The following is a 57,283-nucleotide window of genomic DNA, read 5'->3' as shown; positions in this document are numbered from 1 at the left end:
CATGGCGCTGGTCTGGGCGCGATCGGCACGCTCCCGGGCCTTGTCCGCCTCCCAGGCCGCCTCGCGCTCCGCATCCGAGGCATGCTCGACATCGGCAAACACGTGCGGATGCCGGCGCACCAGCTTGTCGCCGATCGCGCGCGCTACATCATCCAGATCGAAACGCCCGGCCTCCTCGGCGATGCGCGCCTGGAATACCACCTGGAACAGCAGGTCCCCCAGCTCGTCGCGCAGCTCGCGGGTGTCCGCCGCCGCGCCCTGGTCGCGCGCGATCACGTCGGCCAGTTCATAGGCCTCCTCCAGGGTGAACGGGACGATAGTCCCGGCCGTCTGCGCCCGATCCCAGGCACAGCCGGATTCGGGATCACGCAGCCGCGCCATGATCGCGCGCAGGCGGTCCAGCGGACCCAGCACGTCAACGGGTGTGTGTTCGGTCATCGCGGGAGTGTACGGGGTCCGGCAGGCGGTAAAAACCGCCCACCGGATGAACATTCGGAACCGGTGGCTCCTGGCGGGGCCACCGGAAGGGGTCGAACTAGCCCTGCTGATCGGTCTCGCAGAGGCGCCTCTTCTCGTCCGGCAGGTTGTCGGGGCAGATCCCGCAACCCTCGTTGCCCGGCAGGGCCCAGTCGATCTTCTTCGGGTACGGCAGGTCCATCTCGTCCATGATCTTCACGAACTCCGCCTCCGGCTTGCCCTTGCCCAGGCGCGGGTTGCGCATCTTCTCCTGGCCGATGGTGGTGATCTGGCGCTCTTCGTAATCATGCGCGGGATACACCAGGGTCTCGTCCGGCAGGGTGAAGAACTTGTCGTGGATCGAGTGATAGAGCGTCTTGGCATCCCCCGACTGGAAATCGGTGCGGCCACAGGCCTCGATCAGCAGGGCGTCGCCGGAGAACAGCATTTTCAGGCCCACGTGATCCATCAGGTAGGCGTGGTGCGCATCCGTGTGTCCCGGGGTATAGAGCGGGTTGACCACCAGGTTGCCCACCTGGAAGGGCTCGCCCTCGCGCAGGCCGAAATCGCGACACGGCAGTTCGTCCATCGCCGGCCCGCCCAGCTTGCAGCCGGTCTTTTCGCGCAGCATCCGGGCGCCGGTAATGTGGTCGGCGTGGATATGGGTCTCGATGACGTAATCGAGGCTCAGGCCCATCTCCTGCAACACGCGCATGTCGCGGTCGACGGTTTCGATGACCGGGTCGATCAATGCGGTCTTACCGGTATCCGGGCAGCTCAGAAGATAGGTATAGGTGGACGACTCGTCCTCGAACAGTTGCTTGAAGATCATTGCGATTGCCTCCATGGCCCGGCGGGCCGAACGTTAGTGACCTGATGCTAGCGCAGCCAACCCGGAACAACCCAAACCAGCCCGACAATCCATGCAGGTGTTTTCCTACGAACCCCTGCCGCGGGAACGAGTTCCCCGCGTGGGGGAACTTCTGTCAGGCCCATCGCCCGGCTATCATCCGCGGCTGACCAATACGCACCAATCAGGGGACTCATCATGGATGCCAATCAAGTGGCCGAACTCATTCGCGCCGGCCTGCCGTCGGCCGAGAAGGTCGAGGTTACCGGAGGCGAGGGCAAGTTCGAGGCCCTGGTCGTCAGCCCACAGTTTGCTGGCATGAACGCGGTCAAGAAACATCAGACCGTCTACGCCACCGTACGCGAGCAGATCGACTCCGGCGAACTCCACGCCCTGTCCATCCGCGCCTTCACCCCCGAGGATGCCCCGAACGCCTGAGGCGTTCAGCGCGCGTGCCGATGCTGTCGCCCAAGGGTCGCGAGGAGATCGAACGCCTGCTGGAGGGTGGCCTGGTACACGACTGGGGCGAGGCCGAGACCACCCTGCGCAACGTCACGCGCATGCTGCTGACCACCCGCCCCGACCTCCTGCGCCTGTATTTCACGCCCGAGGCCTGGGAGCAGATCACCGCCTGGCCGCAGAAGAAGGCCGCCAACGCGATCATCGCGGCGCTGCGCACCGGCGTGGTGGACACCCTGGGGCGGCCCGCCATCGCCAACCGCGAGCAGGCGCGGTTCTATTTGCTGTGCTTTCAGGACGACCTCACCGAGCGGGTCGACGCCTGGTGCCGCGAGCACCCCGAGGAATGCCCGCGGCGCAGCCGCAAGCGCACCACGGCCCTGCCCGACGACTCCGACACATGAACAATCCCGCGATCCAGACCTGTGGCGACCCAGCCCTGCAGGACGCGCTCGTGACCCTGTTCGCCCGCTACGGCCTGCGCCTGGTCGTGCACCCGGCCCAGGCGCCGCTGCCCGGCAGCTGGTGGGGCGAACCCGAGGCCGGGATCGTCGGCCATGACGTGCATGTGCGTCCCGACACCCCCATCCACTCGGCCCTGCATGAGGCCGGACACGTCATCTGCATGGACGCAGGACGGCGCGCCACCCTGCATACCAATGCGGGCGGCGATGACCTGGAGGAGTGCGGCGTATGTTATCTGCAGATCCTGCTGGCCGACGAGATCCCCGGCGTCGGCCGCGAGCGGCTGATGCGGGACATGGACGCCTGGGGCTACAGCTTCCGCCTGGGAAATACCGCCGCCTGGTTCCGCGAGGACGCCGCCGATGCGCGGGGCTTTCTGCAAGCCCATGACCTGATCGACGCCGCCGACCGACCGCGCTTCGCCTGCCGTGGGGCGGCGTCAGCGCTTCCCGCCTCCGGATCGGATGCTACACTGGCACCAGTCGAGTAACCCGCGCAGCGGGTACGCCCCGCGGCCCGCCACGCGGCGCTGCAGCGCGGGAACGGATTGGCACAGCACGGATCGGGAACCGCCCCATGGATAGCACCAGCATTGATGCCCTGCTTCAGGACCTGGACCTGACCTCAAGCCTGTCGGAGCAAGCCCGCAGCGAACTGGCCTCGGCCTGCCTGGCCCGGGAACTGGACGCCGGGCGGCGCCTGCGCCCGCAGGAGGTCGAGGATCGCTACCTGTTCCTGGTACGCGGCCAGCTGGTCCGCGTCAGCGGCGGCAGTCCGGCCCGCATCACCCTGGAGTCGACCGATCCGGACAGCCCCCTGCAGATGTTCGACCAGAACATCGGGCAGCAGGACTTCCTCATTACCGAGAAGACCTGTCAGTTGCTGGAGATCCCCACAGCGGCGCTGAAGAAGGCCCACAGTGCCTCGCTCGTAGTGCACGACACCGACCTGGACGACACCGAGGGCGCCTTCTTCGGCGAGCTCTACGACCTGATCACCAGCAATCGGCTGGAATTGCCGACCATGCCGGAGATCGCGCTGCGCATTCAGGAATTGACCAACGATCCGGATGCCGACCTGGACAAGCTCACCGAGGTCATCCAGCGCGACGGGACCATCGCCGGTGCGCTGCTGCACGCCACCAACAGCCCGCTGTTTCGCGCCGCCAAGCAGATCCAGTCCGTGCGCGACGCGGTCAACCGCCTGGGCTTTCGCAACACCCGCATGCTGGCAATGAACATGGCCCTGCGTCAGGCCTTCAAGGCCAAGCACGCCTCGACCCGCGACGCGATGGAGTCCAGCTGGAAACACGGCGCCCTGCAGTCGGCCTACAGCTACCTGATCGCGGACTCGCTGAAGCAGCTGGACCGCGAGCGGGCACTGCTGGCCGGGCTGGTCGCCGGGATCGGCGCGGTCCCGATCATCCAGTTCGTGGAGCTGCGCGAGGACCACCCCGACCGCGAGCGCGTGCAATCGCTGGTGCGGCGCCTGAGCAATCTCGCCGGCGTCCTGGTAATCAACTACTGGGATCTGGGCGGCGACCTGGTAACGGTCGCTGAACACGCCGGAGACTGGGGCTATCGCGCCAGCGAACCGGACTACGCCAGCATCGCCCTGGTCGCGGAATGGGCCACCCGCCGCGCCGAAGGCGAGGCCGTCCCCGAGGCCACCGCTGTCGCGGCCTTCGAGGTCCTCGGGATCACCCCGCCCCCACCCGGCGAGCCGATCACGTTCCTGGAAGAGCGCACCGAGGATCTGGCAGAACTCCGCGCCATGTTCAACGTCTGAACCGCGGTGATCGAGCAACGCCTCCCCCAACTGCACCCGTTTGCCGAACTGAGCGACCGGGCCCGCGACAAGCTACTGCAGCACGCCCGGACCATGACGGTGGATCCGGGCTTCAAGCTGCATGCACGCGACGAATTCCGCAGCATGATCTTCCTGCTGGAAGGCCGCATGATCCTGGCCAGCGGGCGCAATTCGGTCATGTTGAAAGGCGACAGCAGCGAAGCGCTGAACCCCCTGTTCGATGCGCACGACTACCACAGCCATGCCATCGCCGCGACTCGCTCGACCCTCGCCATGCTTGATCGCAAGGTCTATGAAACCCTGATCGACGGCGGCGGCCAGGACAGCGTCGAGGTCAGCGAGATCGAGCTATCCGATCTCGAGGGCGAACTGTTCAGCAGCATCTACACCCATGCCTACTCCGGGGAACTGGCCCTGCCCCAGCTCCCCGAGGTTGCCCTGCACCTGCAGCGGGCCCTCAAGGACCCCGATGTCTCCATCGCCGAGGCCACCCGCATCATCGAGGAAGATCCGAGCGTAGCCGGCCGCCTGCTGAGTGTGGCGAACAGCCCGGCCATGGGCAGCCGCCGTGTCGTCTCGCGCCTTCAGGATGCCGTCGCCCGGCTTGGACTGGAACGCACCCGCCAGTTGGTGATGGCCCTGGCGATGCACCAGGTCTTCATCCATCGCGACAACCCCTACCATGAACTGCTGGAACGCCTGTGGCGGCGCTCCGCACGCATTGCCGCGGTCAGTTGCGTGCTGGCCGACCAGTGCGAGGCCGCCGATCCGCAGAGTGCGTTGCTCGCCGGCCTCCTGCACCGAGTCGGGGCCTTGCCGGTCATCGCCGAGGTCGCCCGCACCCATCCGGACCGAACACCCGGGGAAGTGGAACGCGTACTGTTCCGACTGGAAGGCCTGATCGGCGAACTGGTTGCCCAGCAATGGGACCTGGCATCCGATATCATAGAGGCCATTCGCGATTCCGGCGGCCCGGAGAATCCGGAGGCTCACGCCCTGACCGACATCGTGCGAATCGCCCGCGCCGCATGCCCGCGGGATGCCGAAGACGACCTGCTCTCCGACCGCATCCCGCTCACCGACCTGCGGGCAGTGGAACGCCTCGGCTTTATCCTGGACGAGGACGGCAACCTGCCCGCCATCGAGACGGCTAGGCAGGAAGTCGAGGCGCTGATCCGCGAGGTTGCCTGAGCACGCCCGATCGCCCCACACCGGCCGCACAACCCGGCCGCCACGAAATTCAGGGAAGGTCCATGGACACTCGAATCCGCCCCCAGCCCGGTGAAAAACAGCGCGCCGCCGACAAGGTCGCGCGCATCCCGGTCAAGATCCATCCCACCGAGAAGCCCCAGCGCAAGCCCAAGTGGATCCGCGCGCAAAGCCAGGCACGGCCCGAGGTACAGCGCATCAAGGGCATCCTGCGCGAGCAGAAACTGCACACCGTCTGCGAGGAGGCGAGCTGCCCGAACCTCGGCGAATGCTTCGCCCACGGCACCGCCACCTTCATGATCATGGGCGACATCTGCACCCGCCGCTGCCCGTTCTGCGACGTCGCCCACGGCCGCCCCGAGGCCCTGGACGCGGACGAGCCCCGTCACCTGGCCGAGACCATCCAGGCGCTTGGCCTCAAGTACGTCGTGATCACCTCGGTGGACCGCGACGACCTGCGCGACGGGGGTGCCGGGCACTTTGTCGACTGCATCCGCGAGGTGCGCTCCCTGAATCCGGGCATGAAAATCGAAATCCTCGTACCGGATTTTCGCGGTCGCATGGATCGCGCGCTCGAAATCATGCACCAGGCCCCGCCAGACGTCTTCAACCACAACCTGGAGACGGTCCCGCGCCTGTACCGCGAGGCCCGTCCGGGCGCCGACTACGCCTGGTCGCTGGAGCTGCTCCGGCAGTTCCGGGAACAGCACCCCGGCGTGCCGACAAAGTCGGGCCTGATGCTGGGGCTCGGCGAGACCCGTGAAGAACTGCTGGAGGTCCTGCAGGACCTGCGCGACCACGGCTGCGACATGCTGACCCTGGGCCAGTACCTGCAGCCGTCGCGCCATCACCTGCCGGTGACGCGCTTCCTCTCCCCCGAGGAGTTCGACGAGCTCGGCGACCGCGCCCGCGAGATGGGCTTCAAGCAGGTGGCCAGCGGCCCGATGGTCCGCTCGTCCTACCACGCCGACCTCCAGGCCCAGGGCCTCGAAACCGCCTGACCCGTCCCGGCCCCGGTGGCCCGTGCCACCGGCCCATCCAGCCCTGCATCGCGAACCTGGCCCGCTCGGCATCCGGTGTTGACGTGCCTCCGTCCACCGCCTGCCAGGCGCTCTCTCGCGAGCGCACCGCGCCCGTTGTCGATCAAAAACTGGCTTCTTTGCTCGTGCAAAGAAGTACCCAAGAAACACGCCCGACTGCCGCGACCCCGGCCCGCTACGCGGGCCGGGGTTTCCCTCGCTCCGAGGCTTTTCGCGGGCGGCGCTGAACTCGCTGCGCCTTCGGCTCCGCTCAGACATCCAGCGCCCCGTGTCTATTTAGAATCGTCCCGCGAAAACCCTCTCCACTCGGCGCGACGACAACGGGGAGGTAGGTCCAGACAACGGCTATCCCCGTGTTCTTGCCAGTGGATGATGGCTAGGTCTTTGGACATCTTCGGCACGCTCGGCCTGTGGCCGTTGCGTGTCGCGCCCGCAAAGCGGGCGCCGGGGGGCGTAGGATGTGATGAGCGCAGCGAATCGCATCAAGGTTTCGCACGGCGTGGGAGATTGTGCGTTTCGCTGCGCTCAACCGCACCCTACGGGATACCGTTTGTTTTGACCTTCCCCTCCCGTATGGAGCCCCTTGCGGAAGGGTCCTCGGGCCGGCCAGTTAAGAATAGACATGGGGCGCTGGATGTCTGAGCGGAGCCGAAGGCGCAGCGAGTTCAGCGCCGCCGGCCCGAGGGCCCTGGAGCAAGGTTCCCGGGCGGAATCCGGGTGCGCCTCGAAGAGTGCTTTCTTGGGCAAGCAAGAAAGCACCTCGCGGAGCGCTGGCGAGTCAGCGCACGGCAGGCGGCCGGACGAAGGCACGTAAACACCGGAGGATGAACCGGGACCAGCCCAGCCTTGGGAAGACCAGGCGACGTGTTACGGCGCCGGGCTGCGGCCCAATGCCTGCACGCGCACCAGTTCGGCGGGCAACGCCGCCTCATGCCGAAGCGCGACATCCGCCCCCTCGTACAGCTGGATGGCGAGATTCGCCAGGAGCGCGTCGCGAACGCGATCGATTGCGACCGGACCACCAAGCTGGACCTGCATGGAGGTCGTCGGCAGGCCCGCATAGCCACAGGGGTTGATGCGCGCAAACGGCGCCAGCACCGGCGCCACGTTCAGGGCGAGGCCATGGATGCTGCGGGCGTGGCGCACGCGCAAGCCGAGGGCCGCAATCTTCGCCTGCCCGACATAAACCCCGGGCGCGTTGGCCCGACGTTCGGCCTCGATACCCCATTGGGCAAGCGTATCGATGATGGCCTGTTCCAGGCACTCGACCAGACGGCGCACGCCGATCCCGAGGCGCTTCAAATCGAGCAGCGTGTAGATCACCAGTTGCCCGGGCCCGTGGTAGGTGACCTGACCACCGCGGTCGATCGCCACCACCGGCACGGCCCCGGGATCCAGCAGGTGTTCCGGACAGCCATTGCGCCCCTGGGTGAAGACCGGAGGGTGCTGCACGCACCACAGGGCATCAGAGGTATCGACCGCGCGCTCGCGCCCATGCAACTGCATCGCCTGCCATACCGGAACGTAGGGCTGCAGCCCCAGCTCGCGCACCTCGACCGGGGCCGGTGTCACAGGATCATGCGCACCCGGTCGCAGCGGCCAAGGGAGCGGTAGAAGGCGTCCAGTTGTGCCTGGCTCGTCGCGGTAAAGGTGATGGTGATGCCGACGTAACGGCCGGCGCGCGAGGCCCGTTGCTCGATCACCGCGTCATCGGCATCCAGGTGTTCGGCCACGCAACCTTCTACGGCCTCCATCAACTCTGGATGGGCATCCCCCATCACCTTCACCGGGAACCGGCAGGGAAATTCGATCAGGGTCTCGCGGTCACTCATGCGGCACCTCCGGACTGCATTGGCTCACTCACGGGCGCACCCGGCTTGGCAGCCTGATAGGCCGCATGGAGGGCCTTCCAGACCGGACCAGGATGTCCCGCACCCACGACCCGGTCATTGAGGCGCGTGACCGGGAGGATCTCGCGGGTCGAACTGGTCAGCCAGATCTCCTCGGCCCGTGCCAGCTCCGACTCGCTTACCGCGCACTCCTCCACCGGGTAGCCCAACTCGCGCGCCAGATCGAGAACCCGCGACCGCGTCACCCCGGGTAGCACCGAAGGCGCAAGTGGCGGCGTCACCAGACGGCCGTCGAGGACCACGAGGACGTTGCTGGCCGCACCCTCGGTGAGCTGTCCATCACGCAGCAGGATCGCCTCGACCGCACCCTGCTCGACCGCGGCCTGGCGGTTCAGGACATTGGCCAGCAACGTGGTCGCCTTGATGTCGCAGTGGCCCCAGCGGCGATCTTCGGCGGTCACGGCGGCCACACCCTCCGTGCGCACGGCCTCCGGTAGAGGACGGATCGGGCTCACCATCGCGAGGACCGTCGGCCGGGCATCCGGCGGGAAGGCATGATCGCGCGGGGCCACGCCGCGGGTCACTTGCAGGTACACCCCCAAATCCGGGGTAGCGGGATCGGCATTGCGCGCCAGCAGATCTTCCAGAAGCGCAGTCCACTGCCCCGCATCAAAGGGGCTGAGAATGCGGATGGCCGCGAGGGACCGATCCAGGCGCTCGAGATGCGCGGGGAGCATGAAGAATTCGCCCGCGTAGCTGGGAATCACTTCGTAGACCGAATCCCCGAACAGGAAACCGCGGTCCAGCGGCGAGATCCGCACCTGGTCCAGCGGCAGGTAGTCCCCGTTGAAGTAGGCAATACTCACGCGCAACCTGCGTGTCAGAACGGCCAGGCCGCCTGGATACCCAGCGCTGCCCCATCCCAAAGGCGGCGCACGAGGCCACCTTGCTCCACCGTGTGCAACGCAACCAGTGGCTGGGTACGGATCACTTCGCCATCCAGGCGCACGACCACCTCACCGACCGGGTCACCCGCCGCCAGCGGTGCCTCCAACGGCTGGTGCACCTCCATCGAGGCGTCCAGGTCGTCCTCACGCCCCGGCGGAACCATCACCCAGAAGTCCTCGGCCAGCCCCACGGCGACCTCGGTATCCGCCCCGCGGTAGACCCGTGGCGTTCCCAGTTCGTGCGCCCCTTCGAACAACTTGCGGGTCGCGGTGAAACGCATACCCCAGTTCACCAGCGCCTGGGATTCGTTCGCACGGCGGGTCCCGCCCTGCTGATGGTCGGCCGCCTCGATGCCCATCACCGCGGCCACCAGGCGACGATCATTGCGCTTGGCCGACGACACCAGGTTGTACCCGGCGCTCGAGGTCCAGCCGGTCTTCAGCCCATCAAAGCCGGAATCGCGCCACAGGAGCATATTGCGGTTGCTCTGGGAGATGTCGTTGTACTCGAAGGACCGCTCGCTGTAGTAGCCATAGAGATCCGGGAAATCGCGAATGAGCGCCCGCGCCAGCAGCACCATGTCCTGCGCAGTGGTGTACTGCGACTCCTCGGAAGGCAGGCCATGCGGGTTGGCAAAATAGGACTGGCGCATCCCCAGCTCACGAGCCTGGGAGTTCATCATGTCGACAAAGGCCCCTTCGGAGCCGGCCACATGCTCGGCCAGAGCGGTAGAGGCGTCGTTCCCGGACTGGACAATCATGCCACGCAACAGATCCTCGACCGCGACCTCCTCGCCGACCTCGATGAACATCCGCGATGCCCCGGTCATCCCGGTGCGCCAGGCACGCTCGCTCACCGTGACCATATCGTCCAGCGCCATGCGGCCCTCGGTGATCTCGCCGAACACCACGTAGGCAGTCATCACCTTGGTCAGGCTGGCCGGTTCGCGCTCCACTTGCGGCTCGCGACTGGCCAGCATCAGACCGGAGTCGAAGTCCATCAGCGCATAACTCCCCGCCGTCACATCCGATGGCGGGCGCGGGATCCCGCTGGGGGTGATCGCCCCATCCCCGGCCACGGGCAGTTGCTGTTCCTGCGCGTGCACCGGAGCAAGCGCCAGCATCGCGAGCAGGCAGGCCACCAGAAACGGCAAAAAGGGAATGCGGACGGACAGAGTCATGACAGGGAAGGACCTCCTTAAGGACCGGTCTACGATAGCAGAGTGGGGCCCGGGACGGGCCGGAAAAACAACAGCGGCAGAGCCTTTACTGGGCGTTCTCGACCACGCGGTAATCAACGTGCGCCGCACCCTGCAGGCGATCCGTGATCGCACGGACCTCATCGCCATCCTCCAGCGGGCCAATCCGCACGCGATGGAGTTCCGCACCGTCGTCCCGCCCCAGGGTGGAGATACGAACCGGGTCGAAACCCAGAGCGCGCAGATCTTCGCGCACCTGTTCCGCGGACTGGCGCTCGGAAAACGCCCCGACCTGGACAAAACGCCCGCCCCCGGCGCCCTCGCCGTTGGACCCGGCGGCGGGCATCCCGGAGTCTGCTGTCTCCGGCACCGGTTCGGGGGCTCGCTCGCCCCCCCGTTCCGGCGAGGTCACGGCGGCCACATCGACGACGGGCCCCGCTGCCGGCGCGGCCGCAACTCGGTCGTCGGGCCCAGTATCACCCGGCCCCACCGAGCGCACACGCACCCGAGCCACACCGGCATCGGTCATGTCGATGCGATGGGCCGCAGCGTAGGAAAGGTCGATGATGCGCCCATCCACAAATGGCCCGCGATCATTCACCCGCACCACCACCTGCTTGTTGTTCTCCAGGTTGGTGACTTCGACATAGCTTGGCAGCGGCAGAGACTTGTGTGCCGCCGTCATCGCATACATGTCATAGGGCTCGCCGCTGGACGTACGCCGGCCGTGGAATTTCGTGCCGTACCAGGAGGCAATGCCCTCTTCCTCGAAGCCGTCACTGGTCCGCAGGGTGCGATAACGCTGCCCGAACACCTCGTATTCCGACGGGTTGCCATAGCGGCTGGGCGGCTCGTTGCGCGGCTCCGGTTCCGGGATCAGGGCCAGGTCCTGCGGCACGTCGGCCGCATCGGGGTAACTGTCATAGGCGGCGTCACCCAGCGGGCGCGGGTCACGCTCCGGGGTACCGGAACAGCCAGCCAGCGCCAGCAACACAAACCCCAGCAGGAGCGCCCCGGGCGCAGGCCCGGAGGCCGGACTAGTCGGCCAGTGCCTCGGCAAGTTGGTGCACGGCCATCGCATACAGCGGGCTCCGGTTGTAGCGGGTAATCACGTAGAAGTTCGGGTATCCCAGGTAGTACTCGTAACCGTCATCGCCCTCGAGACGAATGAAGGAATACTCGCCATCCTCGTCCACGGCCTCGTCGGGATAAATGCCGTGCTCGGCCAGTTCGTCGAGACCGAAGCGAGCCTGATAGTTGCGACTGATCAGGGCCTCGTGGGCATCCCCCTCGACCCGCGCCTTCGCCACCACCGGCTCGCCATGGTTCCAGTGGTGCTCGCGAAAGTAGTTGGCCACCGAGCCGATCGCGTCCGGCCAGGAGTTCAACAGGTCACGCTGACCGGAGCCGTCGAAGTCCACTGCGTAGTGGCGATAGCTGGACGAGATGAACTGACCGCGCCCCATGGCCCCGGCGTAGGATCCGCGCGTCTCGCGCGGATCCAGGCCTTCCTCGTCCACCAGGGTCAGGAATTCACCCAGCTCGCGGCGGAAGAAATCCGACCGCGGCGGGTAGTCGAAGCCCAGGGTCACCAGGGCATCGAACACGCGGAAGCCGCCAGTGTTGCGGCCATAGTAGGTCTCGACCCCGATAATGGAGGCGATGATCTTCGGCTCCACACTAAAGCGATCCTCGGCGCGCTTGAGCCAGCGGCCGTGTTCTTCCATGAAGTCGCGACCGCGCTCGATGCGCTCGTCGGTGATGAAGATCGGACGATAGTCCTTCCACGGCCGCGCCTCGGCCGGGCTGGAGATCAGGTCGAGGATGCGCTGCTGGGGGTCGGCGGCGGCAAACATCGCCTCCAGCGCCTCGCGGTCGCGGCCGGCCTCCACCTGTTCGTCGATGAACGCCTGCACCTCGTCGCGCTCGAGATACGGCGGATCGCCGGCACGGAATTCGCTTTCGGCCGCGACCGGGAGGGACACGGCAGCCAGGGACAGGACCAGCCCCGTCCGTAACAGGGTCGGGCGGACAATGCGGGCCCACACGGGGCGCAAGTTCAGGCTCATCGATTCACCAGGCGTTTCTGGGAGGCTATGCTCATGAGAATACCGAAGGCGACCATAAGGGTCACCAGCGAAGTCCCCCCGTAACTGACGAGGGGCAGCGGCACGCCGACCACCGGCAACAGGCCGGTCACCATGCCGATATTGACCACCATGTAGACCGCAAAGGTCAGGCTGATACTCCCGCCCAGCAACCGGGCGTAGCGATCCTGTGCCAGCGCGGCGATCCAGAGCCCGCGCGCAACAATCGCAAAATACAGCAGCAGCAACAGCGCGACACCTATAAAGCCGAATTCCTCGGCGTAGACCGCAAAAATGAAGTCGGTGGAACGCTCGGGCAGAAACTCCAGTTGCGACTGGGTCCCGTTCAGCCAGCCCTTGCCATACAGCCCGCCGGACCCGATGGCGATCTTCGACTGGATGATGTGATAGCCGGCGCCCAGCGGATCGGACTCCGGGTTGAACAGCGTCAGCACCCGCTGGCGCTGATAATCCAGCATCTGCGACCACAGGATCGGGATGGCGGCGGCCGCCGTGACCCCAAGCCCAACGAACCAGCGCCAGCCCAGCCCCGCAAGAAAGATCACCAGGAACCCGGCGGCCCCGACCAGCATCGAGGTGCCCAGATCCGGTTGCTGCATGATCAGATAGACCGGCGCCAGGATCAGCGCCGCAGTCACCACCAGGTCTCGGAAGCGCGGACGACCATCCCGCTGGGACAGGTACCAGGCCACCATCATCGGCACCGCGAGCTTCATGATCTCCGAAGGCTGGAAGCGCATGAAGCCGAGATCCAGCCAGCGCTGCGCGCCCTTGCCAACATCCCCGACCCACATCACCGCCAGCAACAGCAGGACCCCGGCTACAAAGAGCCATGGCGAGATCGCGCGCAGGGCATGCATGGACACCTGGGCGACCAGCAGCATGGCGGCCACCCCCAGGCCGATCCGCATGACCTGTCGCTCCAGGGCGACCACGCTCTCGCCGGTGGCGCTGAACAGTACCGCCAGCCCCAGCAACAGAAGGATGGACAGCAGCACCAGCAGCACGCTGTCCAGGCGCAGGCTGCGCAGCGCCCACTGACTAACGGACATCTCGCGGCCGGTCACGCTGATCATTCGTCCTCCGGGACATCGATCGTCATGCCCGCCCCCTCCAGCAGGTAGGCGTCCAGGACCTCGCGGGCCACCGGCGCCGCCACCCGGCCACCGGAACCGCCGTGTTCCACCAGCACCGCCACCGCGATGCGCGGGTCCTCGGCCGGGGCATATCCGACGAACAGGGCATGGTCCCACAGGCGGCGCGCCAGTTCCTCCTCGTCGTATTCCTCGTCCTCGCCCAGACTGAACACCTGCGAGGTACCGGTCTTGCCGGCGATGGTGTACTCCGGCCGGGTACTTCCGATGCTACCCCAGGCGGTGCCATGACGCGCGTTCACGGCCTCCACCAGCGAGCCATGGATGGCGTCCCAGTGTTTCTCGTCGACCGTTACCGGATCCCGCAGCATGGGCAAGCGATATTCGGGTTCGCCCACTCCGTTGTCCATGGCGCGCAGCAGGTGCGGCTGATAGCGCTCGCCACGGGCCGCAAGGGCCGCCGTGAAGTCGGCCATCTGCAGGGGGGTCGACAGCATGTAGCCCTGGCCGATTGCGGTGATCAGGGTCTCGCCGGGAAACCACACCTGGTCATGCGTGGCCCGTTTCCAGTTGCGGCTGGGCAGGATGCCCGGGCGCTCCCCGGTGGAATCGATCCCGGTCCGCTGCCCGATCCCGAAGGCCCCCAGAATCGGGACCATGCGGTCGATCCCCATGGTGTGGGCCAGGTCGTAGAAATAGACGTCCGACGACACCGCGATGGCGCGCGACATGTCCACGCGACCATGCCCCTCGCGACGCCAGTCGCGATAGCGCCGCTCATGCCCCGGGAGCTGGAAATACCCGCGGGCGAACATCTCGCGCTCGGCGGTGGTCACCTCTTCGTCCAGGGCCGCCAGACCCACCAGCGGCTTGATCGTCGAACCCGGCGGGTACTGGCCACTCAGGGCGCGGTTGAACAGAGGCCGGCGATAGTCGTCACGCACCGCGGCAAAGTCGGCCTGCGAGATCCCGTGGACGAACGACTCGGGATCAAAACCGGGGGCGCTGACCAGCGCAAGCACCTCGCCATTATTCGGATCCACGGCCACAATGGCCCCGTCCCGCCCGGCCAACGCCCGATAGGCCGCCTGCTGCAGGTTGACGTCCAGGGTCAGGGTCAGGTCCGTGCCCGGTTGCGGCGGGGTCACCGAGAGTTCGCGGATCACGCGCCCCTGGGCGTTCACCTCCACCTGGCGATAGCCCGGCCGCCCGTGCAGCAGATCCTCGTAGTAGCGCTCGACGCCGCTCTTGCCGATATGCGAAGTGCCGGCATAGGCACGCCCGTCGACCCGCTGCAGGTCCTGCTGATTGATGCGCCCGACATAGCCGACCGCATGCGAGAACTTGGACCCCAGCGGATAGAACCGCAGCGGCCGCGCCTCGATCTCCACCCCGGGCAGCTCGTGGCGCGAAACCGCAATCCGCGCCACCGTCTCGTCGTCCAGGCCGGCCTTCAGCAACACCGGCTGGAACGGCCGCCGCTGACGCACCCCGCGCTGGAACCGCTCGACGTCCGCCTCGCTTAGCTCCACGTAACCGCGCAGGCGAGCGAGCAGGGAATCGAGATCGCCGGCCTGCTCGACCGTGACCTCCAGTTGATAGGAGGCGCGATTGCCCGCCAGAAGCACGCCATTACGGTCGCGGATCACCCCTCGAGTGGGGGCAATCGGTTCCACCCGCAGGCGGTTGTTCTCCGAGAGCGTGGTGAAGTGCGTGTGCGCACCGACCTGCAGGCCCGAAAGCCGCCAGCCCAGTGCCAGCAGAATGACCGCCAGGATCACCAGCGCCAGCAGGATGCGCACGGCAAAGCGTTCGCGGTCCTGCTGTTCCTCGCCGTAGGCGTCGCGTTCGGCCATTTCAGGGGGTCACGGGGCCGTGACCCCCACTGACCACCGCCCACGCAAAGACCGGACCGCCCCAAGGGGGTGGCCCGGCGCTGGCCTCGCGCTGCATGCAGCGGGTGGCGACGTCAGATCTTGCTCTTCTGGAAACGCTTGTAGCTGGCAACAATCTCCGCCTTGGCCGCCTCGGCGTCCGCCCAGCCCTCGACCTTGACCCACTTGCCCTTCTCCAGCTCCTTGTAGTGCTCGAAGAAATGCTTGATCGAGTCCAGCAGTTCCTGACCCACGTCCTCCGGCCCCTGGTACTTTTCGTACTGCGGATGCAGTTTGGTCACCGGCACGGCCAGGATCTTGGCGTCCACACCCGCCTCGTCGGTCATCTGCAACACGCCGATCGGACGCGAACGCACCACCGAACCCGGCATCAGCGGCACCGGGGTGACCACCAGCACATCCACCGGATCGCCGTCTTCCGACAGGGTGTGCGGAACAAACCCGTAGTTGCACGGATAGAACATCGCGACCGTCATGAAGCGATCAACCATCAGGGCCCCGCTGTCCTTGTCGATCTCGTATTTGACGGGCTGCCCGTGGGCGGGGATCTCGATCACGACGTTGACGTCATTGGGGAGATCCTTGCCGGCTTCGATCTGGTTCATGTCCATGCTTGCTTCCCAAAAGTTGGTTTGGCTAGCCGGGCATTATACAGGGGACACGCACCTCAAGGGCACCCGGCCAGCGGCCCCAACGGTTGCGGGCAAGCACCTTCAGGCGGTATAAGACCGCGCTCGGGAAACGGTTTGCGTCTTCAGTGACCAGCCCCGTTTCGCCACCGCCATTCACCGTGCCGCCCCCGTTCCCGGCTAGTCCTGCGGTTCGGCGCGGCACCCGGCAGGAGTCAGCTATGCGTATCGTCCTGATGGGCGCCCCCGGTTCCGGCAAGGGCACCCAGGCCAAGAAGATGGTCGCCACCTTCGGCATCCCCCAGATCTCCACCGGCGACCTGCTGCGTGCCGCCGTCGCCGCCGAGACGGAACTCGGCAAGCAGGCCAAGAGCGCGATGGATGCCGGCCAGCTGGTCCCCGACGACCTGGTGCTGGGGCTGATCCGCGATCGCCTGCAGGAACCCGATGCGCAGAAGGGTTTCATCCTCGACGGCTTCCCGCGCAACGTCGCCCAGGCCGAGGCCCTGGATACCATGCTGGCCGACATCGAGTCGCCGCTCGACCGCGCGATCCAGATCGACGTCCCGTTCGAGGAACTCAAGCAGCGCCTGACCGGGCGTGTCTCCTGCGGCGACTGTGGCGCAGTGTTCAACACCCATACCTTCCCGCCACAAAAGGAAGGCGTGTGCGACCTGTGCGGCGGTGACCTGGTCCACCGCGCGGACGACAACGAAGAGACCGTGGTCAACCGCCTCAAGGTCTACGAGGAGCAGACCCAGCCGCTGATCGAGTACTACGACGGTCATGGCCTGCTCAAGCACATCAACGGCACCCGCGACATCGAGCTGATCTTCGACGAGATCCGCCAGCTGCTGTCCTGAATTCGGGATGAGCCGCCGGCCCGCCAGCTCCGCGCCTCGCCGTCACCCGATCGCGCGGCAGGTCGCGGTGAGCCTGGGCTTGGCGGCCGCCGGCCTGATCCCCGTAACCGTTCCCGCCGACGACCGCCCATCGGGATGCGCGTTTGCCCCGGGGATCGAATGGCCCGAGCTGCGTACCCTCGAGGGCGGCCTGACCGAGATTGACGCCGATCACGTCCGCCGCGATGGCGAACGCATCTCGGCCACGGGCAACGTGCACCTGTTCGAGGCCGGGCGACGCCTGGATACCGACTTCCTCGAATACGATCGCGCCTCCGGCACTGCGCGCACCGAGGGCGACACCCGGCTGTTCGACGGCGACCTGCTGCTGCACACCGAGGGCGGCGAATATCGCCTGGACGCGGAGACCGGCGAGTTCCGCCGAATCGATTTCCTGGTGCAGTCCATCCCGGCACGCGGTAGCGCCGAACGCGGCGTTCAGCATGCCCCGCACCTCCACGACTTCGAGGACGCCGAATACACCACCTGCCCAGTGGGCAACGACTCCTGGTGGCTGCGCACCGGCGACCTGGAGCTGGACCGCGAAAGCGGCGTCGGCGTGGCCCGCAACGCGACGATCCGTTTCAAGGGTGTGCCCATCGCCTACACCCCGTACATCAACTTCCCACTGGATGATCGCCGCAAGAGTGGCTTCCTGCTGCCCAGTGCGGGTACCGGCGGGCGCACCGGGTTCGATCTCGCGACGCCCTGGTACTGGAACATCGCGCCCAACTACGACGCGACCTTTACCCCGCGCATCATGGCCGACCGCGGCGTGATGCTGGGCACCGAGTTCCGCTATCTGCAGCCCCGGCACCATGGTGTGCTTGACGTCCGCTACCTGCCGGATGACCGCGAGACCGGCGAAGACCGCCACTTCGCCCAGTGGCGCCACCAGACCCGGATCACCTCCAACCTGAACCTGCGCCTCGACGTCGCGGATGTCTCCGATCGGGAATACTTCTTCGATTTCGGCAACTCCGACCGCTACGCCGGTTCCACGCCCTACCTGCGACGCTCCGCCGACCTGACCTGGAACCAGCCGGCCTATCGCCTGCGCACGCGCATCGAGGACTACCAGATCGTCGACCCCGAGCTGAGTGCCGCCGGCGAGCCCTACCAGCGCCTGCCGCAGATCACCCTGGAGGCCGGGGAATACCTGGGCCACGGCCTGTCCTGGGACCTCGACACCGAACTGGTGCGTTTCGAGCGCAGTGAAGATCAGTCCGGGCGCCCGCTGGGCACCCGGCTCGACCTGAACCCCGAGGTGCGCTGGCGCCATGACACCGGCGGCTTCTTCTTCGAACCCGCCTTCGGGGTCCGTCACACCCGCTACGAGCTGGACCGCCGCGGCCGGACCGGTCCGGAATCGATCAGCCGCACCGTGCCGCGCGCCTCCATCGACACCGGACTGATCTTCGAACGTCCGATCGCGGACGGCCAGCGCCTGCAGACCCTCGAACCGCGCATCTTCTACGGCTACGTGCCCTACCGCGACCAGAATGACATCCCGATCTTCGATACCGGCGAGGCCGACTTCAGCTTCGACAACCTGTTCAGCCTGGACCGCTTCGTCGGCGCCGACCGGGTGGGCGACACCCATCAGGTCACCACGGCCCTGACCACGCGCATCTTCGACCAGCAGACCGGGCGCGAACGCCTGAGCCTGTCTGCCGGGCAGATCCACTATCTGGAAGACCGCGAGGTCCGCCGGCGCCCGGGAGATGACCCACTATCCGAGTCACGCTCCGATCTCGCGCTGGAAGGCCGGGTCCGCATCGGCGATGCATGGGACGGCCGCGGATCCATCCTCTACAACCAGGATGCCGGCGAGACCACCTTGGCGGCGGTCTCGGTCGGCTACAGCCCGCGCGAACGCGCCCGGATCAACGTGGGCTACCGCCAGCGCGAGGCCGGCGCCCGCTCCATCGACCAGACCGATGTCTCCGTGATGTGGCCGGTCACCGAGCGCATCGACGCCATCGGGCGCTGGAACTACAGCCTGCAGGAGGAACGCGATCTCGAACTTCTGGCCGGGCTTCAGTATCGTAGTTGCTGCTATGGTATCCGCGTGGTCGCACGCCGCGCGTACTCCTTCGACGAGACCTACGACAACTCGATCTACTTCCAACTCACGCTGGACGGCCTGGCACGGTTCGATTCCGGCGTGGATTCGCTATTGCGCGAGGGTATTGCCGGATATGACGCACGTCCCTGAACAACGCCGCCGCGGCAAGGCCCGCGCCCTGCTGCCGCTGCTGGCCGCCCTGGTCTACGGCCTCGGCCTGCCGGCGATGGCCCAGACGACCGCGCCCGCGGCCGGCGACCTCTCGCAGGGCGCGGTCGAGGCCCCGGTCACCCCCGGGGCCGCCCGCGACAGCGGGGCCCCGGCCGCCCCCATCACCCCGGAGGGCGACCGCTTCACCGACCGCATCCTGGCCGTGGTGGGCGACGACGTGATCACCCAGCGCGAGCTGGTGGAACGCATGAACCTGATCGCCCAGCAGATGGTCGAGCGCGGCACCCGCCCGCCGGATCAGGACACCCTGGCGCGGCAGGTCATGGAGCGCCTGATCGTCGAGCGCGTGCAGCTGCAGGAAGCCGAGCGCGTCGGCATCAATATCGACGAGATGACCCTGAACCGCGCGATGGAAAACATCGCCCGCGAGAACCGCATGACCCTGCCGCAACTGCGCCAGGCCCTGATGCAGGACGGGGTGGACTTCAACGCCTTTCGCGAACAGATCCGCCACGAACTGACCGTGAACCAGCTGCAGCGCCGCCAGGTCGATCAGCGCATCCGCGTCTCCGACCCGGAGATCGCCGACCTGATCGCCTCCGAGAGCGGCGCGATCGACCGCGGCGTGCGCTACCGCATCGCACAGATCATGGTCCCCCTGCCCCAGGGCGCGGATGCCAGCCAGATCGCCGAGGCACGCGAGAAGGCCGAAGCGCTGCGCCAGCGCGTGCGCGAGGGCGAGGACTTCGCCACCGTCGCGATCAGCGAGTCCCAAGGCCCTCAGGCCCTGGAAGGCGGCGACCTCGGCTGGCGCTCGGCCGGCGAAATCCCCGGGATGTTCGCCCGCGAAGCGGTGCTGATGCGCACAGGCGAGATCAGCGAGGTCCTGCGTTCGCCCGGCGGCTTCCACATCATGAAACTGCTGGACCGCGAGGGCGGCGACCAGACGCGCGTGCAGCAGACCCGCGTGCGCCATATCCTGATCAGCCCGGACCAGGTGCGCAGCGACGAGGACGCCCGCCGCCAGGCGCAGTCGCTATACAACCGCATCCGCGAGGGCGCGAGCTTCGAGGACCTGGCACGCGCCAACTCGGACGACCCCGGCTCGGCCGCCCAGGGCGGCGCCCTCGGCTGGGTCAGCCCGGGCGAACTGGTGCCCGGCTTCGAGGAGGCCATGGACGCCCTGGAACCGGGCGTGGCCAGCGAACCGGTGGAGAGCCAGTTCGGCTGGCACATCATCGAGGTCCTGGAACGCCGCGAGGTCGACACCTCGCGCGAACAGATCCGGGCCCGTGCCCGCGAGATCCTGCAAAACCGCAAGCGCGAGGAAGAACTCGAGTTGTGGCTGCGCCGCCTGCGGGACGAGGCCTATGTCGAATACCGGGTCGACGGCTTCGGCTCCTGATCCGCGCGGGGCCCACGCGGTCCCGCGCCTGGCCCTGACCGCCGGCGACCCCGCCGGCATCGGGCCCGATCTCCTGATCGCAATGGCCCGGCAGCGCGGCCACGCGCAGCGCGTCGCCATCGCCGACCCGGACGTCCTCGAGGCCCGTGCCCGCCAGCTCGGCGAGTCCCTGCGCCTGATCCACTTCGACCCGGAACGCCCGCGCGCGGTCACCCCGGCCCACACCCTGGAGATCCTGCCCGTACCGGTGGCAACCCCGGTGGTCGCCGGCACCCTGGACCCGGCCAACGCCGAGCACGTGCTGGCCTTGCTGGCCACGGCCGCCACCGGCTGCCTCGACGGCACCTTCGAGGCAATGGTCACCGGTCCGGTGCACAAGGGCGTAATCAACCGCGCCGGGATCGCCTTTAGTGGTCACACAGAGTGGCTTGCCGAGCGCGCCGGCGCGCCGATGCCGGTGATGCTGCTGGCCACCGAGGGCCTGCGGGTCGCGCTGGTCACCACCCACCTGCCACTGCGCGCGGTCCCCGACGCCATCAGCGCAGACCGCCTGGAGGCCGTGACCCGCGTCCTGCATCACGACCTGCAGCGCGACTTCGGTATCGCCGACCCGGTGATCGCCGTCTGCGGGCTGAACCCGCATGCCGGCGAGGATGGTGTCCTCGGACGCGAGGAGATCGAGATCATCACCCCCACCCTGGACCGCCTGCGGGAAGCCGGCATGCGTCTGCGCGGGCCACTCCCGGCCGACACCGCATTCACCCCGCGCGCCCTGCACGGCGTCGACGCCGTGCTCGCCATGTACCACGATCAAGGACTGCCGGTGCTCAAGCATGCCGGCTTCGGCAGCGCCATCAATGTCACCCTGGGCCTGCCCTTCATCCGCACCTCCGTGGACCACGGCACGGCACTGGATCTGGCCGGCACCGGGCGCGCCGAGGTCGGCAGCTTCCAGGCCGCCGAACGCCTGGCCGAAACCCTCGCGGCGCGAGCCGCCGCACGCCGGAGCACCCCCAGGGCATGACCCGAATCAAGACCTCGTCGCCGATCCGCAAGCGTTTCGGCCAGAACTTCCTCCACGATGCCGGCATCCTCGCGCGCATCGTCGCGGCGATCGCCCCGCAACCCGGCGATGCCGTGCTGGAGATCGGTCCTGGCCGTGGCGCCCTGACGGCCGCCCTGCTGGAGCGCCTGGAGCATCTGGTCGCGGTGGAGATCGACCGCGACCTGGCGGCCGGCCTGCGCGCCGGCTTCCCCCCAGAACGCCTGGACCTGCACGTGGGCGACGCCCTGCATATGCAGCTATCCGACCTCGGCGCGTTGCCCGAGCGGGGTTGGCGTGTGGTCGGCAATCTGCCCTATAACATCTCCACCCCGTTGATGTTCCACCTGCTGGATCAGGTCGGCGCCATCCGCGACATGCACTTCCTGCTGCAACGCGAGGTCGTGGAGCGCATGACTGCCGCCCCCGGCAGCAAGCGCTACGGGCGCCTGACGGTGATGCTGGCCGCCCGCGCCGAGGCGACCGCCCTGTTCACCGTGCCCCCCGGGGCCTTCCACCCCCCACCCAAGGTCTACTCCAGCGTCGTGCGCATCACGCCCCTGGCCGAACCGCGCGTCGCGCCGACGCTGTACCCAACCTTCGCGCGGGTGGTCAACCAGGCATTCTCCAGCCGCCGCAAGACCCTGCGCCGCGGTCTCTCCGGCCTGGCCGAGATCGCCGACCTCGAGGCCGCCGGCCTGGATCCGGGCGAGCGCCCGGAGAACATCGACATCACCGGCTTCGAAGCCCTGGCTCGACGCCTCCACCCCGCCACCCCCTGAACAGCCGGCGGCCGCGATCCGCTACCATGGGCCCATGGACCTGATCGTTGCCGATGTTGGCGGGACCAATACCCGCGTTGCCCGCGCCCACCGCGATGCGGACGGGTGGTCTTTGCACGAGGGCGAGCGCTACCGCAGCCGCGAACACCCCGACCTGGCCAGCATCCTCGAACGCTGGCGCACCGAGGTTGCGACAGTGGATACCTTTGCTGCGGCGGGTCTGGCGGTGGCCGGCCCCGTGCATCACGGCCGGGCGCGCGTCACGAACCTGCCCTGGACGGCGCTGGACACCACCACGCTCGCGGATCACCTGGGGCTGCCCGTCACCCTGTTGAATGACTTTGCCGCCATCGGCGCGAGCCTCGACGCCCTGCAGCCACAGGACTGCGAAACCCTGCAGGAAGGAGCGCACGATCCCGCCGGCCTGCGCCTGGTCGCGGGCGCCGGTACCGGGCTCGGCACCTGTCTGGTGGGCCCGCCCGGCGCCGCCACCATCTTTCCCGGCGAGGGCGGCCACGCGCGCTTCTCGCCCAGCGGGGCGGAGGAGGCCGCACTGGGCGATTTCGTGGCCCGCGAACTGGGATACTGCACACGCGAGCATCTACTCAGCGGTCGCGGGATCGCCCGCATCGGGCATTTCGAGCTCGATCGCCAGCCTGACCCCGAATTGGCGCAGGCCCTGGAGACCGCCGAACCCGCCGCGGCGATTGGCGAACTGGCGCTCGCCGGGCACCCCGCGGCTCAAGCCGTCATCGATCGCTTCGTCGGCATCTACGCCGGGCAACTGGCGGACATGGCCCTGACCGCACTCCCCACCGGGGGGGTCTTCCTGGCCGGTGGCATCGCCCCGCGCTGGCTCGAGACGTTCCGCGGACCACGCTTTCGTAGCACCTTCCGTAATCGCCCACCGATGACCCACTTGCTTGAGCAATTGCCCGTGGCCCTTATCATGCACCCCGAACCGGGCCTGCTCGGCGCTGCCGTTTACGCCAGCCGGTCCGTGAAACCCTGATGCCGGGCCTGCCCCGCGCACGGGCGTTTCCCGCTCACGAATCTGGAGCCGCAACCGCATGAACCAGCCCCAAGAGCACGACACCGAAGCCCACACCATCGAGATCGAGGTCTCCACTGCCTATGTGGAAGACCAGTCGGAACCCGATGACGACCGCTATGTCTTCGCCTATCACGTGGTGATCCGCAACGCGGGGGCGCTGACCGTGCAACTGCTCAACCGCCACTGGATCATCCGCGATGGCCGCGACCAGACGCAGGAGGTACGCGGCGAGGGCGTGATCGGGGAACAGCCCAGCATCGAGCCCGGTGACAGTTTCGAGTACACCAGTGGCACGGTGATCGAGACCCCGGTGGGCACCATGGAAGGCAGCTACGGCATGCGCGACGAACGCGGCAACACCTTCGACGCGCCAATCCCGCCGTTCACCCTATCCGTCCCGCGCACGCTGCACTAGGCCGGCCCGATGGCCCTCTACGCAGTCGGCGACCTCCAGGGCTGCCTGGCCCCGCTGGAACGCCTGCTGGAGCAGGTGCGCTTCGACCCGGCGGCCGACCATCTATGGCTGGTCGGCGACCTGGTCAACCGTGGCCCGGACTCGCTCGGCTGCCTGCGCCGGGTCCGGGCGCTGGGGGATGCCGCGACCACAGTACTGGGCAACCACGACCTGCACCTGCTGGCCACCGCGGAAGGCGTGCGCCCCCCCGGCGGCAAGGACACCCTGCGCCCGGTGCTGGACGCCCCGGATGCCGCCGACCTGCTGGACTGGCTGGCGCGGCGCCCGCTACTGCATTCCGACGCGTCCAGCGGCTGGACCCTGGTGCATGCGGGCCTCCCGCCGGCCTGGGACCCGGACACAGCGCAGACCGAGGCACGGCGCGTGGAGGCCGATCTACGCGACCCCGCCCGCCGTCAGGCGCTGTTCGAGGTCATGTACGGCGATGAACCGACGCTGTGGGGCCCCGATCTCGACGGCTACGACCGCTCCCGCTACACCATCAACGCCTTCACCCGCATGCGCTACATCACCGCCGACGGTGCGCTGGAATTCGCCGGCAACGGCCCGCCGGAAGAGGCCCCATCCGGCCTCACCCCCTGGTTCCAGGTACCCGGCCGCGCGGCCGCCGGCCACCCGATCGTGTTCGGCCACTGGGCCGCCCTCGGACATCGCGTCGGGCCGGACTGGCTGGCCCTGGACAGCGGCTGCGTCTGGGGCAACCGCATGACCCTCGCCCGCCTTGACAACACCGACGGCGATCCCGCCCGCGTGACGACCTGGCAAACGCCCTGCCCCGCCTGACCCGGCCGCTACCGCGCAGCACCTTCCAGGCACCCGCCTTCCATCCGGCCGCATATGCCATGTTGTGGCTGGCCATGGTTCATCGCTCGGTGTTTACGGTGGCTTCGGTCCGCATACTGCCATGCGCTCTCTCGCGAGCGCACCGCGAGGTACTTTCTTGCTTGCCCAAGAAAGTACCCTTCGAGGCGCACCCGGATTCCGCCCGGGAACCTTGCTCCAGGGTCCTCGGGCCGGCGGCGCTGAACTCGCTGCGCTGGGCTCCGCTCAGACATCCAGCGCCTTCTCCCGGCCCGAGGACCCTTCCGCAAGGGGCTCCATACGGGAGGCGAAGGTCAAAACCGACGGTATCCGGTAGGGTGCGGTTGAGCGCAGCGAAACGCACCGTTCCCCACGTCGTGCGAAACCCTGATGCGATTCGCTGCGCTCATCACATCCTACGCCCCCCGGCGCCCGCTGCGCGGGCGCGGCATGCAACGGCCACAGGCCGAGCGTGCCGAAGATGTCCGAAGACCTAGCCATCATCCACTGGCAAGAACGCCGGGATCGCCGTTGTTTGGACCTACCTCCCCGTTGTCGTCGCGCCGAGTGGAGAGGCTTTTCGCGGGACGATTCTAAATAGACACGGGGCGCTGGATGTCTGAGCGGAGCCGGAGGCGTAGCGAGTTCAGCGCCGCCCGCGAAAAGCCTCGGAGCGAGGGAAACCCCGGCCCGCGCAGCGGGCCGGGGTCGCGGCAGTCGGGCGTGTTTCTTGGGTACTTCTTTGCACGAGCAAAGAAGCCAGTTTTTGAGCGACAACGGGCGCGGCGCGCTGGCGAGTCAGCGCATGGCAGGCGGCGAACCGAAGCCACCGTAAAACACCGGAGGACGAACCAGGGCCAGCCACACGAAGGCAGGCGACCCCACACGCATCTGCGGCCCTAGAGATCGGACGAAGAGCCTGGCCTGCCTGGCCAGGGATCGCCAGGCGAGACGCAATCAGCGCAGAAAGAGGGAGTAGGCCGGATTCCCGGTCTCCTCGTGCCATGGATACCCGACCTCCTTCAGAAACTCGCGGAACCGCGCCCGATCCTCGGCGGGGATCTGCATGCCGACCAGCACGCGGCCATAGGCGGCACCATGGTTGCGATAGTGGAACAGGCTGATGTTCCAGGTCTGGCCCATGTGCGTCAGGAAATTCAGCAGCGCGCCGGGGCGCTCCGGGAACTCGAAGCGGTAGATCCGTTCGTTGCGGACCTCGCCACCGTGGCCGCCGACCATGTGCCGGAGGTGGAGCTTGGCCACCTCGTTCTCGGTCATGTCCAGAACGTCGTAACCCGCCTCCTCCAGGGCCGCCAGGATTTCCTGGCGCTCGGCGTCGCCCCCCTCCAGTTTGATACCGGCAAAGACCTGGGCCTTCTCGTCATCCGCGTAGCGGTAGTTGAATTCGGTGACCCCGCGCTTGCCGATGGCCTGACAGAACTGACGAAAGCTACCCGGACGCTCGGGGATGGTGACCGCAAACAGGGCCTCGCGATGCTCGCCGATCTCGGCGCGCTCGGCCACGTGGCGCAAGCGATCGAAGTTGATATTGGCCCCGCTGAGTACCGCCGCCAGGTTCGCGCCCTGCAGGCCCTCGCGCTGGATGTACTGCTTCATCCCGGCCACCGCGAGGGCCCCGGCCGGCTCGGCCACCACGCGGGTGTCATCGAAGATGTCCTTGATGGCCGCGCAAATGGAGTCGGTGTCCACGAGGAGGACCTCGTCAATCAGGTCGCGGCACAGACGGAAGGTCTCCTTGCCGACCTGACGCACAGCCGCACCGTCGGCAAAGATCCCGACCTGCTTGAGGGTGACCCGGCGGTTCTGTTGCAGCGCCTTGTACATCGAGGGCGCATCGTCCGGCTCCACGCCGATGACCTTGATCTCCGGACGCAGGCGCTTGATGTAGGCGGCCATGCCGGCCGCCAGTCCGCCCCCCCCGATGCACACGAACACCGCGTCCAGATGACCCGGGTGCTGGCGCAATAGCTCCATCGCCACCGTGCCCTGCCCGGCGATCACGTCGGGATCGTCGAACGGATGGATGAAGGTGTAGCCGTGTTTCTGTTCCAGTTCGCGGGCGTGGGCGGCCGCCTCGTCGAAGGAGTCGCCGTGCAGCACAGCCTTGCCACCGAACCGGCGCACCGCGTCGATCTTGATCGACGGCGTGGTCACCGGCATCACGATCACGGCCTTGATGCCGAGGTGACTGGCCCCCAGCGCAACCCCCTGCGCATGGTTGCCGGCGGAGGCGGCGACCACGCCCTTTGCGCGCTGCTCCGGGGTTAGCTGGGCGATCTTGTTGTAGGCGCCACGCAGCTTGAACGAGAACACCGGCTGCAGATCTTCGCGCTTCAGCCACAACGTGGAGCCAAGGCGCTCCGACAGATTCGGCATCGGGTCCAGTGGCGTCTCGCGCGCAACATCGTAGACGCGCGCCGTCAGGATCTTCTCGAGATAGGGGAATTTCATGGCCCAAACGATAGCATGCGAGGCCTTAACGCTTCCGCTTGTCCCGGGGACGGAGCAGTCGGTATCCTCAATGGGTTACGGACAGAATATTCGGGAGACGGTGATGAATCAGGACGAAATGAAAAAGGCAGTCGCCGAGGCGGCGCTGGAACGGATCGAGAGCGGCTGGATCGTGGGTGTGGGCACCGGTTCCACCGCGAACTACTTTATTGACGCCCTGGCCGGCATCAAGGGCAAGATCGATGGCGCCGTGGCCTCCAGCGAGGCCAGCGCCGAGCGCCTGCGCGGCCACGGTATCGAGGTACTGGACCTGAACTCCGCCGGTCCGCTGCCGATCTACGTCGACGGGGCCGACGAGGCGACCCGGCATCTGCACCTGACCAAGGGCGGCGGCGGCGCGCTGACCCGCGAAAAGATCGTCGCGGCGGCGTCGAAGACCTTCGTCTGCGTGGTCGACGAGACCAAGGTCGTCGATTATCTCGGCGCCTTCCCGCTACCGATCGAGGTCATCCCGATGGCGCGCAGCCACGTGGCCCGCGCCCTGTCGAAGCTGGGCGGCAACCCGGAACTGCGCGAGGGCTTCAAGACCGACAACGGCAACGTGATTCTCGACGTGCACAACCTGCGCATCATGAACCCGGTTGAGCTCGAATCCGAGCTGGACCATATCGCCGGCGTCGTGACCAACGGACTGTTCGCCCGCCGTTCGGCGGATGTCATGCTGGTGGGCTCCGCCTCAGGCGTCGAGGAGATGACCGCCGGTTAAGCGGATCGAGTCCGCCACGGTGAACGCGACGGGCAAATGGCTGATCATCATCGGCGGGCTGATCGTCCTGATCGGTCTGCTGTGGCCGTGGCTCGGAAAAATCCCCTGGGGCCGGCTCCCGGGTGACATCGTGATCGAACGCGAGAACGCCCGCTTCTACTTCCCGCTCACCACGATGATCATCGTCAGCGTGGGGATCACGATCCTCCTGGCGCTGTTTCGTCGCTGATACCGCTCCAAAAAAAGGCCGGGATCATACGATCCCGGCCTTTTTAACGTGGGCAAGCGGTGAGACGGACAATCAGCGCGTCATCACCTCGTCGTAGAACTGCTGCAGGCCGCCTTCCAGGAAGTGGTAGTTCTCGATGCCGCGTTCCTCCAGGTGATACTGCAACCAGCGCACCTGCTGACCGTTCTGGTCGAAGATCAACAGCGCATCACCATCCCTGTTGGCCTGGCCGAGGATGCGGTTAAGCGTATCGATGTTCTCCAACGGGGCCGACATCTCGCGCCCGGCAAACAGCGAGATCTCGTCACGCTCCTCGTTGCCGCGCACGTCCAGCACCACCGCATTGTCGTCGTTGCGAACACGACGGGCGAAGGTGTCGGCCTCCAGCAACCGCGCCTCGAAGGCCTCGTCCGCAATGAGCTGGGTCTCGGGGTCCTCGATCGGCTCGCCGCGGAGGATGGCCAACCCCGGGTAGCGGTCTGCCCAGTCCGCGACGCCGGCGTCATAGGCCTGGGTCGGGCCGAGCCCGGCCGCGTTGGCCCGCGCGGCAGCGCGATAGGACATGTAGCTCTCGCGCCCGTTGCAGTAGAACACCAGGGGCCCGCCATGCTGGTCTTCCAGGGCCCGTACCTGATCCTCGAAATCCGGGGCGCCCAGCGGTACATGATGGGCCCCCTCGATGTGCAGGATGTCGTATTCCAGACGCGGACGGACATCGATCACCGTGGAACGCGACAACTGGCCCCGCAGATCGAACAGGTCCACGGCATCCACGCCGAATCGCTCGTAAAGACTGCGGCCGGGAAATTCGACAAAGGCCTGGGCACTGGCCACGACGGGGGCCGCCGCCAGCCCGAAACAAAGGGCCATGACGGCGAGACGGGGACTCAAAGAGCGAAAGGTCATGCGAACTCCCTTGCATGGACGGGTGGACATGCCGCATACACTGCCGCGGCCTTGACGGGCATTGCGTACGCCCGATGGGGCGACGCGACGTGACGATCCTTTATTCCGTCGCGACCGCCCGGTGCCCCCGATTGTAGCCAACCCGGGCGGGCCATGTGCAGCACCCGCTTGTGCCGGCTCCAAGCCCTACAGCAGGACCTTCTCGATCCCACCCTCGCGGGCCCGTTCGATGAAGGCCTTCTGCCAGCCATCGCCCATCAGACGGTTGGCCATCTCCACCACGATGTAGTCGGTATCCATCCCGGTATCCTCGCGATAGCGCTCCAGGCCCTGCTGGCAAGCCGGGCAGGAGGTCAGCATCTTCACGTTGCCGTCCTTCGCCTTCTCCTCTCCGGTCAGCTCCTTGATGCCCTTGTGCAGCTCTTCCTGCTTGCGGAAGCGCACCTGGGTGGCGATATCCGGACGGCTGATCGCAAAGGTCCCGGCCTCGCCACAGCAACGGTCGGACTGCAGGACCTCCTGACCCAGCAGCTTGGCCGCGACGTCGGTCGGCTTGTGCGACTTCATCGGCGAATGGCAGGGATCGTGGTACATGTACTGCACGCCCTCGAGCCCCTCGAGATGGACGCCCTTCTCCATCAGATACTCGTGGATGTCCAGCAACCGGCAACCCGGGAAGATCCGCTCGAACTCGTATTTCAGGAGCTGATCCATGCAGGTGCCACAGGACACCACGACGGTCTTGATGTCGAGGTAGTTGAGCGTGGTCGCGAGGCGATGGAACAGTACCCGGTTCTCGGTACTGATCTGCTGGCCCTTCTCGAAATCGCCACCGGCATTCTGCGGATACCCGCAGCACAGGTAGCCCGGCGGCAGCACGGTCTGCGCGCCGACGTCGTAGAGCATGGCGAGCGTAGCCAGGCCCACCTGGCTGAACAGGCGCTCGGAACCGCACCCGGGAAAGTAGAACACCGCATCCGAATCCAGATCGGTCTTCACCGGGTCGCGCAGGATCGGCACGTAGCGCGAATCCTCCAGCCCCAGCATCTGGCGGGTGGTCTGGCTCGGCAGCCCGGCGGGCATCGGCTTTTTCACGAAGTGCACGACCTGCTCGTGCATCGGTGCCTTGCCGGTGGTCGAGCGCGGGGTCTTGCCCTCCCCGGTCAGGTTCAACTTCTTGAATGCGAAATGCCCCAGGCGCTGGGCGGCATAGCCCATCTGGATCGCACCCTTGCGGATACCCTTGATGGTGGCCGGGTCCTTCGCGTTGAGGAAGGCCATGGACATCATCGTCGCCGGCGTCGCCTTGCGCTTGCCCTTCTTGTTCAGGATCGAACGCATGTGCATGGTCACGTCGCCAAAGTCGATGTCGACCGGGCACGGATTCAGGCACTTGTGGCAGATCGTGCAGTGATCCGCGACGTCGTTCATCTCCTCGAAGTGATTCAGCGACAGCCCGCGCCGGGTCTGCTCCTCGTAGAGGAACGCCTCGACGATCAACCCGGTCGCCAGGATCTTGTTGCGCGGCGAGTACAGCAGATTGGCGCGCGGGACGTGCGTGTTGCACACCGGCTTGCACTTGCCGCAACGCAGGCAGTCCTTGATCTCGTCGTTGAGATCGCCCAGCTCGCTTTGTTCAAGGATCAACGCCTCCTGCTTGACCAGGCGCAGCGACGGCGTATAGGCATTGGACAACCCGGAGCCCACCAGCAGCTTGCCGGCGTTGAACACGCCATTCGGGTCGACGTCTTTCTTGTACTTCGCGAACGACTCGATGCGTTCGGGCTCGAGATACTGCATCTTGGTCAGCCCGATCCCGTGCTCGCCGGAGATCACCCCATTGAGCTCGCGTGCCAGGCGCATCACTTCATCCACCAGGCGCTCGGCCTGGTGCATCATCTGGTAGTCATTGGAATTGACCGGGATGTTGGTGTGCACGTTGCCATCGCCCGCGTGCATGTGCAGGGCGATGAACAGGCGGCTGGTCAGTACCCGGTCGTGGATCGCGGTCAGCCGCTTGCGCACCGGCTCCAACTGGTGCCCGCCAAAGATCTCGAACAGCGGGCGCTCGACCTCGGCGCGGTAGGAGATGCGCAGGCTGCGCCGCAGCAGCACATTGATCAGCTTGTCATGGTCGCGCAAGTCCGCACGAGCGGGCTCGTCCAGCAGCTCGTCACATTCCGAGGCCTGGGTGAAGAAGTTGTCCGAGATTGCCTCCCAGCGCTTCTTCACCGTCTCCAGGACTTCCACCGCACGCTCGCGCTTGGCCTCGAACCACTGTTGGCCCTCGCCACCGGTGTCGTCCAGCAACTCGCGCAGCTCCGGATGGTCACCGCGCATGCACTCCTGCATCTCGTCGACCATCCGGAGCTTGTTCGTCAGCGACTCGCGCACGTTCAGGGTCTCGATCCCCTCGGTGTACTCCGCCAGGCGCTCCAGCGGGATCACCACGTCCTCGTTGATCTTGAACGCGTTGGTGTGGTGAGCAATCGCCGCGGTGCGGGCGCGATCCGCCCAGAAGCGCTTGCGCGCCTCGGGGCTGACCGCAACGAAACCCTCGCCATTACGGGCGTTCGCCGCGCGCACCATCCTGGCCGCCAGCTTGCCCAGGGCATCCTCGTTGTCGGAGACAATGTCGGCGACCAGGACCATCTTCGGCAGGTCACCACGGGCGCCCTTCGGGGTGTACTTCACCGCGCGCACGTAGCGCTCGTCGAGGTGCTCCAGGCCCGCCAGCAGGACTTCGTCCTCGGCGTCCACCGCATCCTTGATCTCGACGATCGCCGGCACGGCCTGGTGCAGATCGGTCCCGTAGAACTCCAGACACACGGTGCGGATGTTGTCCGGCATCCGGTGCAGGATGAACTCGGCCGACGTAATCAGACCGTCGCAGCCTTCCTTCTGGATACCCGGAACGCCCATCAGGGTCTTGTCGGTCACATCCTTGCCCAGCCCCAGCTTGCGGAAGCTCTGTCCCGGCATCTCCAGGATCTCGGGCTCGCCCTTCGGGGTCTTGCCGTCCGGCTGATAGCGGCTCACACGGAAGCGCACGATCTCGGCGTCGTGGATCTTGCCGAGGTTGTGGTCGAGGCGCTCGACATACATCCACTCCGCCTCGGGGGTCACCATGGTCCAGGCGGCCAGATTGTCCAGCGCGGTACCCCACAGCACGGCCTTCTTGCCGCCGGCGTTCATCGCGACGTTGCCGCCGATGGTGGAGGCGTCCTGCGAGGTCGGATCCACCGCGAACACCAGACCGTTGCGATCGGCCAGCTCGGAGACGCGCTTGGTGACCACACCGGCCTCCACGCGCACCACCGGGACGTCACGCTCCACGCCCGGCAGGGGTCGGCGCTCGACCTCGCCCAGGCCTTCCAGCTTCTCGGTGTTGATGACCGCCGAGCGCTTGGACAGCGGGACGGCACTACCGGTGTAGCCGGTGCCACCGCCACGCGGGATCACCGTCAGGCCGAGCTCGATGCAGGCCGCGACCAGCGGGCCCATCTCTTCCTCGGAATCCGGGGTGAGCACCACGAACGGGAGTTCCACACGCCAGTCGGTCGCATCGGTCACGTGGGAGACCCGCGCCAGGCCGCCGAACTGGATGTTGTCCTTGTGCGTCAGGGCCTTCATGCGCTTGCGCACCTGATCGCGCAGCGCGGCGGTATCGGTGAACTCCTGCGCAAAGGCAGACACAGCCGCCTGCGCGCGCTGGCCCAGCTTGAGCGCCTTCTCGTTGCCGTCGGCCCGGGCCGTGATCTGGCCCAGACGATGCTGCATGGCATCAATCAGCGCCTTGCGGCGCTTCTTGTCCTCCAGCAGATCATCCTGGATGTACGGGTTTCGGGTGACCACCCACATGTCGCCCAGAACCTCGAACAGCATGCGCGCAGACACACCCGTCCGACGCTCCCCACGCAACTCATTGAGGAGGTCCCAGGTATCGGAACCCAGGAAACGGATAACGATTTCGCGGTCGGAGAATGAGGTGTAGTTATAGGGTATTTCTCGGACGCGTTCGGCGGTCATTGAGGCGTAGCCCCCCGATCAGAATGTGGCCAAAGAGTAACGGGTCCGCACGCCCTGCGCACGAAGTCGCACTGTTGGTCCATGCTTTTGGGCACCAAACTATCGGTGACGGGGACCTTTACGTCGCCAGGGCGGCGCTGATCGATTCACGCATCCGCGCTGGGGCCCCTTGAGCATCTCCCTAGAAATACGCCAGCAGGCCCAGCACCCCGATAACAATCAGATAGATCGCGACGATGTAGTTCAGCAGGCGGGGCCGGATCAGGATCAGGATGCCCGCCACCAGGGACAGGATGGCCATGAGCAGGCCCGGTTCAATATTCAGCGTCATTGGCGATCATTCCTTTCGCTTGTGGGATTCAGGGATACATCAAGGACCCGCAACGCACGCACCGACCGGGCTTCCCCTGGGGCCGAGCTCAAAAGAGCTTCTCTTCCATCTCCAGATAGACCGCGTTGGCGTTGCTGCGGTTGGTCTGTTCGAAGGCCGGCAGGTCTTCGTAGTCACTCCAGTCCATCGCGGAGTAGGCCTCGTCGAAGGAATCCATGTTCTCGACCGCCACGGCCATGTGCTCGCGCAGCTTCACCAGGTAGTCGCGGGTGAACCTGACCGCCCGGGCCGCCTGATCGGTCGCCTCGCCATGCCCCGGAATCAGGAACTTCAGGTCCATCTCCATCAACTCTTCCAGGCGCTTGACCCAGTTCTCCGAATCCAGCGCATCGTCGCCCAGAAACGGGATCCGGCCATCGAACACGATGTCGCCGGCGAACACCACGCCGGTCTCCTCCACCACCATGATGATGTCGTCCGGCGAGTGTGCGGGCCCCGCGTGCACGCACCGGAAGGTCTTCCCGCCGAGACGGATGGTGTACTCGTCCTCGAAGAATTCGTCCGGCGGAATGATCTGGGTGTCCTCGTCCACCCATGGGGCCAGCACGCCCCGGCGCTGCTCGAGCCGCGCCACCGCACCGGCGCCTCCCAGATAGTCTCGCGCGCGCGCCTGCCCGATGATCTTGGCATCGGTGTGGTCCGCGAACGCCTGCAGGCCATAGATGTGATCCGCGTGATAATGACCAGCAATCACGTACTTGATCGGCTGGTCGGTCACCTCGCGGATCCGGCGAATCATCTCGAAGCCAAGTGGCGGCGTCCCCAGGGCGTCATATACCACCACGCCCTCGTCGGTCACGACGAACCCCGCATTCGAGGTATGCCCCTCGTTGTCGGGATCCGGAATACCGGAGATCCCGATCATGTACCAGGTGTCCAGCCCTTCGACCTCGTGGGCTGTCACATCCACGCTGACCGGCTCGTAGGGATTCTCGGGTACCGACATGGTCAATCCTCTCTTCTCTGGCATTTTGATCGATCCGACCCAGTGCGGCCGGGTTCTGCGGAATTGGACGGAAAAAGGGCGGGAGAATTCCCTGCATTTCCCGATCACTGTCGAGGGATTGTAGCGGAGTCGGGAGCGGGGTTGACGGGATGCCGGGGTCCGGGCGTTTGTGGCTACCGGGGACCGGTCGCCAAGGTCGGCGGTGGCTGGCCATTTAAAGGCAGGGAGACCGGAAGCAGGGTCGGCGTCCACAAATCAGCGGGGCAGTACCGAAACGTTCTGGCCCGAATCGCGGCCATGGCGCCGGGGATGGGGGACCAGGATGATTCGGCGGCTACGCCGCCTCACCCCTACGGGGCTGCACGCGCAAGCGCGTGCATGCTTCACTGCGCTTCGCCGAAGCTTCCAGGTTCGAACCCTGGTCCGCCCATAGAAAAGGGCCCCACGAGGGGGCCCTTCTCTATGTTTGGCTGGGGGACCAGGATTCGAACCTGGGTTGGCGGAGTCAGAGTCCGCAGTCCTACCGCTAGACGATCCCCCAGTAAACCGGGTCGGGTGCAGCCCGAAACTCGACGCGAATTTTAGCGCTTCGAGTACTGGGTTGCACGACGGGCCTTGCGCAGGCCGATCTTCTTGCGCTCCACCTCGCGGGCATCGCGGGTCAGGTGACCACCACGACGCAGCGACGGGCGCATGTCTTCGTTGTACTGCACCAGGGCGCGGGCAATACCCAGACGGATCGCGCCGGCCTGGCCGTTGCCGCCACCGCCTTCAACGGTCGCGATCACGTCAAAGTTGCCGGTCGACTCGGTCGCCTCCAGCGGCTGGCGTACCACCATGCGCGAGGTCTTGCGGCCGAAGAAGTCGTCCAGCGGCTTCTCGTTAACCGTGATGTTGCCCGTGCCGGGACGCAGGAAGACGCGCGCCGAGGCGGTCTTGCGGCGGCCGGTGCCGTAATACTGATTGATAGCCATTCGGATCGATTCCCTTGCTGATTCTGGCGGCTCAGACTTCGAGCGGCTGCGGCTGCTGGGCCGTGTGCCGGTGTTCGGTACCGGCGTAGACCTTGAGCTTCTTGAACATGGCCCGGCCAAGCGGGTTGCGCGGCAGCATGCCCTTGACGGCAAGCTCCAGCACCTTCTCCGGATGACGCTCGATCATCTGGGTGAAGTTGGCTTCCTTGATGCCACCCGGGTAACCGGAATGGTGGAAGTACTTCTTGTCCATGGCCTTGTTGCCGGAGACGCGGATCTTCTCCGCGTTGATCACGACGATGTAGTCGCCGGTATCGACATGCGGCGTGTACACGGGCTTGTGCTTCCCGCGCAGGCGATGTGCGATTTCCGTGGCGAGTCGACCGAGGGTCTTGCCGTCGGCGTCGACGAGAAACCAGTCGCGTTCGACTTCGGCCGGCTTGGCGCTAATGGTACTCATGATGTTCGATGCTCCGAGGTCGGGGCGATTCAGAAAGCGCGCAAGAATAACGCTTCCCTCTGCCCAATTCAAGCTACAGGGACAATTCCCGAGACGCGAAGGCGTCCGCCCTCGGGGGAATCACGGATCAATGTGCCGAACATTCGCGTGCATGCCCCGGACACAAACAAGGGGCCGACCCGAAGGCCGGCCCCTGCAACCCCCCGGGCGCAATGCCCGGGGCGGGTTTGCGCTGCCCGTTACAGCTGGGCTTCAGCGCGCTCCTGGACTTCCTGCATCAACTCGGGATCGTTCTGCAGGGCCATGGCCACTTCGTTGTATTCCTCGACGCTCATGCCCGAGTCTTCAACCGCGTTGACCATTTCGTCCTGTGCTTCCTGCTGCATGGACTGGGCCTCGGTTTCGTCCTCGGCACTCTGCAGACGGTCGGCGAAGTCTTCGCGCACTTCCTGCACCGCAACGAAGGCGGTTACGAAAGTGTCGATGTCTTCTTCGCTCAGATCCACCTCGGGGGCTTCCTGCATCGGGGCGCCGCCCTGGGCCGCGCCGCCCTGGGCACCACCCTGAGGCGGCTGGCCGCCCTGAGCACCGCCACCGGCACCGCCTTCCTGGGCCGGCGGCTGGCCGCCCTGGGCACCGCCCATGTCGCCCCCACCGGCACCACCTTCGGCACCGCCGTACTGGGCAGAGGCGGCTCCACCCACGGCAAACAGGGAGGTCAGGGCCATCGCGAGCATCGTCTTGCGCATATTCATCATGTTGCTCCTTTTCCTTTGGATCGTTCGGATCTCGGGGCGAAGCCGGCTACGACTCAAGGTCGATCGTCCGCCCGCCCGATTTCGTTGCAACCGTGTGAGGAGGAATGGTCCATCACTGCGGTTCCGATTCCTCGATTGCTGTCCCAGGAGGAGCAGGCATCGTGCCAAGATTGGAAAAAGACAAACACAACACTTTTAAACAGTGACTTATGCTCTCATTACCCCGAACGGGCCGGGGAACGCCCCAACGGTAAACCGGGTCAGAATGACACATGGGTCAGGTCGACCCGGGTCAGGATGTCACGATGGGTCGGATTCCCCGAGTTTGCGGTACAGCGTCTTGCGGCCGATGCCGAGGATCCGCGCAGCGCGTTGCTTGTTGCCGTCCACATGCTCCAGCACCCGACGAATGTAGTCGCGCTCGCGCTCCTCCAGGGTCGGCCACTGGCCATCATCGCCCATCCCCGGTACCGGCGTCGCCCCCTCCGCCCGGTCGCCCGTTGTTCCGCCGGGATCCTCGGCGGGCGCCTCGAATACGCGCTCCGGCAGATCACGGGTCTCGATGACCTCGCCGGCCGCCAGAGTGGCGGCACGCTCCATCAGACTCGCGAGTTCGCGGACGTTCCCCGGGAACGGATACCGCACCAGCGCGCGCAGGGCCTCCGGGCTCAGGCGACGCTCGGGCAGGTCGCGAGCCAGGGCCTGCTGACGCAGGAACTGCAGGGCCAGGCGTTCGATGTCATCGCCACGCTCGCGCAGCGGCGGGATCTCGATACGAAAGGTCTCCAGGCGATAGTAGAGATCCTCACGAAAACGACCGTCGGCAATATGCGCCTGCAGATCCTGATGTGTGGCCGCCACGATACGCACATCGGTCGCGATCTCCTCGTTGGCGCCCACCGGACGCACGCGACCATCCTGCAGAAGACGCAACAGCTTGCTCTGCATGGCCACCGGCATCTCGGCGATCTCGTCCAGGAACAGGGTGCCGCCGTCGGCCTCGGTAAACAGGCCGCGCCGAGCCCCCTTGGCCCCGCTGAACGCACCCGCCACGTGCCCCAGCAACTCCGACTCCAGCAGGGCCTCGGGGATGCCCGCGCAGTTAATCGCCACGAACGGACCACGGGCCCGCTCGCTTTCCGCATGGAGCGCGCGCGCCACCAGTTCCTTGCCGGTCCCGGACTCGCCGGTGATCAGGACACTGCCGTCGGCGGCCGCGATCCGCCGAATCAGGTCGAACAACTGCAGCATGGCCGGACTGCGGCCCTGCATGCCGTGAAAGCCATCGGCCTGCGCAAGGACCTCACGATAGCGACGCACCTCGTCCTTCAAACGCCGCGCCTCGGTCACCCGGTCGGCAGCCAGACGCAGGTGATCCAGATCCACCGGCTTGGTCAGGAAGTCATCCGCCCCCGCCTTCAGCGCGGCCACCGCCTGGTCGATGGTCCCGAAGCCCGTGAGCATGATGAACCCGGGTGCCGGCACCCGGGCGCGGGCCTCCTGCAGCACCTGGAAGCCATCCGCGCCGGGCAGGCGCAGGTCGCTCACCACCAGACTGAAGGCCTGCTGCGCAAGCACCCGCGCGGCATCCTCGGCACTGGCAACCGCCGTAACCGCGTAGCCGGCCTCGGTCAGTTCCTCGGTCAGCAGCTCGCGATGCCCGCGATCGTCCTCCACGACCAGGACCGACTCCGGGGGCGTTGCGGGGACTTGTGCCTTGCTGCTCATCGAAGCGAATCCTCCTGGGCGCCAGAGGCCACCGGCAGATGCACGACAAAACGGGTCTCCCCCACGACACTGCGATCCAGCATCACCGTACCCCCGTGGTCCTCCAGCGCCACCTGCGCCACCGCCAGCCCGAGCCCCGTCCCCTCGCCGGTGGGCTTGGTGGTAAAGAAGGGCTCGAACAGGCGTTCGGCCTGCTCATCGTCTATCCCTCGCCCGGCCGTGGGGCCATCGTCCGCCACCACCAGCTCGACCCGGTCGGACGAGGCATGCCAGCGGACCCGGACCTCGCGGGCGGCGACCTGCGCGGCATTCTCCAGCAGATTCTCCAGGGCCTGGCCCAAGCGCAGGCGGTCCGCGGCGATGGTCAACTCGGGCCCTTCGAGCCGGAATGCCACCCCGCCGGAGGCATGCCGCTCGCGCACACGCCCGACCAGATCTCCAACCAGCTGCGCGAGATCCAGCGAGCGTTCCTGCAACGGATTGCGCCGGGCAAAGTCCAGCAGCTGGCGCACGATGGTCTCCACCCGCTCCAGCTCGGCCTTCAGCGCCTCCATCTCGGTGCGCGCCGGATCCGCCTCCGGCAGGTGCCGGATGGCGCGCTGCACGCGACCGGCGATAATTCCGAGCGGCGTCCCCAGTTCGTGTGCCACGCCGGCCGCCAGCTGCCCGATCGCCGCCAGCTTCTCCGAGTGCCGCAGCTTCTCCTCCAGCCGTCCCTGCTCAAGGCGTTGCGCCTCCAGTTCGGCCTCCGAGGCCTCGCGACGCTCCATCATGCGGTTCATCGAGACTGCCAGGCCGCGCAGCTCCGCCGGCCCCTGTTCCGGCGCCCGCAATCCACGCTGACCCTCGCCAATCGCGCGCATCGCGGCCATCAACCGAGACACATGCCGCCCCACCGCCCGGTGGTACCCGAACAGCACCACCAGCAGAAACAGCCCGCTAATCCCCAGCATCAGCAACCCACCCTGCCACTGGAGCTGCGCGACGAAGGCCCGGAACGGTGTGACGTCGCGTGTCACCTGCAACAGCCCCACGATGCGACCGGCCGGATCGGACAACGGAAGAAAGAACGAAAAGGTCTCGCGCCCCTGATGTTCGCCGAAAGCCCCAAGACTCCCGGTTTCGCTGATGACCTGCGCCTCGCCACGGCGCTGCAGGGTCGGACTGGGCGGGCCACTGGCCGCCACCATCCGGCCGTCGGCATCGTAGACATAGACCCCGAACACCTCCTCGATCTGGAACAGGGAGTCCAGCGACTGCTGCACACCGGCCGCGTCGTCCTGCAGCATCGCACCGGCCACAGGCAGGCGGATCGAGCGCGCCACCAGCTCGATGTCTTCCTGCATCCGGTTTTCCATCTGAGTCTGGAATTCGTGCAGACCCAGCGCCACCACCGCGGCCATCAGCAGCAACAGGGGCAGCAGCACGAACGACAACACCGCGGTGCGCAGACTGTTCAGGCGTCGGGTCATAAAGGGCGATTCGCAGCGTCGTCGAAGGCCACCATGGTAGACACGCGGGCCGGCATGACGCGAATTGCAGGCAAAAAAAAGCGCGGGTCGAAGCCCGCGCCAAGAAAACCACCAAAGGAGGATGGAGGAGTCCACCAACCGCTGACAGGGGGGACAGCGATTAGCGTATGCAAATCTTCTAATATGACGATATTCTTGTCAACCGGTGAATGCGCAGGGGGTTCGCAAATTCACCGCATCGTCATATCACGTACCCTTGAAGACCTGCACACCCCGTAAGACGCCCGCTCGCCAGTTCTATTCCCCGCTGCGTGCAATCCAGCGCCTCCAGCCTTCAAAATTCGAAATTGTTCACGGATCCACTGCCATGCTTCGCCATCTGAGCCACCCCGTCACCCCGCTTGCCCAGAACGCCACCCTGATCTGGTGCGACGTCACCGGGGCCGCGGCCTGGGTCGATCCCGGCGCGGATGCCGCGGCCCTGGAACGGATCGCGCGGGATCAGGGCGTCCACCTGGAAAAGATCCTGCTGACCCATGGCCACCTGGACCACGTGGGCGCAGCCTCCGAACTGGCCAAACGTACCGGCGCGCCGATCATCGGCCCGCACCGCGACGATGCCTTCTGGCTGGAGCAACTCCCAGCGCAGGCGCAGATCTTCGGCTTCTCCGAGGTCCAGCCACTGGTGCCCGATCAGTGGCTGGACGATGGCGACACCATCGAGCTCGGGCAAGCCACCCTCCACGTCCTGCACTGTCCCGGCCACACCCCGGGCCACGTGGTCTTCCACGATCCGGAGGGCCGGCTCGCCCTGGTCGGTGACGTCCTTTTCCATGGCGCGATCGGCCGCAGCGATTTTCCGCGCGGCAACGGGCGTGAGCTGCTGGACTCCATCACCGGCAAGCTCTGGCCACTGGGCGACGACACCCGCTTTGTCCCCGGCCATGGCCCCGAGTCCACCTTCGGCGAAGAGCGCCGTAGCAACCCCTTCGTCGGCGACGACGTCATCGTCGCCGCCGGCGGCGAACCCGGACGCGGTCGCTACTACTGATCCGACCGGCCGCAGCCCCGGCACTACAAACGAAAAAGGCCGCCCCGAAGGGCGGCCCTCTCCTGGTACGCATAAAGGGTTGCGGTCAGCCGTTGGCGCGCAGCGCCGCGATGCGCTGTTCGATCGGCGGGTGACTCATGAACAGCTTCTTCAGCCCCTGGGCCATGCCGCCGCGAATGCCAAAGGCGGCCATCTGGTCCGGCATGTCCACCGGGCGACCGGAGGCACGCGCCAGCGACTCCAGCGCCCCGATCATCTTCTCGCGGCTGGCAAAACGAGCCCCCGCCTCGTCGGCGCGGAACTCGCGCTGACGCGAGAACCAGAACACGATGATGGAGGCCAGGATGGCGAGGACGATCTCGGCCACGATGGCCGTGATCCAGAATGCCGGCCCGTGACCGGACTCGTTCTTGAAGATCACGCGATCGACAAAGTGACCGATCACGCGCGACAGGAAGATCACGAAGGTATTGACCACCCCCTGGATCAGCGCCAGGGTCACCATGTCGCCATTGGCCACGTGGCCCACCTCGTGCCCCAGCACGGCCTCGACCTCGCCCTGCCCCATGTTCTGCATCAACCCGGTGCTGACCGCGACCAGGGCATTGTTCTTGCTCATGCCGGTGGCGAAGGCGTTCGGGTCCGGCGAGTCGTAGATACCGACCTCCGGCATCCCGATTCCGGCCTCGCGGGCCTGACGGGTGACCGTCTCCAGCAGCCACTGCTCGGTGGCGTTGCGTGGCTTGTCGATCACGTGGACCTTCATCGTCTTCTTCGCCATCCACTTGGAGATGGCCAGCGAGATGAACGAACCACCGAAGCCAAACACGGCGGCGAAGATCAGCAACGCGGTCAGGTCGAGATTGACCCCCTGGTCGTCGAGGATGCTCTCGACCCCAAGGATGCGCAGAGTAATGCTAAGGACGATCAGGATGGCGAAGTTGGTCGCCAGAAACAGCACGATACGTTTCATGAAGCTTTCCTGTACTCCAATTAATAAACTCGAGGGGATGAGCCGATAGTCGGGGCGCAGCGGCCAAATTCAAGCACCGCCGCGTTCACAGACCACACAGGTACGCGCGGGTTCAGGCCGGGCGCACCTCCAGGCTGTCCGCGTTCTGATAGCCGCGCGGGAGCTGACGCCCGCGACGCGCGCGCTCGCCAACGTACTCGGCCCATTCCGCCGGGGCCAGTGCCTTGAAGCGCTTGCCCGCATGCACGACCAGGGTGTCCTGCGGCGCCAGCACAGCCACCCCGAGCACCCGCTCGGAGCCATCCTTGAGCGCCGCGGACGGGATGCCGATCAGCTTGTTGCCTTTGCCGCGCGCCAGTTCCGGCAGCCCCGCGGCCGGAAACACCAGCAGATAGCCGCGGGTCGTAACCACCGCGATGTGATCCTCGTGCGGGTTACGCACCGGCGCCGGCTGCAGCACGGCCGCGCCAGCCGGTACGCTCAGCACGTTCTTGCCTGCCTTCTGCCGGCCGAGCAGGTCACCCAGCTTGGCAATGAAGCCGTAGCCGTGATCCGAGCCCAGCAGCCAGCGATCTTCCTCCGCCCCGGTGGCCAGGCCCACAAAACGCGCCCCCTCCGGCGGGTTCACCCGGCCGGAAAGCGGCTCACCCTGGCCACGCGCCGACGGCAGCGTGTGGGCCGCAATGGTGTAGGTGCGACCGGTAGAGTCGATGAACGCCACCGGCTGGTTGCTGCGCCCGATGACTGCCGCCTGGAAGGCATCCCCGGCCTTGTAGTTGAGCCCGCGGGGATCGACATCGTGGCCCTTGGCCGCCCGCGCCCAGCCCTTCTCCGAGAGCACGATGGTCAGTGGCTCGGTCGGCACCAGTGCCGATTCATCCAACGCCTGCGCGGCCGCGCGCTCGACCAGCGGCGAGCGCCGCTCGTCGCCATACTCCTTCGCGTCCTGCTCGATCTCGCGGCGGACCAGGGTGCGCAGGCGGCGCTCGGAGCCCAGCGTCTTCTCCAGCTGGTCGCGCTCCTGGCTGAGCTCGTCCTGCTCGCCGCGGATCTTCATCTCCTCGAGCTTCGCCAGATGGCGCAGTTTCAGCTCCAGGATCGCCTCGGCCTGGATATCGCTCAGGCCAAACCGGCTCATCAATTCCGGCTTTGGCCGGTCGTGTTCGCGGATGATCGCGATCACCTCGTCGATATTGAGATAGGCGATCAGCAGGCCTTCCAGCACGTGCAGCCGCGCCTGCACCTTCTCCAGCCGCCATTGCAGGCGCCGGCGCACCGTCTCGATCCGGAACTGCAGCCACTCGCCGAGCAGCCCTGCCAGGTCGCGCACCCGCGGCCGGCCGTCGAGGCCGATCACGTTCATGTTCACGCGGTAGGTCTTCTCGAGATCCGTGGTCGCGAACAGATGCGCCATCAGGCCCTCGACGTCCACCCGGTTCGAGCGCGGGGTAATCACCAGGCGCGTCGGATGCTCGTGGTCGGACTCGTCGCGCAGGTCCTCGACCATCGGCAGCTTCTTCGCGCGGATCTGGGCGGCGATCTGCTCCAGCAGCTTGGCACCGGAGACCTGATGCGGCAGCGCGGTCACCACGATGTCGTCGCCCTCGCGCTCGTAGCGCGCCCGGGCCCGGATCGAGCCCTGGCCGGTCTCGTAGACCTTTCGCAGCTCGGCCGGCGGGGAGATGATCTCGGCCTCGGTGGGAAAATCCGGCGCCGGGAGGATCGCGCACAACTCCTCGACCGTTGCCTTCGGGTGCTCCAGCAGGTGCACGCAGGCGGCGGCCACCTCGCGCAGGTTGTGCGGCGGGATGTCCGTCGCCATACCCACCGCGATCCCGGAACCGCCATTGAGCAGCACGTTCGGCAGCCGCGCCGGGAGCATCTTCGGCTCGTCCAGCGCACCATCGAAGTTGGGCACCCAGTCCACCGTGCCCTGACCCAGTTCGGAAAGCAGCAGCTGCGCATAACGCGACAGGCGCGACTCGGTGTAGCGCATCGCCGCAAAGGACTTGGGATCATCCGGCGAACCCCAGTTGCCCTGCCCGTCGACGAACGGATAGCGATAGGAGAACGGCTGCGCCATCAACACCATCGCCTCGTAGCACGCCGAGTCCCCGTGCGGGTGGAACTTGCCGAGCACGTCGCCCACGGTGCGCGCGGACTTCTTGTATTTGGCGGTGGCGGAGAGCCCCAGCTCGCTCATCGCGTAGATGATCCGCCGCTGTACGGGCTTCAGGCCGTCGCCGATATGCGGCAGCGCACGGTCCAGGATCACGTACATGGAGTAGTCCAGGTACGCCTTCTCGGTGAAGTCCTTCAGCGGCAGCTGCTCGCCGCTGTTGGCGAACAGGCTGGGGGTCTCGATATCGGTCATCGACGGTCTCGCGGACGTGGATGGGCCGGGGTTTTACGCCGGGTCGGGCCCGCGTACTGTAGCGGGCACGCGCCCGGCGTTCCACGGGTGCAGTCGGAAAACGCATCATCGACAAGGAGTCCGTCCGTGCCGGATACAGGCTGGACCGCCAGTATCGTCGCCATCGCCGTCTTCGCCCTGGCGGTGATGAGCGTCGTGCACGCGCTGCTGCAACGCCGCGATACCGGGACCGTCATCGCCTGGGTCGGGCTGATCGTACTGCTGCCCCTGGCCGGCTCGCTGCTCTACTGGCTGTTCGGCGTCAATCGTATTCGCCGGCGGGCCCACGCCCTGCGCGAGGGCTATCTGATCGCCGACCCCAGCTCCGACGGGACCAGCCGGGCCGAGCCACCGGAACGCTGGCAGCGCCTGCTGCGTTCCGGGGACCGCCTGAGCCCGTTCCGCCTGGTCGGTGGCAACGCGATCGAACCGCTGTTCGACGGCGATCGCGCCTACGCGCAGATGCTGGCCGCGATCGACGCGTCCCGTCACAGCATCAGCCTGGCCACGTACATCTTCGACTATGACCAGGTAGGCGAGCGCTTCGTCGCCCACCTGCAGCAGGCACAGGACCGGGGCGTGCAGGTGCGCATCCTGATCGATGCCATCGGCGCCCGCTACAGCCGTCGCAACACCCTGCGCCAGCTGCGCCGGGTGGGCCTGCCTGCCGCCGCCTTCATGCCGGTACACCTGCCGAGCAGCCTGGCCGCCTTCAACCTGCGCAATCACCGCAAGATGCTGGTGATCGACGGCGCCCGCGCCTTCACCGGCGGCATGAACATCCGCCGCGGCCACAGCCACACCAACCCCGGTCCGCACCCCATACACGACCTCCACTTCGAGCTGCGGGGTCCGGCCTGCACCCAGTTGCAGCGGGTCTTCGCGGAAGACTGGCAATTCGCCACCGGCGAACGCCTGGAGGGTCCGCTCTGGCTTCCGCAGTCCGTAGACCCCGCCGGCGCGCGCGCCTGCCGCGGCCTGCCGGACGGCCCGGACGAGGACTTCGAGGTCCTGAACTTCACCCTGCAATCGGCGCTGGCCGAAGCCCGCGAACAGGTCACCATCGTGACCCCGTACTTCCTGCCCGACGTGGCGCTCACCGGGGCGCTGAAGGCCGCGGCGCTGCGCGGGGTGCAGGTCGACATCCTGACCCCCGCCCGGAGCAACCTGCGCCTGGTGGAATGGGCCAGCCGCCCCCAGCAGGCCGAACTGCTGGAGCGCGGCTGCCGGCTGTGGCTCACACCACCACCGTTCAACCACGCCAAGCTGATGCTGGTAGACCGCGAGTGGGCCCTGGTTGGCTCCGCCAACTGGGACCCGCGCAGCCTGCGCCTGAACTTCGAGTTCAACCTGGAATGCCTGGACGCCGGACTGGGCCAGGAACTGGCCAGCTGGACCGACGCGCTGCGCGCGCAATCGCACCCCCTGACGCTCGAGGAGGTCCGTGCCCGGCCGCTCGCGACCCAACTGCGTGACGGGGCCGCGCGCCTGCTCACGCCGTATCTGTGACCGACCGTTAGCCACCCCCGCGGTGACCCTCACGCGAACCGGGACGCGCGCGCGTGGTCTTTTGTACTGTAGCGGCAGGGACCGAGCGCGGGAACCGACCCGCATCGCTTTACCGCAGGGGGCAAGGGATGGCACGGCACTGGGATGCAAGCGCAGGGAACCGATGAACGGGATTCTTGCGCCATCGCTCTACCTTGCAGCGGGGCTGGCGATCTACGCCACGCTCAGCCACCTGCTGCACAGCCGGCAAAGCGCCCGGAGCACCGAGCACCGGTTGTTCGCCGCGATGTGCGCCCTGATGGCGGTGCTTGCCGTCGGATCAGCCCAGACCTACCAGGCCGGCACCGTCGAGGCCTATACCCGCGCACTCACCCTGAACGTCTATCTGCTGGGACCGTTCTACGTGCTGTTCGCCGCCTTCGTCGCGGCCCATACGCGCACCCCCGCCCGCTGGCTGATCTCCGGTCTTCTGGTACTGCTGGTCATCACCTGGGTGGTCAACACCCTGCAGCCCTACAGCATGCAGTACCAGGTGATCGACGAACTCCGCCCCCTGGAACTCCCCTGGGGTGAAACCGTGGCTCTCGCAGTGGGCACCATCAGCCCCTGGTTCGGCTTTGGCGTGCTCGCGGTCTTTCTGGTCCTGGGCTTCGCCCTCACCACACTGATCCGGCACTACCGGCGCTATCGCCAGACCACCACCCTGCTCCTGCTGGGCGGGATCGGGGTCTTCGTCCTGTTCACCTTGCAGGGCGTCCTGGCCCGGGGCGGCGCACTGGAGATGCCCCAGCTCGCGCCGTTCGGCTACGTGGTGATGGTCGTCATGATGAGCCTGGTACTGAACCGCGAGACCAGCGAACGCCTGCGTGACTCGGAAAGCCGTTTTCGGGCGCTGGTGGAGCAATCCCCGGTCGGCATCCAGGTACTCACACCGCAGGGCGAGATCCGCCAGTGCAACGCCGCCTGGGAAACCATGCACGGCGCACAAGCCTCCCTGCCGGGCGGCAACGTTCTGGACCGCCCGGATGCCATCGACCGGCACATCCACGAACCGCTCAAGGATGCCCTGCGCGGACACTACCGCGAGATCGGCCCGCTGCCCTACACCCCACCAGCCCGCCCCGACCAGTCGGCCGAACCCGCCGACCCCGACCCGGCGACCCAGACCACCCCGCTCATCACCCCCGAGCGCTGGCTGCGGGGCTGCATCTACCCACTGCAGGATGCCCGCGGCGAGGTACAGGACGTGATCGTGATGCAGGAGGACATCACCGCCGCGCACCGCAGCGAGGACGCCCTGCGCCTGATCGCCGAGGGGCTGCAGGCGCGCTCGCGCGAGGAGTTCTTCCAGCAGCTGGTTCTCAAGCTGAGCAACCTGTTCGCTGCCGACTATGCCCTGATCGGCATCGAGGATCCGGAAAAACCCGGCGTGGTGGAGACCGTCGCCCTGTGCACCGCGGGGCAGATCGTGGAGAACTTGCGCTACGACCTCGCCGAGACCCCCTGCGAACGTGTGCTGGAGATCGGTACCTGTATCTACCCCTGCGACGTACAACAGCGCTTTCCGGCCGACGAGATGCTGGTGGAGATGGACGCCGAGAGTTATCTGGGGGCCCCGTTGCTGGACAGCCAGGGCACGCTGCTGGGGCACATCGCCATGGTCAACCGACATCCGGTGGAGGATGTCGACAAGGCGATGGAGATCCTCGGGATCATGGCCGACCGCGCGGGGGCGGAACTGGAACGCCTGCACACCGAGGAACACATCCATGCCCTGGCCTACCACGACTCCCTGACGGGGCTGGCCAACCGCACCCGCCTGCACGACGACCTGACCCGCCACATCGAGGAGGCCACCGCCGGCCACCTGCATGGCGGGCTGATCCTGATCGACCTGGACCACTTCAAGACCATCAACGACGCCCTGGGGCATGCGGTAGGCGACACCGTGCTGGGCGCGGTGGCGGACCGCCTGCGCAGCCATGCCCCCGAGGATGCGCTGATCGTGCGCCTGGGTGGCGACGAGTTCGCCGTTGTCCTGCCCCCCTGCGCCCGGGTACGCGAGACCCTGGAGCCGGAACTGCAGGCAATCGCCGAGCGCATCCTGGAGGCCCTGCAGCGCCCGATTATCATCGGCGAGCGCACCTTCGGGGTCGGCGCCAGTCTCGGCTGCGTATGCTATCCCGACGCCGGCGAGAGCTCGGCAGAAGCCCTGCGCCACGCCGATATCGCCCTGTACCAGGCCAAGCGTGCCGGCCGCGGCGGCGTGCAGTTCTACCGCCATGCACTGCAGGACGAGGCGCATGCCCGCCTGCAGATCGAGGACGGGCTACGACAAGCGGCCGAACGTGACGAGCTGGACCTGCACTACCAACCGCAGTTCGATGCCGCCGAGCGCCTGATCGGAGCCGAGGCCCTGCTGCGCTGGCAGCACCCGGAGATGGGCCAGGTCCCGCCAGATCTCTTCATCCCGGTCGCCGAGGAGACCGGCCTGATCCACGGGGTCGGCAACTGGGTCCTGGAACACGCCCTGATGCAGCTGTCGCAGTGGCAGGCCGGGAACCTGCAGCCACCTCGCCTGGCCTTGAATCTCTCGCCCTGGCAACTGGCGCGCCCGGACTTCGTCGACCAGTTCCAGGCGCGGCTGCGCCGACACGGGGTGGACGGCCACGCCCTGACCCTGGAGGTCACCGAGTCCGGCCTGCTGCGCGACCTGCCGGACGCCATCACCAAGCTGGGCGCGCTGCGCCGGCTCGGTATGCGCATCGCCCTGGACGACTTCGGGACCGGCTATTCCTCGCTCGCCTACCTGCGCGACCTGCCGGTGGACGAGCTGAAGATCGACAAATCCTTCGTCAAGGAACTGCTGGCCGGCGGTGACCGGACCCTGATCGAAAACATCGTGGACATTGCCCGCAACATGGAGCTCGACGTCATCGCCGAGGGCGTGGAGCACCCGGAGCAGCGGGAGCAGCTCCTGGCCCTGGGCTGCACCCGGTTCCAGGGCTTCCTGTTCAGCGCGCCGCTGACGCACGAACAATTCGTCGCGCGACTGCATCGGCCGTAGCCGAGGCCGGCCGATTCAGTCGCGAGCGGCCGGGTCTTCCAGCCCGCAACCCAGCGCGCCGCGCCGGCGCAGGGACAGATCCGTTGGCCGGCGCTCCTCTCCGGAGCATTCCCGGTACAGCACGATCCGGCTGCCGCCTTCCTCCTTCGCCACGTACATCGCGCGGTCGGCGCGCTGCAGCAACGCCTCCACATCGTCCCCGTCCTCGGGGTAGAGCACCGCCCCCATGCTGAGCCCGACCCGAACCGACTCGCGATTCACCTCCACCGGCTCCTCGAAGCGTTCGATCAGCTTGAGTCCGACCCCCGTCACCGCATCCGGATCACGCACATTCTCCAGCAGCAGCACGAATTCGTCGCCGCCCACGCGGGCCACCACGTCGCTCTCGCGCACGCCCTCACGCAGACGCCGCGCCACGGTCACGAGCATCACGTCGCCGGCATCGTGTCCCAGGCGATCGTTGATGGGTTTGAAGCCGTCGAGATCGCAGACCACCAGGGCCAGGCCGGTGCCGGCGCGCTGGGCCCGGCGCAGGGCCTGCTGGATGTGTTCCTGCAGCAGACTGCGATTGGGCAGGCCGGTCAGGGAGTCATGATGGGCCTGGTGCCACAGGCGCTCCTCGGAGGCCTTGTCGCGGGTGATGTCACGGACCATCCCGAGGACCTGCACGGCGCGGCCTTGGGCGTCCCGATCGATTTCGCCCTCGACCCGCACATGGCGCAGCCCGCCGTCCGCGCGCACCACCCGGTGATCCACCCGGTAATAGGCCTCGTGATCCAGCGCCTCGTTGGTCGCGCGGCGCACCCGCGTACGGTCGTCGGGATGGATGGCTCGCATGTAGGCCTCGAATCCCGCGGTATCGGTTTGCGGGTCGAGCCCGAACAGATCGAATACATGCGTGGACCAGTTCATCCGCAGACCACGAATATCCCAGTCCCAGTAACCGGCCCCGGCAATCCGCTGGGCCTCTTCCAGGCGCTCGGTGGTCTCCTGCAGGGCCGCGGTTCGCCGGGCAACCGCCGCCTCCAGCCCGGCCTGCGTCTCGCGCAGGCGCGCCTCGATCTGCTGGCGCCCCTCCAGTTCCTTGTGCAAGGCGGCGTGATCACGCCAGATCCTCCGGCGCACCCGCACCCACATCAGCGCAATCATCAGCATGGTCAGGACGGTGGCCACCAGCATCACCTGCTGCGCCTGTTCATGGCGCTGCGCCATGGCCGCCACCGCCTCCTCGTTATCACGTTCGAAGGCCGCGAGGATGGCCTCCATCTGCTCCAGCACATCCTCCTGTACCGGCATTGCGTCCGCATACAGGATCGCCAGCGCCTCGTTGCGCCCACCCGCCAGGGCAATGTCGAGGAGCTCGGACAGGATCGGGGCACCGGTCGCGGTCAGCGCACGCAGTTCGGCCAGCAGCGCGGCGTCGCGTGGGGTCCGAGCCAGTAATTCCGCACCCTCGCGGGCGTCCAGGAAGCGCTCGGCCAGCTCGCGAAACTCCCGCTGGTAGCGATCCTGCAGGGCCGGGTCCTCGGCACTGATCACCAGCGAGGCGCGCAGCATGCGCTCGCGCACGAGGCTGCGCATGCGATGCACGCGGTCCACCTTCTGCACGTACTCCTCGGTAAGGGCCTGGACGTCGTACTGCAGCTGCTGCACCCGAAGCCAGCTGGCGACGGCGACCACCGCGACCAGCAGCAGCACCACAACAAAGGCGCCGGTCAGCCCGGGCACGAAGGGACGCGGGGCCATCGCGTCTCAATCCCAGCCGGGGACGGGCCGGTCCATGGACGCACCCGCACCCGACGAGGCACCACAAACCGCTGTCGCATCCTTGACGCGCATCCCGCTCCCCCTGTTTGATCGACCACATCCGCACGATCCAGGCGGGGAGGGTGCCGCGAGATGTCCACCAATACAAGCAAATACCGCGACCGGATGTCTGCCGCGCACGCGGAGTCGCCCGCTCCCGTAGCGCAGCTGGCGACACTGGAGAAGGCCTACCTAAGCGCCGCCTACTGCCTGGAGATCGAGGGCAGCAGCCGAGTTCTGTACATCGACCAGCCCGCGGAGGATGTCACGGCCTGGATGGCCGGGCGGGACATGCAGCGCCTGGTCCTGTTCACCGCCTGCAACCCGGGCAGCCGCCCGAGCACCGAGGGTGAAAACATCCAACGCCAGCGCCGGCTGGAGCAGACCGTGGCCGAGCACGGCCTGCGCGCATGGCCTGCCCGCAATCGCGACCCGCGCGGCCAGTGGCCGGACGAACCGGGCCTGGCCATCGCGGACCTGCCCGACGACCTGCTGGCGCGCTGGCTGGAGGCCTTCGGCCAGAACGCAGCCGTGCTGCTGGAACCGCCGGCTCGGCCCCGGCTGGTATGGCACCCGGGGCTAGGAAGGTAGCGTGCCTCCTACAGCGGCAGGCGACCGCCGGAAGCGACCACGATCGTCACCAGACCGATGACGGTGTTGATCCCGACCAGGATGCGGATCTGCCCCAGCCGGCGCAGGCCTTCCTCGGTATCGTTTGCCGCAATGGCCTTGCGCATGCGCCGATAAGGGGCGAAGAACACATGGGCGAAGATCGCCATCATGATCAGACCCAGCAGCAGCATGGTGTGCACGCTGGGATGCACATCACCCATGCCGCCGAACACCCCGAAGATCAGGTAGAAGCCGGTCACCAGGATCACCAGGACCGAGGCCCAGACCCAGGGGAAGAAGCGCGCGAACACACCCTCCCAGAGCTTCAGCCGCGCCGGCCCCTCGAGCTGCTGCCCGGCCACCGGGCGCAGGAACATGTAGGCGAAGAACATACCGCCCACCCAGATCACCACGGCCAGTACATGCAGCACGTTTGCCAGTGCGTATCCCGTCATTGCCTGCTTCCTTTTGTCGTTACGGATGTGGCCCGCAGTGTAGCCGTCCGCGTGCACGGCTGCCGAGCCCCCCAACCGCACACGCGGGCGGATTGATCAGTAGAATGGCGGGTCCGCATGCAGCAATCGCGGCCCTATCAAGATTCAACCCGGCAGTACAAGGAGTCCACATGTCGCGCGAGATCATCCAGACCGAAAACGCCCCGGCCGCCATCGGCCCCTACTCGCAGGCCGTGCGTACCGGCGACACCCTGTACCTGTCCGGCCAGATCCCGCTGGACCCGGCCACCATGGAACTGGTCGACGGCGGCATCGAGGACCAGATCCGCCAGGTGTTCGCCAACCTCCAGGCTGTCCTGGAGGCGGCGGGAGCCAGCACCGCCGATATCGCCAAACTGAACATCTTCCTGATCGACCTGGCTCACTTCCCGCTTGTGAACAAGATCATGAGCGAAGTCTGCAACGAGCCCTACCCGGCACGTGCCGCAATCGGCGTGGCCGCCCTGCCCAAGGGCGCCCAGGTGGAAATGGACGCCATCGCCTGGTGCCCGCGCGACTGATCGCGCTGCGCGAACCCAACCGGTGGAGCTGCAGGTCCCGCTGACCGCGCTGAAGGGTGTCGGCCCGGCGGTGGCGGAACGACTGGAGCGTCTGGGTCTGGAGCAGGCCGGGGACCTGCTGTTCCATCTGCCCCTGCGCTTCGAGGATCGCACGCGCCTGACGCCGATTGCCGCGCTCCGTCCGGGGCTGGCTGCACTGTTCGAGGGGCGCGTCACCCACTCCGAGGTGGTCCACCGCCGCCGGCGCATGCTGGTGGTCACCCTGGCCGACGGCCAGGCCCAGGTCCTGCTGCGGTTCTTTCACTTCGGGGCCAACCAGCAGCGCCGCCTGAGCCCCGGCACGTGCATCCGCGCCTTCGGCGAGCCCCGCGGCATGCCCGGCGCACTGGAGTGCGTGCACCCGGAGATCCAGACCGTGGGCGATAGCCCGCCGGCGATGGAGTCGCACCTGACCCCGATCTACCCGACCACCGAGGGCGTGTCGCAAAAGCTGCTGCGCCAGCTGGTCGCGCACGCCCTGCCGGGGATGCAGGCCCTGCCCGACCTGCTTCCGGAACTGCCCCGGCAGGGCCTGCCTGGCCTGCATAGCGCCCTCGAGCAGCTCCATCACCCACCGGCGCAGGCCGACGCACTGGCCGCCCTGGACACCCCGGAGAACCGCAGCCCGGCGCGCACACGGCTGGCCCTGGAAGAGCTCTGCGCCCACCAACTCGCGCGCATGCAGCAGAGCCGGATGCCCGCGGACACACGCAGCGCCCCGGTCATCCAGTCCCCGGGGGCGCTGTGGCAACAACTGCGCGGGCAGCTCCCCTTCGAACCCACCGGCGCACAGGAGCGTGTTACCGAAGAGATCCTGGCCGACCTCGCGCGCCCGCAGCCGATGAACCGTCTGGTCCAGGGCGATGTCGGCTCCGGCAAGACCCTGGTCGCGGTCGCAGCCGCGCTGGCGGCGGTAGAGGCCGGCTATCAGGTGGCGTTCATGGCCCCGACCGAACTACTCGCCCGCCAGCACGGGCGCAATCTTGCCCAGTGGATGGAACCACTGGGCGTCGCGATCGCCTGGCTGGGCGGACGCCAGACGGCCAGCGAGCGCGGCCAACTGCTCGCGGAACTGGCCAGCGGGCAGCGCCAGGTCGCGATCGGAACCCACGCCCTGTTTCAGGAGGAGGTGCGGTTTCATCATCTGGGGCTCGCAATCATCGACGAACAGCACCGCTTCGGCGTGCACCAGCGCATGGCCCTGCGCGACAAGGGCAACGGCCGGATGCCGCATCAGCTGATCATGACCGCCACCCCGATCCCGCGCACGCTGGCCATGGCCCTGTACGCGGAACTGGCCAGTTCGGTCATCGACGAACGCCCGCCCGGGCGCACCCCGGTACGCACCGCGCTGATCAGCCACGAGCGCCGTGACGAGGTCATCGAACGCATCCGCGCCGCCTGCGGCTCCGGCACCCAGGCCTACTGGGTCTGCCCGCTGGTGGAGGAATCGGAACAACTGGAGGCGGAATCGGCCGAGGCCACCGCCGAACGCCTGCGCGAGGCGTTGCCGGAGCTGACCATCGGACTGGCCCACGGACGCATGAAGGGACCCGAGCGCGATGCGGTGATGGAGCGCTTCCGCGCGGGCGCGATCGACCTGCTGGTGGCGACTACCGTGATCGAGGTCGGCGTCGACGTCCCCAACGCCAGCCTGATGATCATCGAGAATGCCGAACGCATGGGGCTGTCGCAGCTGCACCAGCTGCGCGGCCGGGTCGGGCGCGGCAGTGCCGCCTCGGCCTGCGTGCTGCTTTACCGTCCGCCACTGGGCGATACCGCCCGCGAGCGCCTCGAGGCGATGCGCCGCACCGACGACGGCTTCGAGATTGCGGAGGTGGATCTCAAGCTGCGCGGTCCGGGCGAACTGCTGGGCACGCGCCAGACTGGCGATCGCAGCTTCCGCGTCGCCGACTGGTCACGCGACCAGGACCTGCTCGACGAGGCCACCACCCTTGCCGCACGCATCGAGAAGGACCCGGCGCGCGCCGCCGCCCTGATCGAACGCTGGCTGGGCACCGCCACCCGCTACGCGACCGTGGGATAGCTCCAGAACGAAGGGCGAATCCACCACGAAGCGCACGAGGAAGGTCAAAACCTTCCACCACAGAGTTGGCGCCCCGTCCGGGGACGACGCGCTATCGCGCACGAAACAGCGGGTGTTGACGACCTCCATCGGGCCTTTTGAGGCGTATCAGAAAGGCCACGATCGTTTTGCAGCGGGCAGGGTGAGGATGAGCGCAGCGAATCGCATCGGCCTCACGGAATGATCCGGGCCCCGATGCGTTTCGCTGCGCTCAACACATCCTACCCTCTTCGTGTCTTCCTTCGGGTCTTCGTACGCTTCGTGGCTAAGACCATCAGGGCCTTAGCAGCGGGCCCTCGACGGCGTCGCGGGCCTCGCGGCCGGCGAGCTGTTCGATCAGGGTCAGGGCGAAGTCCATCGCGGCACCCGGGCCACGGCCGGTGATCAGGCGCCCGTCGATCTCCACCGGGGCGCCAGTGGACGGGATCCCCGCCTCGTCCAGCGCGCCGGTGAAGGCCGTCACGGTGCGCCCCTCCAGCAGCCCGGCCTCGGCCAGCGCCTTGGGCCCGGCACAGATCGCGGCCAAGTGGCCATCGCGTTCGGCCTGCGCCCGCAGCAAACCCTGCACCCGGGCGTCGTCGCGCAGGTGATTGGCGCCGGGCAGGCCACCCGGCAGGACGATCAGGTCAAAGGACTGATCCAGCACCTGATCAACCGTGGTATCCGGCTGGATCACCGTGCCCCGCGAGCAGGTCACCGGCCCCGGCTCCAGCCCGGCCACGGTGACCTCGAATTGCGCCCGGCGCAGCAGGTCGATGATCGTGACCGCCTCCAGTTCCTCGGCCCCGGCGGCCAGGGGCACCAGTACGTTCGGCATCAATCCTCCCTGTCCACCGCGCTCAGCGGCGGTTGTAGAAGTTCAGGCCCTTCAGGAGATTCAGCGCCTCGTTCATACCGTAATCGCGCTCGGCCAACGTCTCGCCATTGTCTTCGTCCGCATCCACAGATTCCGGCAGGCCGTCACGGCCCATGCGGGCACCGCCATTTTCGCTGTCGGAGCGCTGCACCACGAGCTGCTGCAGGCGGATGTCCGGGTCAATCCCGTCCTCGTTGATGGCACGGCCATCAGGCGTGAAGTAACGCGCGGTGGTCAGCTTGATCCCGGTGTTCTGGGTCAGCGGCAGGATGGTTTGCACCGAACCCTTGCCGAAGGTGTTCTGACCCATAACCACGGCCCGCCGGTGGTCCTGCAACGCACCCGCCACGATCTCGGAGGCGGAGGCCGATCCGCGATTGACGAGGACGACCATCGGCGCGCCCTTGAGAACATCCCCCGGCGAGGCCTGGTAGCGGAACTGCGAATCCTCCAGCCGACCTTCGGTGTAGACGATCAGGCCTTCTTCGAGGAAGGCGTCCGAGACGCCCACAGCGCCCGTCAGAATGCCACCGGGGTTGTTGCGCAGATCCAGCACGAGCCCCTGCAGCTCGCCCTGTTCCTGCAGGTCTTCGATCGCCCGCACCAAGTCGCGTGCCGTGCGCTGCTGGAAATTGCTGATGCGTACGTAGCCGAAGCCGTCCTCCAGGATCTCGGAGCGCACGCTCTGCACCTGGATCACGTCGCGGGTGATGGTGATTTCTTTCGGGCGGTCCTCGCCATCGCGCAGGATGGTCAGGGTGATGTCCGAGCCTTTCTCGCCGCGCATCTTGGCGACCGCGTCGGACAGGGACATACCCTTCACCGACTCGCCATCCAGGCGAATGATCAGGTCACCGGCCTCGACCCCGGCACGGCTGGCCGGGGTGTCATCGATCGGCGCGATGACCTTGACGAAGCCGTCTTCCATGCCAACCTCGATGCCCAGACCGCCAAACTCGCCGGAGGTCCCGACCTGCATGTCCTCGAAGTCCTGTTCGTCCAGATAGGCCGAATGCTGGTCAAGGCCGGACAGCATCCCCTGGATCGCATTGTCCAGGAGATCCTTGTCTTCGACCTCGGTGACGTAATTGCGCTTGATGCGCATGTATACGTCAGTGAAGCGCTGCAAATCTTCTACTGGCAAAGCGGATTGCGCGCCATTGTCGCGGTCGGCGTAGACCGCCACCGAGACACTCAACATGACCCCGACAACCAGTCCGACGATCAGGGAGTATCCGGTGCGACAAGACTTGCTCATTACCTTTCCTCGTTCACTTGAGGTGATTTGTGTGAAGATGGTAGCACCCGCAATGTGACGGCTGCCTGAATGCACGCCACCGATCGGCCTTTTGCCGGGGCATGGGCGCATTCCATCTTTTTCCCTCTACTGAGAGGGCCACCAGCTCTCGGGGTTCAATGGTCCGCCGTTGTGACGGATCTCGAAGTAAAGCCCGGGCGCAATCGCCTCGCTGCCCTCGCCCGCCACGGCCAGTTGCTCGCCAGCACCCACGGTCTCGCCTTCCGCCACCAGGATCTCCTCTACATTGGAGTAGAGTGTCAGGTAGCGCTCCCCATGATCGACGATCACCAGGAAGCCGTAGCCCTGCATCCAGTCGGCGTAGACCACCTGGCCGTAGTGCACTGCGCGCACCGCCGTGCCGTTATCGACCGCCAGCACCGCGCCACGCCAGCGCGAGCGCAGGCGGCTACCACGGGACTCGTTGAAACTGCGGATCACGCGGCCTTCGGCCGGACGCGGAAGCTCGCCCTCCAATTCCACGAAGGCCACGTCCGGCCGTTCGGGGGTGGACTCGCGGGGTGCCGCGGCACGCGCCGCGCTGCGAGCCTCGACCTCCTCGATCACCGTCTCCAGGGTCTCGGCATTGCGCGCCAGGCGCTCCAGTTCCAGCGACTCGTCCTCGATCACCGCCTCCAGCTCCGCCATCGCCTGGCGCTGGTGCGCCTCCTCGCGTTCCAGATCCGCGACCGCCGCGCGGGCCTGCTCTTCCCGTTCT

Annotated in this window: 51 protein-coding genes, 1 tRNA gene and 1 pseudogene (2 of these 53 running past the window's edge); 23 read left to right on the top strand and 30 right to left on the bottom strand. The window is 66.9% G+C overall.

The genetic code is table 11. The features are described 5' to 3' along the window. On the bottom strand, positions 1-492 hold the 5' portion of the coding sequence (gene mazG, locus F622_RS0100815; RefSeq protein ID WP_019571162.1) for a nucleoside triphosphate pyrophosphohydrolase. The gene continues 423 nt to the left of window position 1, outside the view; only the first 492 of its 915 coding nucleotides appear in the window; the start codon lies at positions 490-492; its stop codon lies beyond the left edge, outside the window. Positions 493-535: 43 nt separating this feature from the next. Beyond that, a complete protein-coding gene (locus tag F622_RS0100810; protein ID WP_018168135.1) occupies positions 536-1,288 on the bottom strand; it encodes an MBL fold metallo-hydrolase in 753 nt (250 codons plus the stop codon). Between the two features lie 216 nt (positions 1,289-1,504). Here F622_RS0100810 and F622_RS0100805 point away from each other — a divergent pair, with 216 nt between their 5' ends. From F622_RS0100805 to F622_RS14170, 7 genes are all read left to right on the top strand, one after another. Then, complete coding sequence (locus F622_RS0100805; RefSeq protein WP_018144075.1) at positions 1,505-1,744, top strand: BolA family protein; 240 nt, start codon at positions 1,505-1,507, stop codon at positions 1,742-1,744. A 20-nt stretch (positions 1,745-1,764) separates the two neighbouring features. After that, positions 1,765-2,169, top strand: coding sequence for a hypothetical protein (locus F622_RS0100800; RefSeq protein WP_019571161.1), 405 nt, complete (start codon positions 1,765-1,767; stop codon positions 2,167-2,169). Next, positions 2,166-2,720, top strand: coding sequence for a hypothetical protein (locus tag F622_RS0100795; RefSeq protein WP_019571160.1), 555 nt, complete (start codon positions 2,166-2,168; stop codon positions 2,718-2,720). Before F622_RS0100800 ends, F622_RS0100795 begins: the two co-directional genes overlap by 4 nt. An 86-nt stretch (positions 2,721-2,806) precedes the next feature. Next, positions 2,807-4,018, top strand: coding sequence for an HDOD domain-containing protein (locus F622_RS0100790; RefSeq protein WP_019571159.1), 1,212 nt, complete (start codon positions 2,807-2,809; stop codon positions 4,016-4,018). A 6-nt stretch (positions 4,019-4,024) separates the two neighbouring features. Continuing rightward, complete coding sequence (locus tag F622_RS0100785; protein ID WP_018938402.1) at positions 4,025-5,230, top strand: HDOD domain-containing protein; 1,206 nt, start codon at positions 4,025-4,027, stop codon at positions 5,228-5,230. A 62-nt stretch (positions 5,231-5,292) separates the two neighbouring features. After that, positions 5,293-6,249: a lipoyl synthase gene (gene lipA, locus F622_RS0100780; RefSeq protein ID WP_019571158.1), complete on the top strand. Its 957-nt coding sequence runs from the start codon at positions 5,293-5,295 to the stop codon at positions 6,247-6,249. Positions 6,250-6,657: 408 nt separating this feature from the next. Then, complete coding sequence (locus tag F622_RS14170) at positions 6,658-6,930, top strand: hypothetical protein (protein WP_081620957.1); 273 nt, start codon at positions 6,658-6,660, stop codon at positions 6,928-6,930. 225 nt (positions 6,931-7,155) lie between these two features. Here F622_RS14170 and lipB read toward each other — a convergent pair whose 3' ends face one another. From lipB to ppa, 9 genes are all read right to left on the bottom strand, one after another. After that, complete coding sequence (gene lipB, locus F622_RS0100775) at positions 7,156-7,860, bottom strand: lipoyl(octanoyl) transferase LipB (protein ID WP_019571157.1); 705 nt, start codon at positions 7,858-7,860, stop codon at positions 7,156-7,158. Next, complete coding sequence (locus tag F622_RS0100770) at positions 7,857-8,120, bottom strand: YbeD family protein (RefSeq protein ID WP_018144082.1); 264 nt, start codon at positions 8,118-8,120, stop codon at positions 7,857-7,859. The genes lipB and F622_RS0100770 overlap by 4 nt, the downstream gene beginning before the upstream one ends. Then, complete coding sequence (locus F622_RS0100765; protein ID WP_019571156.1) at positions 8,117-9,004, bottom strand: D-amino acid aminotransferase; 888 nt, start codon at positions 9,002-9,004, stop codon at positions 8,117-8,119. Before F622_RS0100765 ends, F622_RS0100770 begins: the two co-directional genes overlap by 4 nt. A 14-nt stretch (positions 9,005-9,018) precedes the next feature. Beyond that, entirely contained in the window at positions 9,019-10,266 is a 1,248-nt protein-coding gene (locus F622_RS0100760) for a D-alanyl-D-alanine carboxypeptidase family protein (RefSeq protein ID WP_019571155.1), read from the bottom strand. 85 nt (positions 10,267-10,351) lie between these two features. Next, complete coding sequence (locus F622_RS0100755; protein ID WP_081620956.1) at positions 10,352-11,365, bottom strand: septal ring lytic transglycosylase RlpA family protein; 1,014 nt, start codon at positions 11,363-11,365, stop codon at positions 10,352-10,354. Beyond that, the gene (gene mltB / locus F622_RS0100750; protein WP_019571153.1) at positions 11,322-12,353 is read right to left on the bottom strand and encodes a lytic murein transglycosylase B; all 1,032 of its coding nucleotides are present in this window, start codon (positions 12,351-12,353) and stop codon (positions 11,322-11,324) included. Before mltB ends, F622_RS0100755 begins: the two co-directional genes overlap by 44 nt. Beyond that, positions 12,350-13,468, bottom strand: a complete 1,119-nt coding sequence (gene rodA, locus F622_RS0100745; RefSeq protein WP_018144087.1) for a rod shape-determining protein RodA — start codon at positions 13,466-13,468, stop codon at positions 12,350-12,352. Before rodA ends, mltB begins: the two co-directional genes overlap by 4 nt. Next, complete coding sequence (gene mrdA, locus F622_RS0100740; protein ID WP_018938395.1) at positions 13,465-15,342, bottom strand: penicillin-binding protein 2; 1,878 nt, start codon at positions 15,340-15,342, stop codon at positions 13,465-13,467. Before mrdA ends, rodA begins: the two co-directional genes overlap by 4 nt. Positions 15,343-15,455: 113 nt before the next feature. Further along, positions 15,456-15,992 (bottom strand): inorganic diphosphatase, encoded by a 537-nt coding sequence (gene ppa / locus F622_RS0100735; protein ID WP_018144089.1) that lies wholly within the window; start codon positions 15,990-15,992, stop codon positions 15,456-15,458. A 239-nt stretch (positions 15,993-16,231) separates the two neighbouring features. Here ppa and F622_RS0100730 point away from each other — a divergent pair, with 239 nt between their 5' ends. Genes F622_RS0100730 through F622_RS0100695 form a run of 8 tightly spaced genes read left to right on the top strand, consistent with a single transcriptional unit; the run spans position 16,232 to position 24,692 of the window. After that, entirely contained in the window at positions 16,232-16,873 is a 642-nt protein-coding gene (locus F622_RS0100730; RefSeq protein WP_018144090.1) for an adenylate kinase, read from the top strand. Between the two features lie 7 nt (positions 16,874-16,880). Next, the gene (locus F622_RS0100725; RefSeq protein ID WP_019571152.1) at positions 16,881-19,130 is read left to right on the top strand and encodes an LPS-assembly protein LptD; all 2,250 of its coding nucleotides are present in this window, start codon (positions 16,881-16,883) and stop codon (positions 19,128-19,130) included. Further along, positions 19,114-20,556 (top strand): peptidylprolyl isomerase, encoded by a 1,443-nt coding sequence (locus tag F622_RS0100720; RefSeq protein WP_018951498.1) that lies wholly within the window; start codon positions 19,114-19,116, stop codon positions 20,554-20,556. The genes F622_RS0100725 and F622_RS0100720 overlap by 17 nt, the downstream gene beginning before the upstream one ends. After that, entirely contained in the window at positions 20,522-21,580 is a 1,059-nt protein-coding gene (gene pdxA, locus F622_RS0100715) for a 4-hydroxythreonine-4-phosphate dehydrogenase PdxA (protein WP_019571151.1), read from the top strand. Before F622_RS0100720 ends, pdxA begins: the two co-directional genes overlap by 35 nt. Further along, positions 21,577-22,380 carry a 16S rRNA (adenine(1518)-N(6)/adenine(1519)-N(6))-dimethyltransferase RsmA gene (gene rsmA, locus F622_RS0100710; protein ID WP_018938391.1) on the top strand — a complete coding sequence of 268 codons (804 nt, stop codon included), beginning with the start codon at positions 21,577-21,579 and terminating at the stop codon, positions 22,378-22,380. The genes pdxA and rsmA overlap by 4 nt, the downstream gene beginning before the upstream one ends. Positions 22,381-22,414: 34 nt before the next feature. After that, on the top strand, positions 22,415-23,392 hold the full coding sequence (locus F622_RS0100705) for a glucokinase (protein WP_019571150.1): 978 nt from the start codon (positions 22,415-22,417) through the stop codon (positions 23,390-23,392). A 58-nt stretch (positions 23,393-23,450) separates the two neighbouring features. Beyond that, positions 23,451-23,849, top strand: coding sequence for a Co2+/Mg2+ efflux protein ApaG (gene apaG / locus F622_RS0100700; protein WP_018144096.1), 399 nt, complete (start codon positions 23,451-23,453; stop codon positions 23,847-23,849). Between the two features lie 9 nt (positions 23,850-23,858). Continuing rightward, the gene (locus F622_RS0100695; RefSeq protein ID WP_019567761.1) at positions 23,859-24,692 is read left to right on the top strand and encodes a symmetrical bis(5'-nucleosyl)-tetraphosphatase; all 834 of its coding nucleotides are present in this window, start codon (positions 23,859-23,861) and stop codon (positions 24,690-24,692) included. Between the two features lie 264 nt (positions 24,693-24,956). Here F622_RS0100695 and F622_RS14165 read toward each other — a convergent pair whose 3' ends face one another. Together F622_RS14165 and ilvA are read right to left on the bottom strand one after the other, a co-directional pair. Continuing rightward, on the bottom strand, positions 24,957-25,214 hold the full coding sequence (locus tag F622_RS14165; RefSeq protein WP_081620954.1) for a hypothetical protein: 258 nt from the start codon (positions 25,212-25,214) through the stop codon (positions 24,957-24,959). Positions 25,215-25,667: 453 nt separating this feature from the next. Next, positions 25,668-27,182 carry a threonine ammonia-lyase, biosynthetic gene (gene ilvA / locus F622_RS0100690; RefSeq protein WP_018938388.1) on the bottom strand — a complete coding sequence of 505 codons (1,515 nt, stop codon included), beginning with the start codon at positions 27,180-27,182 and terminating at the stop codon, positions 25,668-25,670. Between the two features lie 103 nt (positions 27,183-27,285). On the opposite strand from ilvA, the gene rpiA reads away from it, so the two are divergent. Together rpiA and F622_RS0100680 are read left to right on the top strand one after the other, a co-directional pair. Continuing rightward, positions 27,286-27,948, top strand: coding sequence for a ribose-5-phosphate isomerase RpiA (gene rpiA, locus F622_RS0100685; RefSeq protein ID WP_026313012.1), 663 nt, complete (start codon positions 27,286-27,288; stop codon positions 27,946-27,948). A gap of 19 nt (positions 27,949-27,967) precedes the next feature. Then, positions 27,968-28,177, top strand: a complete 210-nt coding sequence (locus F622_RS0100680; protein ID WP_018168112.1) for a DUF2905 domain-containing protein — start codon at positions 27,968-27,970, stop codon at positions 28,175-28,177. A 72-nt stretch (positions 28,178-28,249) separates the two neighbouring features. Here the strand turns inward: F622_RS0100680 and F622_RS0100675 are convergent, their stop codons facing one another. The 10 genes from F622_RS0100675 to F622_RS0100630 all read right to left on the bottom strand — a co-directional run bounded on the left by F622_RS0100675 (position 28,250) and on the right by F622_RS0100630 (position 39,841). Then, positions 28,250-29,083, bottom strand: a complete 834-nt coding sequence (locus F622_RS0100675; RefSeq protein ID WP_019571149.1) for a rhodanese-like domain-containing protein — start codon at positions 29,081-29,083, stop codon at positions 28,250-28,252. 186 nt (positions 29,084-29,269) lie between these two features. Beyond that, a complete protein-coding gene (locus F622_RS0100670) occupies positions 29,270-33,112 on the bottom strand; it encodes a DUF3683 domain-containing protein (RefSeq protein WP_019567763.1) in 3,843 nt (1,280 codons plus the stop codon). Positions 33,113-33,293: 181 nt separating this feature from the next. Further along, the gene (locus F622_RS13565) at positions 33,294-33,443 is read right to left on the bottom strand and encodes a DUF3096 domain-containing protein (RefSeq protein WP_018144103.1); all 150 of its coding nucleotides are present in this window, start codon (positions 33,441-33,443) and stop codon (positions 33,294-33,296) included. An 88-nt stretch (positions 33,444-33,531) separates the two neighbouring features. Continuing rightward, positions 33,532-34,449 (bottom strand): MBL fold metallo-hydrolase, encoded by a 918-nt coding sequence (locus tag F622_RS0100660; RefSeq protein ID WP_018144104.1) that lies wholly within the window; start codon positions 34,447-34,449, stop codon positions 33,532-33,534. 467 nt (positions 34,450-34,916) lie between these two features. Then, positions 34,917-34,990: transfer RNA gene (locus tag F622_RS0100655), tRNA-Gln, on the bottom strand. 40 nt (positions 34,991-35,030) lie between these two features. Next, positions 35,031-35,423 carry a 30S ribosomal protein S9 gene (gene rpsI, locus F622_RS0100650; RefSeq protein ID WP_018144105.1) on the bottom strand — a complete coding sequence of 131 codons (393 nt, stop codon included), beginning with the start codon at positions 35,421-35,423 and terminating at the stop codon, positions 35,031-35,033. A 31-nt stretch (positions 35,424-35,454) separates the two neighbouring features. Then, positions 35,455-35,883 carry a 50S ribosomal protein L13 gene (gene rplM, locus F622_RS0100645; RefSeq protein ID WP_018144106.1) on the bottom strand — a complete coding sequence of 143 codons (429 nt, stop codon included), beginning with the start codon at positions 35,881-35,883 and terminating at the stop codon, positions 35,455-35,457. A gap of 239 nt (positions 35,884-36,122) precedes the next feature. Then, entirely contained in the window at positions 36,123-36,638 is a 516-nt protein-coding gene (locus F622_RS0100640; RefSeq protein ID WP_018168109.1) for a DUF4168 domain-containing protein, read from the bottom strand. 303 nt (positions 36,639-36,941) lie between these two features. After that, on the bottom strand, positions 36,942-38,369 hold the full coding sequence (locus tag F622_RS0100635; RefSeq protein ID WP_019571148.1) for a sigma-54 dependent transcriptional regulator: 1,428 nt from the start codon (positions 38,367-38,369) through the stop codon (positions 36,942-36,944). After that, entirely contained in the window at positions 38,366-39,841 is a 1,476-nt protein-coding gene (locus F622_RS0100630; protein ID WP_019571147.1) for an ATP-binding protein, read from the bottom strand. The genes F622_RS0100635 and F622_RS0100630 overlap by 4 nt, the downstream gene beginning before the upstream one ends. A 367-nt stretch (positions 39,842-40,208) precedes the next feature. Here F622_RS0100630 and F622_RS0100625 point away from each other — a divergent pair, with 367 nt between their 5' ends. Further along, entirely contained in the window at positions 40,209-40,892 is a 684-nt protein-coding gene (locus tag F622_RS0100625; RefSeq protein ID WP_019571146.1) for an MBL fold metallo-hydrolase, read from the top strand. Positions 40,893-40,977: 85 nt separating this feature from the next. Here F622_RS0100625 and htpX read toward each other — a convergent pair whose 3' ends face one another. Together htpX and parC are read right to left on the bottom strand one after the other, a co-directional pair. After that, positions 40,978-41,865: a protease HtpX gene (gene htpX / locus F622_RS0100620; protein WP_018168105.1), complete on the bottom strand. Its 888-nt coding sequence runs from the start codon at positions 41,863-41,865 to the stop codon at positions 40,978-40,980. 112 nt (positions 41,866-41,977) lie between these two features. Beyond that, positions 41,978-44,239 carry a DNA topoisomerase IV subunit A gene (parC, locus tag F622_RS0100615; protein WP_018952095.1) on the bottom strand — a complete coding sequence of 754 codons (2,262 nt, stop codon included), beginning with the start codon at positions 44,237-44,239 and terminating at the stop codon, positions 41,978-41,980. Positions 44,240-44,365: 126 nt separating this feature from the next. Between parC and cls the strand changes: the two genes are divergently transcribed. Continuing rightward, positions 44,366-45,787, top strand: coding sequence for a cardiolipin synthase (gene cls, locus F622_RS0100610; RefSeq protein ID WP_019571145.1), 1,422 nt, complete (start codon positions 44,366-44,368; stop codon positions 45,785-45,787). A 163-nt stretch (positions 45,788-45,950) separates the two neighbouring features. Then, on the top strand, positions 45,951-48,854 hold the full coding sequence (locus F622_RS0100605; RefSeq protein ID WP_019571144.1) for an EAL domain-containing protein: 2,904 nt from the start codon (positions 45,951-45,953) through the stop codon (positions 48,852-48,854). Positions 48,855-48,869: 15 nt separating this feature from the next. Here F622_RS0100605 and F622_RS0100600 read toward each other — a convergent pair whose 3' ends face one another. Then, positions 48,870-50,600, bottom strand: coding sequence for a diguanylate cyclase domain-containing protein (locus tag F622_RS0100600; protein WP_019571143.1), 1,731 nt, complete (start codon positions 50,598-50,600; stop codon positions 48,870-48,872). Between the two features lie 153 nt (positions 50,601-50,753). On the opposite strand from F622_RS0100600, the gene F622_RS0100595 reads away from it, so the two are divergent. Continuing rightward, on the top strand, positions 50,754-51,251 hold the full coding sequence (locus tag F622_RS0100595; protein ID WP_019571142.1) for a DUF3293 domain-containing protein: 498 nt from the start codon (positions 50,754-50,756) through the stop codon (positions 51,249-51,251). Positions 51,252-51,259: 8 nt separating this feature from the next. Here F622_RS0100595 and F622_RS0100590 read toward each other — a convergent pair whose 3' ends face one another. Beyond that, the gene (locus F622_RS0100590; protein WP_018144117.1) at positions 51,260-51,727 is read right to left on the bottom strand and encodes a CopD family protein; all 468 of its coding nucleotides are present in this window, start codon (positions 51,725-51,727) and stop codon (positions 51,260-51,262) included. A 170-nt stretch (positions 51,728-51,897) separates the two neighbouring features. Between F622_RS0100590 and F622_RS0100585 the strand changes: the two genes are divergently transcribed. Both F622_RS0100585 and recG read left to right on the top strand, forming a co-directional pair. Continuing rightward, positions 51,898-52,287: a RidA family protein gene (locus F622_RS0100585; protein WP_019571141.1), complete on the top strand. Its 390-nt coding sequence runs from the start codon at positions 51,898-51,900 to the stop codon at positions 52,285-52,287. Beyond that, a pseudogene (gene recG, locus F622_RS0100580) lies at positions 52,280-54,373 on the top strand (ATP-dependent DNA helicase RecG); the annotation flags it as partial. The gene F622_RS0100585 and the pseudogene recG, both read left to right, overlap by 8 nt. 313 nt (positions 54,374-54,686) lie before the next feature. On the opposite strand, the gene F622_RS0100575 reads toward recG, so the two are convergent. The 3 genes from F622_RS0100575 to F622_RS0100565 form a co-directional block, all read right to left on the bottom strand. After that, complete coding sequence (locus tag F622_RS0100575; RefSeq protein WP_018175801.1) at positions 54,687-55,229, bottom strand: DJ-1 family glyoxalase III; 543 nt, start codon at positions 55,227-55,229, stop codon at positions 54,687-54,689. A gap of 22 nt (positions 55,230-55,251) precedes the next feature. Then, a complete protein-coding gene (locus F622_RS0100570; RefSeq protein ID WP_018168096.1) occupies positions 55,252-56,526 on the bottom strand; it encodes a S41 family peptidase in 1,275 nt (424 codons plus the stop codon). A gap of 126 nt (positions 56,527-56,652) precedes the next feature. Further along, positions 56,653-57,283 carry the 3' portion of a murein hydrolase activator EnvC gene (locus F622_RS0100565; RefSeq protein ID WP_038095993.1) on the bottom strand. The gene runs 551 nt beyond the window's last position, so the window shows 631 of its 1,182 coding nt (coding positions 552-1,182); the start codon falls outside the window, past its right edge; the stop codon is at positions 56,653-56,655.

Source organism: Thioalkalivibrio sp. ALMg3, from assembly GCF_000381225.1.
GTDB lineage: Bacteria > Pseudomonadota > Gammaproteobacteria > Ectothiorhodospirales > Ectothiorhodospiraceae > Thioalkalivibrio > Thioalkalivibrio versutus.
Note: the sequence above shows the minus strand (reverse complement) of the source record. Positions and strands in the feature narration are given on the sequence as shown.

Excerpts from the sequence above, each read along its gene's own strand:
- F622_RS0100810 (WP_018168135.1), bottom strand. The coding sequence starts at position 1,288 with ATGATCTTCAAGCAACTGTTCGAGGACGAGTCGTCCACCTATACCTAT.
- F622_RS0100805 (WP_018144075.1), top strand. The coding sequence starts at position 1,505 with ATGGATGCCAATCAAGTGGCCGAACTCATTCGCGCCGGCCTGCCGTCG.
- F622_RS0100800 (WP_019571161.1), top strand. The coding sequence starts at position 1,765 with ATGCTGTCGCCCAAGGGTCGCGAGGAGATCGAACGCCTGCTGGAGGGT.
- F622_RS0100795 (WP_019571160.1), top strand. The coding sequence starts at position 2,166 with ATGAACAATCCCGCGATCCAGACCTGTGGCGACCCAGCCCTGCAGGAC.
- F622_RS0100790 (WP_019571159.1), top strand. The coding sequence starts at position 2,807 with ATGGATAGCACCAGCATTGATGCCCTGCTTCAGGACCTGGACCTGACC.
- lipA (WP_019571158.1), top strand. The coding sequence starts at position 5,293 with ATGGACACTCGAATCCGCCCCCAGCCCGGTGAAAAACAGCGCGCCGCC.
- F622_RS14170 (WP_081620957.1), top strand. The coding sequence starts at position 6,658 with ATGATGGCTAGGTCTTTGGACATCTTCGGCACGCTCGGCCTGTGGCCG.
- F622_RS0100770 (WP_018144082.1), bottom strand. The coding sequence starts at position 8,120 with ATGAGTGACCGCGAGACCCTGATCGAATTTCCCTGCCGGTTCCCGGTG.
- F622_RS0100760 (WP_019571155.1), bottom strand. The coding sequence starts at position 10,266 with ATGACTCTGTCCGTCCGCATTCCCTTTTTGCCGTTTCTGGTGGCCTGC.
- F622_RS0100755 (WP_081620956.1), bottom strand. The coding sequence starts at position 11,365 with ATGCGATGGCCGTGCACCAACTTGCCGAGGCACTGGCCGACTAGTCCG.
- mltB (WP_019571153.1), bottom strand. The coding sequence starts at position 12,353 with ATGAGCCTGAACTTGCGCCCCGTGTGGGCCCGCATTGTCCGCCCGACC.
- rodA (WP_018144087.1), bottom strand. The coding sequence starts at position 13,468 with ATGATCAGCGTGACCGGCCGCGAGATGTCCGTTAGTCAGTGGGCGCTG.
- mrdA (WP_018938395.1), bottom strand. The coding sequence starts at position 15,342 with ATGGCCGAACGCGACGCCTACGGCGAGGAACAGCAGGACCGCGAACGC.
- ppa (WP_018144089.1), bottom strand. The coding sequence starts at position 15,992 with ATGGACATGAACCAGATCGAAGCCGGCAAGGATCTCCCCAATGACGTC.
- F622_RS0100730 (WP_018144090.1), top strand. The coding sequence starts at position 16,232 with ATGCGTATCGTCCTGATGGGCGCCCCCGGTTCCGGCAAGGGCACCCAG.
- F622_RS0100725 (WP_019571152.1), top strand. The coding sequence starts at position 16,881 with ATGAGCCGCCGGCCCGCCAGCTCCGCGCCTCGCCGTCACCCGATCGCG.
- F622_RS0100720 (WP_018951498.1), top strand. The coding sequence starts at position 19,114 with ATGACGCACGTCCCTGAACAACGCCGCCGCGGCAAGGCCCGCGCCCTG.
- pdxA (WP_019571151.1), top strand. The coding sequence starts at position 20,522 with ATGTCGAATACCGGGTCGACGGCTTCGGCTCCTGATCCGCGCGGGGCC.
- rsmA (WP_018938391.1), top strand. The coding sequence starts at position 21,577 with ATGACCCGAATCAAGACCTCGTCGCCGATCCGCAAGCGTTTCGGCCAG.
- F622_RS0100705 (WP_019571150.1), top strand. The coding sequence starts at position 22,415 with ATGGACCTGATCGTTGCCGATGTTGGCGGGACCAATACCCGCGTTGCC.
- apaG (WP_018144096.1), top strand. The coding sequence starts at position 23,451 with ATGAACCAGCCCCAAGAGCACGACACCGAAGCCCACACCATCGAGATC.
- F622_RS0100695 (WP_019567761.1), top strand. The coding sequence starts at position 23,859 with ATGGCCCTCTACGCAGTCGGCGACCTCCAGGGCTGCCTGGCCCCGCTG.
- F622_RS14165 (WP_081620954.1), bottom strand. The coding sequence starts at position 25,214 with ATGATGGCTAGGTCTTCGGACATCTTCGGCACGCTCGGCCTGTGGCCG.
- ilvA (WP_018938388.1), bottom strand. The coding sequence starts at position 27,182 with ATGAAATTCCCCTATCTCGAGAAGATCCTGACGGCGCGCGTCTACGAT.
- rpiA (WP_026313012.1), top strand. The coding sequence starts at position 27,286 with ATGAATCAGGACGAAATGAAAAAGGCAGTCGCCGAGGCGGCGCTGGAA.
- F622_RS0100675 (WP_019571149.1), bottom strand. The coding sequence starts at position 29,083 with ATGACCTTTCGCTCTTTGAGTCCCCGTCTCGCCGTCATGGCCCTTTGT.
- F622_RS0100670 (WP_019567763.1), bottom strand. The coding sequence starts at position 33,112 with ATGACCGCCGAACGCGTCCGAGAAATACCCTATAACTACACCTCATTC.
- F622_RS13565 (WP_018144103.1), bottom strand. The coding sequence starts at position 33,443 with ATGACGCTGAATATTGAACCGGGCCTGCTCATGGCCATCCTGTCCCTG.
- F622_RS0100660 (WP_018144104.1), bottom strand. The coding sequence starts at position 34,449 with ATGTCGGTACCCGAGAATCCCTACGAGCCGGTCAGCGTGGATGTGACA.
- rpsI (WP_018144105.1), bottom strand. The coding sequence starts at position 35,423 with ATGGCTATCAATCAGTATTACGGCACCGGCCGCCGCAAGACCGCCTCG.
- rplM (WP_018144106.1), bottom strand. The coding sequence starts at position 35,883 with ATGAGTACCATTAGCGCCAAGCCGGCCGAAGTCGAACGCGACTGGTTT.
- F622_RS0100640 (WP_018168109.1), bottom strand. The coding sequence starts at position 36,638 with ATGAATATGCGCAAGACGATGCTCGCGATGGCCCTGACCTCCCTGTTT.
- F622_RS0100635 (WP_019571148.1), bottom strand. The coding sequence starts at position 38,369 with ATGAGCAGCAAGGCACAAGTCCCCGCAACGCCCCCGGAGTCGGTCCTG.
- F622_RS0100630 (WP_019571147.1), bottom strand. The coding sequence starts at position 39,841 with ATGACCCGACGCCTGAACAGTCTGCGCACCGCGGTGTTGTCGTTCGTG.
- F622_RS0100625 (WP_019571146.1), top strand. The coding sequence starts at position 40,209 with ATGCTTCGCCATCTGAGCCACCCCGTCACCCCGCTTGCCCAGAACGCC.
- htpX (WP_018168105.1), bottom strand. The coding sequence starts at position 41,865 with ATGAAACGTATCGTGCTGTTTCTGGCGACCAACTTCGCCATCCTGATC.
- parC (WP_018952095.1), bottom strand. The coding sequence starts at position 44,239 with ATGACCGATATCGAGACCCCCAGCCTGTTCGCCAACAGCGGCGAGCAG.
- F622_RS0100605 (WP_019571144.1), top strand. The coding sequence starts at position 45,951 with ATGAACGGGATTCTTGCGCCATCGCTCTACCTTGCAGCGGGGCTGGCG.
- F622_RS0100600 (WP_019571143.1), bottom strand. The coding sequence starts at position 50,600 with ATGGCCCCGCGTCCCTTCGTGCCCGGGCTGACCGGCGCCTTTGTTGTG.
- F622_RS0100595 (WP_019571142.1), top strand. The coding sequence starts at position 50,754 with ATGTCCACCAATACAAGCAAATACCGCGACCGGATGTCTGCCGCGCAC.
- F622_RS0100590 (WP_018144117.1), bottom strand. The coding sequence starts at position 51,727 with ATGACGGGATACGCACTGGCAAACGTGCTGCATGTACTGGCCGTGGTG.
- F622_RS0100585 (WP_019571141.1), top strand. The coding sequence starts at position 51,898 with ATGTCGCGCGAGATCATCCAGACCGAAAACGCCCCGGCCGCCATCGGC.
- F622_RS0100575 (WP_018175801.1), bottom strand. The coding sequence starts at position 55,229 with ATGCCGAACGTACTGGTGCCCCTGGCCGCCGGGGCCGAGGAACTGGAG.
- F622_RS0100570 (WP_018168096.1), bottom strand. The coding sequence starts at position 56,526 with ATGAGCAAGTCTTGTCGCACCGGATACTCCCTGATCGTCGGACTGGTT.